A 52,342-nucleotide genomic window follows, 5' to 3' on the forward strand; every position below is an offset into this window, starting at 1 on the left:
AATAGGTTTTGATGCCATTTTTGGTGCTTTACTGTTTCTCAAATGCCTTTTTTCGCTCCTTATGTTTATTTTTATGCTCACTTTGATTTTTTCTCTCCGTAATTTCTCTCTGTGACAGCTTAGGGTGCGGAATGTGGGTTGTAACTATTCAGGTCTAGGGGTTGACAAAGAGAGAAAAATCAGCAGTGGGGATAAGAGAGACAACCGTATTCAAGGGGTGATGGACAGAGGCCAAAGCCTGACGGAAGAAAGTTAAAACCGAACGGCCTTGGGCGCGACAAGACTGAATCACGGTCAATAAACGGGCAGTATCGACAAAGCCACTGAAGGAGCGAGAACCACCAGCTATCTTGCGCTTAGTTACTCCCAAACGCAGAGAACGCTCGGCTCGGTTATGATCGGGAGAGACTTGAGGATGCTCGAGGAAATACCACCACTGATGGGACTTGTCCAGCAAGGATTTCAGCAATAAACCCGCAGCATAACCCGCCTGGGGTCGCCACACAGCTAAAGCTTACTCTAACCGCAGCGATCGCCGATCTTGTAGGGTGCGTTCCCTAATGCAAGTCCTACTGCTTCACTGATCGATTTTGGGGAACGCACCATGCCCATTGATTGAAACTGTGGGTTTAAGTGCGATGCCGCTCTTGTGGGCCCAGTTGGGGAATGTTAGCGAAGATTCCCGATGTTTAGGTTAAAATAGAGGGGCAAAAGTTGCAACAAGATCAATCCTATGACAGTTCGACAACCCCGCTATAGCAAAGAAGAATTTGCCCAGCGTGGCGATCTGATTTATCAAACTCAAATACGTCCACAAGTCGAATTGGGTAATCAGGGCAAAATTGTAGCAATTGACCTTGAAACTGGCGACTTTGAAATTGATGCGCGTGAAATATCTGCTTGCAATAGACTCGAAGCCCGTCACCCAGATGCTCAAATCTGGATTGTTCGAGTCGGTTCTCGCTATGTTCGCCGATTTGGTGGACGGACAAAGAGATTAGTATGATCGCAGGAATCGTTAACGCGGATTTTGAGGCGATTATTTCACTTTCGATATGTGACTCTGAAGGAAATATTTACGCGCAAGATGCGATCGTTGATACAGGTTTTAATGGTTGGCTTTCATTGCCACCAGACCTAATCGATCAGCTAAACCTGAAATGGAAAAGACGAGGACGTGCTATTCTTGGTGATGGTAGCGAATGCGTTTTTAATGTCTATGAAGCTCTCGTAATTTGGGATGGAGATTATCTGACTATCCCAATTGATGAAGCTGATTCCGAACCTCTAGTGGGAATGTCATTAATGGAAGGCTATCAACTCACGGTTCAAGTGTTTGAAGAAGGCAGCGTAGAAATCCGTAAAGTAAGTGCCGTCTAACACTGCGTTGGAGCCGACTACTAAAAAGCGATCTGCAAAATAGGACTTACGCACTGTACAAATTCACCATGATGTGTATAAACGAAAATCCGTCGTTTCAGACTTTTGGCGATTAACTTCTGATCGATAGCGATCGCTCAAAAGTCATCAAAAAATCACGTTAAAATGCCCGAAACCCATACCTCATATTTGGTCGATCCTGTCAATGCGTAAGTCCTAAAAAGTTAAAATTTGTCTGCGGCGGCTCAACTTTACCGCTAGACTTACTCAAAAGATTAAGAAATGCAAAACGCTTGACTAAATCTATCTGGTTGGGTAGTATATAAATGGAGCTCGGCTCAGGGGTAGTCGTATGACTGCCGCACCAAACCGCACCAAAACTGAGGTGGCGGTTTTAGTGTTTTAAAGCGAATTGTCGAAACAATAATACTTTATCCCCATTTTTTCAAGATTATCAGATGTTAAAACTGTATCAACTAACTTCTGGGACTGGATCAGCTCCTGAAATGCTCGATTTTGAGGCTGATCTTTAGATTTTGCTACAGGATACAAGCACAGGTCAGCGATTTGCAGGAGAGGGTTATGTTTAGACTTAGCCTCGATACCAGTGAGAACCCGCTGCATTTGGTTAGATGTTAGTGGTGCATATTTGGTTGATGTTTCAGCGCTGAAGGGGACTCCCGAATCTCTCAAGTCATTAAAGTAACTGGTTATGAGTTTGTCTTCGCTTCTACCGGCTTTTTCAAAGTAAACCATAACTTCTCCACCCTGAAGGACGACATACTTGCTGACACGCTCTAACAAAATTGAGAACGCACTCTTCATCATCTCCCATGTGTTGCTACCATATCGTTCAAGATACCGAGCTAGATAACCCTTTCGAGAAACAACACATCCATGAACGATAATAGGACACTGAACAATCGTAGCTGTCAAGTCCTGCAAGAACTGATTTTGCTCATCTTCCGACCTGAGTCCTAGCCAAGCAAAGTTTTTCTTTCGACTCCGAATTTCGTTGCCATGTAGAGGAACACTTTCGTCAATTCCCCAACGTTTTTTAAAGTCCGCAATTTGTAAACAAATGCTACTTTCATCATTGTGCTGAATTAATACTCCCCCAACAGCGAAGTAGCTAGCCGAGTCCTTGGGATTCGGCTTGGGACTACCACTCTCATCCATATAAAAGGCAAACGATTGACTCACGAAGATTGAACCAAGGTAAAGACACTGAACTGGAAAACCATCATACAATAATTCAATTGGTAGCTTGTTGTTTAACCAGTGCGATGCCGAAGGCACTGTGTAGCAGCACGCGATCGCTATCGCCGTAGGGTGCGTTCCCTAATGTGGCTCTTACTGCTCCACTAATAGATTTTAGGGAACGCACCATGCCCATTGATTGAAGCTGTGGGTTTAAGTGCGGTGTGGGCTAATCTGGCTAACAGGCTTTTGGGCGTGATATAAAGATAGTATGGGTGACGGTTTATCTGATGACGGAGAATGGATATGTGGAGGATGTTTTTCAGGCATTGCTTACCCCCGCTAAAGGTTAAAATGATCATGAAGAAATAGAATTACTCTAATGAAACTAGATCGTATTACGAGCAATCCAAACCGTATGAATGGGCAACCCTGCATCCGTAACCTTCGCCTTACGGTTCGTCGAGTGATTGAGCTACTGGCAACTTATCCCGATCGAGCAGAATTACATCAAGAGTTTCCGGAACTGGAGGATGAAGATATTCGACAAGCCCTAATTTTTGCCTCTTCCTACTTGGATGATCGCATCATTGAACTTCCTAATCGCTATGAAGCTGTTGCTTGATCAGGGACTACCGCTTTCTGCGGCAACTTTATTATGTGATGCTGGGATCGACACTATTCATGTTGGTGAAATAGGGATGTCTGAAGCTGAAGACTCAGACATTATCCAAAGGGCTAGAGACGAGGGACGGGTTGTTGCTACTCTCGATGCGGATTTCCATACATTGCTGGCACTTGATGTGGCGAAGACTCCTTCAGTCATTCGCATTCGGGTTGAAAGATTACGCGCCCAAGCACTTACGAATCTTTTGTTGACAGTAATCGCTGAGTGCGAGGAGGATTTGGAACAAGGATCAGCCATTACGGTTGAGCCAAGCCGTATTCGTATTCGTCGTTTACCATTAGTGTCTGATGTCTAACCGTTGCACACCGACCGTATTCAGTCTCTTTGTTGAGTCCGAGAAGTTACTAGCGGCGGGTGAACGGAAACGTTATACTGAATCGGTTTTTAATAGCATGATTAACCCCCAATCCAACTTGAAAAACCCGCTCCCTTCTTCCCACTCTTCCATACCTTTTAAACAGGATTTAGTATGACTATCTAAATTACTCGTTAAGACTATGAGCAGGGAGCAGGGAGAAAAAACCTGACTCCCGATGACTGAAAGCTGATCACTGACAAAACCTATCCCAAAACGATCAAATCGCGCAGGGATTGAATTTCCTCGGTTTGTAAACGCGCCCCAAAAGTAGAAACCACCCGGGCAGCCGCTAGAGAAGCGAGATTTCCCGCTCCTTTGTAACCCATACCGTGGGTAATACCGTAGAGAAAAGCCCCCGCGTACATATCCCCCGCACCGACGGTATCGATCGCCTGTACGGGATGGGGGTCAATTTCCAGGAGATTTTCGCCATCATAGATCAAAGAACCATTGGCACCCCGGGTGATAGCGAATCCTTTAGCAATGGTTTTAAAATAGGCGATCGCTGACTCGATTTCCTCGCTGCCAGAAATAGTCAAAGCTTCCGACTCATTAGCGAAAACGAAATCTAACCCCGTTCCGATCATTTCCAGTAATCCCTCCCGGAAGAAGATCGCCATATTGGGATCCGACAGGGATAAAGCGGTTTTGACTCCAGCAGCCTGAGCAATTTCTCGCCCTTTAATAGCGGCAGCTTTGGCAGTGGGAGAGGTGACGAGATAACCTTCGAGATAGAGATAATCGGCATTAACGATCGCTGAAGGGACTAATTCTCGTTCGGAAATTTCCCCGGTGATGCCGAGAAAAGTATTCATGGTGCGATCGGCATCGGGAGTGACGAAAACTAGACATTTTCCCGTGATTCCCACCTCTTTTTCGCCGCCGTGTTCATTGGTATGCAAACCACAGGCGCGCAGATCTTGCAGATAAAACTTACCTAATTCGTCATTGCCCACTTTACAGGAATAGAAACCTCTACCCCCCAACTGAGCGATCGCTACTAGGGTATTCGCCGCCGAGCCGCCACCGCTGCGTTTACAATCAAGAGCCAATTTTTCCATCAACTGGGTTTGACGATTTTCGTCCACCAGCGTCATCACTCCTTTATCGATGCCTAATTCTTGCAGTAATTCAGGAGAGACTTGAAATTCCATATCGACGAGCGCGTTACCGATCCCATAAACGTTGTATTGTTTGCCCATAATTTAGTCGATCGCCTAAAAATACTTTGTTATTGATAGTAGGGAAAGAAGGGGCAAAAAGCTAGGGGCTTTTTTCAGCCGGAGAATATCATAATCAAAAATAATGGGTGTGCTAGTCTCACACCCCCAGTAATTTGTGTTAAGTTTTGTTTAACTAAGCCACTTTAAGCCTCATCGTAGGCTTCTAGATCCAACAGATAAAGATAAGGTTCGGCTAATTCCTGCCTTTGAAAAGCGATCGCTCGCAACAGATGCCAATCCCGCAAAGCCTCGAAGGGGTTACTATACTCATCTTTTTCTAGTCGTTCGGCCAAAGAAGCAATATCAGCGGCGGTATACTTGGCAATATCTTGATCAGTGAAGCTTATAACTGTCATTTCTGCACCTCCCTCGACCTTTGTTCTATTTCTAGCCTAACATATATTCTGAGTTGAAAAAATGCCTTCCCCGCCAAGTTAAGAACTGTAAATGGAAGGGTAATTGTGGTACAATTCCAGCAAAAAAGCTATTTTTGATTGATCTTCTATGAAAACAGCCCTCATTACCGGTGCTTCCACCGGTATCGGCGTCGTCTTTGCCCGTCAACTTGCCCAACGGCAAATGGAGCTAATTTTAGTCGCTAGATCCAGAGATAAACTAGAACAATTAGCGGCGGAATTGGGGGAACAATACGGGGTAAAAGTGACAGTTATCGTTCAAGATCTGACCGTTGCTGGGGCGGGAAAGTTGGTATATGATACGGTGAACCAAAAAGGAATCAACGTCGATTTACTGGTAAATAATGCTGGTTTTGGTGATTATGGCGCTTTTAGCGAGCGGGATTTAGCCCGACAGTTAGAAATGATCCAGTTAAATAATCTGGTATTGGTGGAATTAAGCCACTATTTTCTCCGTCCCATGCTTGCCGGCACTGGGGGGGCAATTATCAATGTTGCTTCCATTGCCGGGTTTCAACCGCTGCCCTATCTTTCCGTCTATGCGGCGACAAAAGCCTTTGTCCTCAGCTTTAGCGAGTCTCTCTGGGCAGAAAATAAAGACAAAGGCGTTAAAATCCTCGCTCTTTGCCCCGGTCCGACGGAATCGAATTTTTTTGAGGTAGCCCGATTTCCCAGTGCCTTTATGGGCAAAAACGGCCGGTTAGATTCGGCGGAAGTGGTGGTACAAGAGGCTTTAACTGCCTTGGCAAACAAACGCCCCAACGTGGTAGCCGGTAAATTGGCTAATAAAATTATCGTCAATCTGCCCCGTTTTTTACCTAGAAGTTGGATCGTGTCTTTGATAGAAAAGCAATTCAAGCTCTAACTAGGGTCTGCTGAAAAAGTTTGTTGGTGGGGGCAGGGTGTGGGGTGTGGGGTGTGGGGTGTAGGGTTTTACCGATTTTGAGGTAGTCAGTTACCTAAAATTCAGGGAAAAAGTCCCTGAATTTTACCCCCGATCACTCTAATGGTCGGCACTTTTTGAAAGAAAAAAAGTCTAAAAGCCTTATCCAACAAGGTTTTTAGATTTATTCAGCAAACTATAACTAGAATAAAGGCTCTTCTCGACTTTGTGTGATAATTTTTGCTTATGAAATCGTGAAATGTTTACTGGGAAAGACTTTTAGGACTATTTGGTTAAATAAACTATCAGTATAGACCTCGTTTCCACACAGAAACCAGAAGAGCCGAATAAAGCGAATTAGAGCAATTGCTGATAGGATTTTAAGGGAATACCTGTACGGTTTCTCACTTCAATGGCCGAACGATAGACACCGTTTTTTTCTCTTTCGGCGACAATTTTATCAGCCACGGAAAAGTCAAGACCAAGATTGACTAATTCCGCAACGGAGTAGTAGTTTAAACAACGCCAAGAAACGTCAACTTCTTGGCGAATATCGTAGGCAAAGATAACTAAAGGTTCTAATTTTTTCAGATAATTTTCTGGTAAACCAGCTAGGAAGTGTAATTCTTCTAAATGGGTAAAAATATGTCCTTCGTTACGGACAGAAACGATATCATTGGCATAGACAATCGGCAACCCTAATTTATAAACCAGATCGTTGGTGGAACAACTGTTAATATCAATTTTTTCGAGAGGAGAGAATGACTGTCTAGAATTGGTTCTATTTGCCGAAGCTATTGGATGGGAATTAAGCTGTTGACGGATGTATAAACCCAGTCCGATTTGGGCAAACCAAATTACGATAAAAGACTCTTGTGTAAGGAAAATAAGGGAGATAATTGTCAAGGCAATGCCGACGGATAACCAACTTTGGTTATTGGTTTTTTTGCCAGCATTAGCAATGGCAAGCCCACCAAAAACTGGGACTAAGGACAGCCAGATCCACTCAGAAGATTCGGGAGGACGAGGAGAGAGATTAGACATATTTTTTCAAAGAGAATCTAAATATTTTCTGCGTTTTTCTTCGTATTCTTCAGCAGTAATAATTCCCTGATCGTAAAGCTTTTTAAGCTGGAGTAAAGTAGCGGTTTTTTGCTGGGCTGATTCTGGCAGTCCTCGCTCTCTACTGCTGGGGAGATAGTTAGGATTGTATTTAGCATCAAAAGCTTGATCGGACATGATGATTAAACCAATAAATTCAAAAAAAGCAATGATGCCGGGGATAAAAGTCCAGAAGAAAAGTAGATAAAAAATACCTGCCAAATTCTCCCCTAGATAAAACTTATGGATGCCAAGATAACCGAGAAAAAAGGCTAGTAAAGCCGCTATAGTTCTATTTCTCATAATTTTTGAGATTTCCCTAATTTAGCCAAAAGAAAGTATAAAACCACGATGCCTGTCTGTAATTCCAAGAGAGTAATATAACCCTTAACTAGATAATTTAATTCTAGGGAGGAATTAAAGGCAAAAACTAGCACACCCAAGACTAAAAAAGGCAGTAAACGCCAGCCAGACTTGGGTATTTTTATTCCCGTACTGTTAACCTGATTCATGGGCTAATTCTCTAGGTTGGTCTTTTTCGGTGATAGTCGCAAAATCGGGCTTTGTCAAGGGGTGGTTTGATTAACTTTTAGCATCTCAACGAGGATATTATGGGCATCCTTGGCTGATTCTAGGGTGCGCTCAAAAGGTATTCTAATTGTTTGACTCTCCCCTAATTTTTCTACGGCTAAATCCATGCCTTCGGGATCGATGGAGAGCATTTGAGCGGTTTCTGCATCGGTAATATTACCGTAAACTTGAGCGTAGAAAAGCACGGCCTCACCGTGATCTTTGTTCATGTGTTTACAGATGCGATCGCTAATGGCGGGAGTGATAGTTTCAGACATAATATTCCCGAAAAAAATCGATAATAAGGTGGGGACGGATAAAAGCCAGTTCAAATGGGGGGATATTAGCTAGGGTAGCGTAATTAATCGCTAATTGCCAGATAATTTGGGCGTGAGGATGGCAGGTATCAATAATAAGTTTAATATTATTTTCTTGACAAAAATCCTTAATTGTGCATTGCTCTAATTGTCCCACTTATGGTCAATCGGGGTAGAGAGTCAGATCCCGGGGCCGCCCGTGCAGTTAAATTGCCTGTTGAGATGAGACAAGAGGCAACAGTAAAGGGATGGGAGAGACTCAGCTAATCTAAGGATAGGGGGTTAAAATGCCTCTTAGCTTAAAACCCCACACTCTGTCCCCACCAACAAACTTTTTCAGTACACCCTATATATTTTATCGTTCACAACCGACAACAGAAGCGGTGTAGGTATTACCAATGTGCTGAATACCATTGACAAAAAGATTGACTAGAAAAGGTTGATCATTTGCCCGTACTGTGGCAGTAATTGTTAAGGGTTTATCGGGTTCGATTCGTACTCCATTAGTATTAAAAAATTCCTCGTTAGTTTGATCGCTATACTTGAGAAACAGCCGGATATCAAAGGAAGCAGCCTGGGGGACAGAAACCGTAACGATAAACCTCTGAAAACTTCTACCCCCCGGAACTGCCCAATCGGTATTCCAATTATTACGAGTTATCGTGACACCGAAAGGACCTGGAACAGTGGGTTGTGAGACAGTTTTCGTAACTTCACTACCTTCACCGCCTAATAGAGAAAGTGGCCGACAATTTTGCGCCGCTGCCGGTAGATGTAAGCTTAATAATACCGCCGATAGACCTAAGTAGAAAAGCACGGCATCACCGTGATCTTTGTTCCTGTGTTTACAGATGCGATCGCTAATGGCGGGAGTGATAGTTTCAGACATAAGATTCTGGAAAAAAATCGATGATAAGGTGGGGACGGATAAAAGCCAGTTCTAAATCGAGGCCAATGGGGGGGGATATTAGTTATAGTAGCCTAATTAATCGCTAATTGCCAGATAATTTGAGCTTGGGGATGGCAGACATCATTAACGAAGGCAGGGGGCGGTCGGCCGTTTTTGTAACGGGGATTTATGCCCCGCTCCCAAAACTTTTCGCCTTAAGGCGAGGTTTTAGACCCGATTTTTTCGATAACAGAGTTTACCCACAGATGGTGGAATTAAACCGATGCTCTGGGGTTGACCCTTCGGCTTCGCTCAGGGTCATTGATATTCTGGTCGGATTTCATCCCCCGCAAAGGTGAGTATCTTGTCGAAAAATCTAGCGGGGGCATTCATTCGACATTTTAGGTAAGATCCAGGGCTGCCCGCGCAGTTAAATTGCTTGTTTAGATGAAACAAGAGGCAACAGTAAAGGGATGGGGAGAGATTCAGCTAATCGGATAGGCGATTAAAATGCCTCTTAGCTTAAAACCCCACACCCGTTCGGACCTCGGCGTGAGACTTCGGTGTGAGACTTCGGCGTGAGCTTTTGTCGAACGCTCAGTAGTTGGCGTTGTCAGATCAGAATATGAAAGATGCAATGCAATCCTTGCTATCAAAGTAATTTCAGTTCCGGTGCTGATTCGGATCATCTTTCAATTTGACAACGCCTTTCCACCTCTTCGACCCCATCTTGCTCCCAAAAATGAGCGGACGATGAGTTAAGACTCTTCCTCACTCTTGATGGCAGGACAAAATGACTGCGATAATCATACCGTTACTGCGGTTTAGCACTCTGTGTAAGGTTTTTACGACCTAAGAGTAGATATACGGAAGGAACAAAATATAACGCTATTAAAGTGGCGCCACCTAACCCACCAACAATACTAATCGCAAGAGGTGGCCAAAAACCACTGGGATCAAATAATAAAGGGATAAACCCGATAATCGTGGTTAAGGTGGTTGCTACCACATGACGAGTAGCTCGCATAACCACATTTCGAGTTGCTCGACGTGAACCAAGGCTGGCTTGAGCATCATGACGCAAAGCGTCAAGAATTACGATTGAATCATTAACACAGATTCCTAACAGTCCAATGATCCCTAAAATCGCTGTAAACCCAAAAGGATAATTAAACAAGGCCAATGATCCTAAGCCTAGTCCTAAGGATAAAATCGCAACAAGAATAATAATACTTGCCATACGGAAAGAATTAAAAGTGAGGACTAAACTGGCCACCATAACGATCGCTAAAACCCCAAGAGTTGCAATCAAATTACTTAAAGCATCCTGACGTTCTCCTTGTTCTCCGCCAAAATCCCATGAATAACCATAGGGTAACTGAAAATTACTCATTTCTAATCGTTTTTCAAACTCAGAGAGTACTTGTTCCGGTAATACACCAGCCGGAATAAAACCCTGTATGGTATTCATCCTTTGGCCATTACGACGTGAAATAGCAACAATATCGGGGACAATTTCCACATTTCCCACCGCTGATAAGGGAACAATTGTCGATGAAGTTGCAGAATTTCCTGAAGATAAGAGGTTTAATGAGCTAATTTCAGCTAGATTGCTCCGTTGACTATTAGAAGTCCGAACTCTCACAGGTAGTTCTTTTGTTCCTTCTAAAATCGAGCCTCCGACTGTTCCCTCTAAACTGGTGTCTAATTGACGAGCAACGGCTCTTTTATCTAACCCTGCTAAACGTAGCTTTTCTTCATTAAGATTGACAGCTAATTTGGGCAAACTTTCGCTTAAAGTGGCGCGAGTATGGATAATATCAGGGGTTTTAGCTAATTCGGCGCGAACTTGATCGCCTAAAGCCTGTAATTGGGCTAAATCTGACCCATATAAGCGTAATTCAATCGGTGCATCAAAAGGAGGACCCTGTTCTAATTGTCGGACAATAATTTGCGCTTGGGGAAAGGCTTGATCTAATTCTTGCTGTAAGGTGCGAATTAACGCACCCGACTTGACGTTTTTCTGAAGTTGAACAATTCCTTGAGCATAATTAGGAGATTGTTCTCGATTTTGTAAGACATTGTAGTAAAAAGAGGGCGCACTTTTCCCAATAAACCATTGAACGTCTTGAATTTCAGGATGCTGTAAGATTAACTTTCGGGCTTGCATCACTTGAGACTGGGTTTCGGGTAAAGACGCACTGATGGGTAATTCAAAGGTTAAATGAAATTGTTCGCGATCGGTGGGGGGGAAAAACTGTTGTTGTAGGGTAGGAAAGCTCATAAAACCCCATAAGGGAAGAATAAGAATAAGGGCGATCGCTAATAAGGGACGTTGAAAAGTGCGATCTAAACTCCACTTATAAAGATAGGTTAAACGAGAATGGGTAAATCCGCTTTGCCACCAATATCCATTTGTGGGGGTTGGTTGCCAATGATGTAATCTTCCCGCTAAGGCAGGAATCACGGTGACAGATAGAATAAACGAGCTAATTAGGGCTAAAATTACGGTTACTCCAATCGTTCCCGTAAATTCTCCAGTTGCTCCTGAAGCGGTAGCAATGGGCAAAAAAGCGATAACACTGGTAAAGGTAGAAGCGAGTAAGGGAATAAAAATATGATGTACGGTAGTAGCAACGGCTTTGAGCGGTGATATACCTTCTTCTTCTTTTAAAGCCATTTGCACCTCATCAACCACAATAATCGCATTATCAATTAATAATCCCAAAGCGATAATTAACCCTGTCACCGAAATTTGATGTAGGGGAATGCCTAACACCTTCATACTGCCAAAAACCATCAAAACTGATAAAGGAAGGGATGTTCCCACGATTAAAGATGATTTCCAGCCCATGATCACAAAGGTGATCCCAAAAACTAAGACAGCCCCCATGATCAGGTTTGATAAAACCGAGTCCAGTTGTTGCTGCACATAACGACTTTGATTAAAGATAATGTGTAGGCCAATTCCTTGAGGAAGGTTTTTTTCAAATCTTTCTAACTTAGCCTTGGCGACTGTCATCCAAGAATCTAAGCGTCTATCAGATTCCACAAAAGCAGTAATTGCGATCGCCCGTTTTCCCTTAATCATCGCGACTTCTCTGGGGGGATCTTCAATTCCTTTACTAATATTTGCAATATCACCTAATCGCACTACTTGACTAGACGAACCTGATTTAATTGATAAACGATTTAAACGGTCTAAAGAATCTAATTCTCCTTCAATTTCCAGCAATAAGTTACTTTGTTCGCTTCGTAATTGGCCGGCAGCAACTTTGGCATCACTTTCTAAGATTTGTTGAGATAGGGACTGTATGGTTAATCCTAAATGGGTTAATTGTTGGGGAGCAACTTCAACTCGAATTTCCTCCGTAGGATTGCCAAATAATTCAACTTTTTCTGTTCCTTCAATTAACCGTAAATCATCTTCTAATTCTTGCGCCCAACGGCTCAAAATGCCATAATTCGGAGGGCTTGATAATTGCCAAGTTAAAGCAACAATTAAGGCGTTGGCTTTGGGTTTTGATTCTTCAAATTCAGGGAGAGAAGTTCCCGATGGTAATTGAGAAACAGCATCATTGACTTTATCACGAATTTGTGACCAAACGGGATCAACATCGGTAATTTGGTCATTTAATTCAATGGTAATGCTGGAGAAGCCAAGCTGAGAGGTAGAATCAATATTTTGAATTTCTTCGACTTCTAGTAAAGCTTGTTCTAATTTATCAGTAACTAGCGTTTCTACTCGTTCAGGGGTTGCGCCTGGAAATTGGGTGTTAATGACCGCAAAACGAGGGGTTAATTCGGGATCTTCCATACGAGGTAAACTGAAAAAGGAAGATAAGCCCCAAACGGCGATCGCCAAAATAGTTAAAACTAATAATCGGACGTTTTTATAAAAGATGGAAGACATAGGAGAATGATGAATTAAGAATTGAGAATTATGAAGTTCGGGGGAGAAAGTAATAAGTAATAAGTAGGGTTTGCGGCAAAAAGTTTTTCCTGGGGGCAGGGTGTGGGGTGTAGGGTGTGGGGTGTAGGGTTTTACCCATTTTCAGGTGGTCAATTACCTAATTTTCAGGGAAAAAGTCCAGGAATTTTCTCCGCGATCACTCCCAGATCTGGTACTTTTTGATTTCCCAAAAGTCTAAAAGTCTTACCCAACAAGGTTTTTAGATTTATTCAGCAAACCCTAAGTAGGGAGGCACAATTATTTGTCGGATGGGTTAGCGGTAGCGTAACATAATCGGGCGTTGGGTTTCATGCTTCAACCCAACCTACGTTCTGCTCACTGTTTACTGTTTACTGATTTTTACCTTTTGCCCCGAAATAATGCGATTTGTGCCATTAGTAATCACTTTTTCGGTTCCGTCTAATGTTCCTCGCACGAGAACTCGCTCCCCATCGGTGTATAAAACCTCCACATCCCGACGTTCTACGACAAATCCTTGGGCTGCATTCCCATCTCCTAGGACATAAATCGACCATAATCCTCGAATTCCCTTAACAAGAGCGGTACTAGGTAGCCAATAACCCGAAGTATTAATGTTTTGTTGCCATTTCCAGGTGACAATTTGTCCAGTGGTTAGCAGCGGTGAGGTAGCCTCGCCGCTACTTCCTGCTCCTTTAACTTGAAAAACCACCGTCACGGTACGACTGGCAGCATCTAGTTCAGGTAAAATTGCCTTAACGGTCGCTGAATAAGATTTTTGGTCAATTTTTAGGGTTTGTGATTGTCCGATCTTAATCTCAGAAGTCAGGGACGTAGGAACACCAATATGGGCTTTAACGCCGTCTAATTGTACCAAACGCACCACCCCTTGACCCGCTTGTACCGCCGTTCCTTGATCGAGATAACGTTTTTGAATTTTGCCCGAAAAAGGGGCTTTAAGAACGGTCTTTTCTAAATCAAGTTCAATACTAGCTAAACGACTATCTAGCTGTTTAATAGCTGCTTTTTGGGCTTCAATCACTTCCCTGCGAGTCCCTGCTAACAACTCATCCAGTTGACTTTGAGCCTGTTTAATCCTTGCTCGCTGTTGAGTTAAGATTTCAGGGCGTGTTCCTGCTAATAGCTCATCTAATTGGCTCTGGGCTTCATTAACCCTTGCCTGTTGACTATCCATATCTGTGACCACTTCGTCAAACTGTTCACGAGAAATAGCCCCTTGCGTATAAAGATTCTGTCGTCGCTCCTGTTTACTACGAGCCAAAGCTAATTGTGCTTGCAGGGTTTTCAAACGCGCTTGGGCTGCCGCAATGGTTTCAGGACGAGGTCCCACTTCCATCTCTTGTAGTTGAGCTTTTTCTTGAGCCAAATTTGCTTGGGCTGCGGCAATCGTTTCAGCACGAGAACCCGCCTCCATTTCCTTTAATTGTGCTAAAGCCTGTTGTTTTTGGGCTAATAAGTCTTGTGTTTGGGCGATTAATTGACGGTCATCTAAACGAGCAAGGGGCGTTCCTTGATTCACCCATTGTCCTTCTGTCACCAGCAGTTGAGTCATTGTTCCTCCTCGTTCAAACCCTAAATCACTGGTATTTTGAGCGACAATTTCCCCAGTGTAAGTTCGAGACTGTTGATAAGCATTGACCTGTACTAGCCGGTCAATTTCAACGGGGAGAAGATGTTCATTTTCGGCAACCGAAGGGGCGATTGGTTGAGTTGGTTGACTCATTGACCCAATCCCATAACCAACTCCTAACAATAAAAGTCCCCCAAGATACCATCGCCGAACCCCTTGGAAACGGCGTTTTGATTGTTTTTGAGGTTCAGAAGAGGTGGCAGTGATTTTTAGGGGATATTCCGACATAGGAGGTGACATAGGATGGTTATCTGGCATAAGTCTATTCATTAAAGAATTTAACGTGAAGACGGGGATGGGTCTCAGCTTATCTACAACTGCTGTCCTATTCTTTCCGAATTTTATTTTTCAAACGACACCCTACGGCAATAATGCCTAAACTCATTAAGCCAAGGGTAACAGAAGGTTCAGGAGTCGAAACAATTCTCAGTTGCAGGGGAAATTGAATAGAAACCACGGGATTTAATGGGCCAATTGAGGGATCGATAAAAACGTCATCTGGGACAACGGCGGCATCTTCACTGACTAATTGTACTTTATTAGAACCCACATCGACTAAGAAAGCATTGGCTAATCCGTCAAATTCTCCGAGCAGGCCAGCTACCTTAGAAACACTAAAGGGATCACTAATAATCGCTTCAGAGTCATCATCAGGAGCGGTGGTTGCGCCATATTCTAAGAATGAATAAATATCGCTATAACCAAAGCTAAGAATTTTAGTGTTGTCCAACAATAAAAAGCTTTCCACTTCCTTAGGATTAGCGGCATAAATGCGTTCTTCTAGAGAAGACGTAGGAGAGGAAAAATAGTTCTCTCCATTAATATCATTTCCTAAATTCCAACTCTTGGTAAAATCCCCGTTTTTAGGACCAAAACTAAACCCAATACGATCGACATTAATACTGTTATTGGTGAGGAAAGTCGCAAAGTTAGAAAATCCTGTAATATTATTTAACAATGTGGCGGCTCGGGTTGCTCCTAAAGGATTAACCAAATTTTCGGGACTAAAATCAATCCCCGCAGCATAATAGGGGGCTGGATTTCCGGGTGAATTTAAAGCGGTTTCAGTGTGACCGGCGCCATAGCCCACAAATCCTTGAGGAGTCGGGTCTGTTCGTTTTCCAAATAACCGCAAACAGTTATTAGAAGCAATAGGCCGAGTTGCAATAAATTGGATGGAACTAAAATCAAATAAATCACCTGTTTCACAACTAGCAGCACGAGTGGGAAGGGGAGCTAATAAAGTGGCTGTTCCAGCGGTAGTTAGCCCAAGCAATAAAGCAAAATGACGCATAGACATGAGTTTTTTCCTAATTCAAAATAGAGAGATTATGAAAAACCTTTTGTGGTTTTTGCTGATCAGCATACTTCTAAATTGCTGAAGATTAGAGATTTAGATAGATTAATTTTAGATTTGATGATTAAGTTTTTTTAAGTTCAATCTATCTAGACATCATCTAAGTAGGGAGGCACAATTATTTGTAGGATGGGTTAGCGGTAGCGTAACATAATCGGGCGTTGGGTTTCATGCTTCAACCCAACCTACGTTCATCTTATATTTAATTCCACCCACCCACTTATATCTAGTTTAAAATAGGAAAGTCCTCAGCAAAATGGAGAATCTTTGGCAGAAGACGACTTTGACTGCGATTAACAGCCCGAAGGTATCGACTAATGTGAATCTCTTTCTTCCTTTAATCCGTTTCCCCGCATCATAACCCACCTCTTGATTAATCATCGTGGCGGTTTTGACCGATTGGCTGTCTAAAACTCCCGCGCTCGCCGCCGTTAGATGACCTTCCATCGTCCTGACGTAATCCTGGAGACAGTCATGGATTTTCAACCATGTTCCGTCTTGAGTCCACTTTCTCAAGTAGTAGTAAGCTAAGACGCATCTTAACCGCCTATCCTTAGATTAGCTAAATCTCCCCTAATCCCTTTACTTTTGCCTCTTGCAAGAGTGCAAGAGTGCAAGAGTGCCTCATCTCAACAAGCAATTTAAATGCGCGGGCAGCTTATACTGTCCCGTCAGGCGGGTAGTCCTGGGGCAGCCACCGCCACGCGCATTACCTACAGAGGACGTAAAATAGGGCGTTGATGACACCGATGCAAAAGTTAGTTCGCGTCTAGGTTTTAAGAAATTCCGCCCAAGAAGATTCATATCTCAAATCAGCAACGCCTTGCATGACTACTTACTATAATTTGAAGTGCGGAATGTGGGTTTTAAAAATTTGCGGAAAGACGCATCTCCGCTTGTAGATCAAAGACAAGCTCAATACAGCGCTTTCCGAGACGGAACATCCCATGCAATCACCGAAAGGCTTACTGTATAAGGACTTCAACCCTAGTAGTTGTACTTGAGCGATCAGCCAAGTGCTGTAATTTCCTTATCAAGAATTAAGAAGATCAGGAAATCAGTTTTGTTTGTGATGGAGTGAAAACTATCTTTTGTGGTCAAAAAATTATCCGCCATCTATTTTGGAAATTATAGGAACAGTATCATGCTTTTAACTCCAAACTTTAACCCTCTTAACTCCCTTAACTTCTCTCATTCTACGACTAACTTTCTTAATTCCGTCCCTCAGCAAGAAATAGCTGAATCCATATCTGTTATTCAATATTTAATCAATCAAATCCCTGAATCTGTGTTGTGGATCGATTTCCAAGGACGGATTAAGCATTACAATGATGCGGCTTGTGCTTTATTGGGATATTCCAGAGAACAGTTATCTAATTTGACTATAGAAGAAGCTGCTCAAGATTTTTTAAACTCAGATTGGTCTAGATACTGGAAATTAATTCAACGTCGAGGTTTTGGACGTTTGATCACACACCATCCTTATTATGGGGATCATCAATCCCTCGATATTACGGTTAACCTTCTCAAATATGGAGATCAAGATTATATAAGCATAGTAGCTCGTTCCTTAAATTTTCTAGAATCTGAAAAAGATGGCTACGCTTGCAGAATTCATCCTTCTGTTAACTCAAAACAAGCTCCTCAATCGTTGATACAGCCTTCTTCTACCCCGCAACCGAATTTCTTTGATTCTTTGGCTTCTTTCTACCCTAATAGTTCTCAATTAAAACCCGTTTTTGAGTTTATTGAGGCAAATTATAGTCAACCGATTACCCTCAATGATGTGGCTGGAGCGGCTGGTTATTCTCCTGCTTATTTAACCAATTTAGTTAAGCGTCGCACCGACAAAACGATTATTCATTGGATTGTGGAACGAAGAATGCTAGAAGCCCGATCCTTGTTACTGAAAACCCATGAGTCAATTACCAAAATTGCCGCCACCGTTGGGTTTACTGACCCCTATTATTTTTCCCGTCGCTTTAGTCAGTTACATAAAGTATCTCCTAAACGTTGGCGAGAAAAATATCAAACTCAAGTAGCTTAAATGATGGCTGAGTTTTAGGTTTTAGGTTCTAAGTATTTAAACTTTACACCTTACATAATCATGATTGAGGTGGGCAATGCCCACCTTAGTAGTGCTTAAATTATCCCTGTTTGATGGCAGGAAGAGACGGAGATTGACGAGAGAGTGAAAGGGTAATACCTAGTTGGGATAAATCAACCGTTTTATATTTTAGGATAAACCCTAAGCCATATTTTTCTACCACAGGAAGCGGTAATTTGGCGGCATGACTATAAACCACTCTAACGGTATCTTGGCTTCCTTTATTGGGTGAGTTATTAGGTTTTTGTTCAACAAATTGACCCAAAAACTGTAGAGAACTATAGGTTTTATTTGCTTGTTGGGAAATTTGGAGAAATTCAGAAATTGCTTGCTCCAATTCCTGTGTCAAGCTATTAATATTCTCCCCAATTTTTAACAATTGATACTCCTGTTTAGATAGCAGTTTTTCTAGCTTATCTTGCAGTTCTGTTTCAAGCTGTACAACGGCTGAAGTTAATAATTCTTGGAGCATTTGCGGAGATTTATGAGCGGTTTCAATCGGTTGAGTAGTGGAATAAATCTCTGTAACAGATGGGTTAAGAACATGAGTCTCTATCATAATTTTTACCTAGTAACTAGCAACTTAACTTTGTTACCTTTTATTGTAAGAAAAAAGGAGTTGAAATTTAATGGATAATATTTTGTATTGTCTGCTAGGTTTTTCGATTATATTTATATGGTAAAAATGTACTAAACTTGACCATAAAAAATAGGAATAAAAAAAATCCAGTTTTGGCGAAAAATAAAACATGGCTGATCAATGGATAGAGGAATAAACTAGGAATATAAGTTAAGCAATCTTAGTTTGCTAAAACACTTTTTTCACGTTAAAGGAACTTAACCCATGATGACAACTGTTCAATCTCCTTCTACCGTTGAAGACATTCAAAACTGGCTCGTTGATCAGTTTGCTCAACAACTCGATGTTGACCTTGATGACATTGATATTGAAGAACCTTTTGATAATTATGAACTCGACTCACGAAAAGCGTTAGTTTTATTAGGACGCTTAGAAAAATGGCTCGGAAAGGAATTAAATCCTGTGGTCATTTTTAACTATCCCACCATTGCTGAATTAGCAACCCGACTAGGAGAATTATATCTTTAACTTTTTCTTGTATTCTTTCTTATTCACTCTCTTCCTCATCACATTTTAGGAGAATTTCACCAATGGTTGCTACTAACACTAATGAGTATGATGTTGTGATTATGGGAGCAGGTTTCGCCGGGGTCTGTCAAGCAAGACACTTACTTCTAAATGTTCCCAACATTAAAATTGCACTCATCGATCCTCGTCCAGAAGAAAGAACTAATAAAGACCTCAAAATTGGCGAATCAATGGTGGAAATTGCCACCTTATTTGTTTGCAAAGAATTGGGGTTATACGAATATATGATCGAAAATCATCCCCCTAAATATGCTCTTAATTTTCATTGGGCAAAAGATGCAGATAAAACTGACACCATTGATGATTATTATCACATTTGGGCGAATCGACAATTTCCCCTTGGCACGTTTCAAATGAATCGGGCAAAGTTTGAACGGGATTTGCTCAAAATGAATAAGAAAATGGGAGCAAGTTTCTATCAAGGGCGTGTGGTTGATGTGGACATTACTCCTACTGATGAGATGCACACCGTCAAAGTTAAAATGATTGACGTAAATTATCACGAACTGAGAGCAAAACACCTTGTTGATGCAGCAGGACGTAAGTTTATTATTGGCCATAAAACTGATAACGTTATTGTAGGTGCAGATAATTTATTTGGAGTTGATACGGGATCGGCTTGGGTACGGGTTAAAAATATAGATCGCACCATTTTTCATGATGGTTATGACCCTTATGGAGCAACTTGTAGCCATTACTATGCAACCAATCATTGGTTTGGTCATGGTCATTGGTTATGGATGATTCCCACAGAAAAAGACTCCCAAGAAATCTCTATTGGAATTGCTCAACATCGCAGTGTTATCGCCAACGACCAAATTAATACTCAAGAGAAGTTTTATGCTTTCCTAAAAGCCAATCACAATCTACTTTATCGCTTATTCACCTCTGGCGAAAATGTCGATTTTCATTATCTTCCTAGAGTTTCCCATACTAGCAAAACGATGTTTTCTCAAGATAATTGGTATGTAGTTGGAGATGCTGCTTGTATTTTTGATCCCTTTTACTCTTTGGGAACAAGTATGATCGCTTTTGCGATTGAAAGTATCACGGAAATTATTCGTTCTCAACTTGCAGGAGAAGCGGATACAGAAGAAAAACGGGCGGCTTACAATGACTTTAACCTTACCTATACTCGATTGAATAATCATCTCATTGAACACCATGATAAACAATTAGGTCATGCTAGTATCATGAGTTGGCGTATTTATGCCGAATATATGTGGTGGTTTGGGATTCAAATTCCCCTTTATGTCGGCAAATGGCATTTAGATACTGGCTTTATTTCCCGTTATGTGCCAAAAGTTCAAGCGGATATAAAAGGATATTGGCATCATCTCTATGAACAATTTAACCAATTAGTTGAGCAGAATAAAAATATTGGTTTTATGGATGCTCATCGTACTGATCAATTAATCTGGGGTTATCATACCCTCAAACACTTCGATGACTTTATCGAAAACACTAAATTTGAACCACGACGGTGCAATGTTTTCGCTGGAATTAAAGCGACCAGTTTTTATACAGCAGTTTGGTATGCAAAGTTCCTCTGGAAAGGATTTGGTTTTTCAGCTTTTCTCAATCGCAAAAATCTGTCCTATCTGTTTGGACATCTTAATGGCGCCCTTCAATCTGCCATTACGGAAATGGTTTATAAGTATTTGACTTGTAAGCTTTCTGATAATAGCCAAATTGAACAAACTCGCCAAGAATTTACCAACTATCGTTATCGTCCTCAACTGAATTCTTGGCTAAAAGAAGAAGTGAAAAGATCGCCCGAAAAAATGCCTATTGGTGTCTAAATTTGGGTCAATCACTTAGGGTAAAAGATAAAATAAAAAATCACAAGATAGCATCTTTTACCTTTAACCCTCCGCAATTGCTGTCTATTACTTACGGATCTCTCAACTATGAAACCTATTGCAATTATTGGGATTGGCTGTCGTTTTCCTCAAGCCAATAATCCTCAGGAATTCTGGCAATTATTATCAAAGGGAATTGACGGCATCACCGAAATTCCTAAGGAGCGCTGGAATATTGATGAATATTATGATGAGAATCCCGAAACACAGGGGAAAATGAATTCTCGTCATGGGGGATTTTTATCGCAAGTTGATGGGTTTGATCCTAATTTTTTCGGGATTTCTCCTAGAGAAGCCTTATTAATGGACCCTCAGCAACGCTTACTCTTAGAAGTAGCTTGGGAAACCATTGAAGATGCAGGAATAACACGGGAACAATTAGCAGGATCGAAAACAGGTGTATTTGTGGGAATTGCCACAAACGATTATAGTCGCATTCATGCAGGATATAGCCACCAACCTCAAGGCTATGATTTAACAGGAAACTGCACAAATATCGCAGCCGGTCGTCTTTCCTATCTTTTTAACTTAAAAGGTCCTAGTTTAGCGGTAGATACGGCTTGTTCTTCCTCTTTGGTCGCAGTGCATCTCGCTTGTCAAAGTTTATGGAATGATGAGTCTTCAATGGCGATCGCAGCAGGGGTTAACCTGATTTTATCCCCTATTGGTCATATTGCGTTAAGCAAATTGAAAGCCTTGTCTCCTGATGGACGTTGCAAAACCTTTGATGAAAGCGCCAATGGATATGTGCGAAGTGAGGGAGTCGGTTGTATTATTCTCAAACCGTTGGCTCAAGCGATCGCAGATAAGGATTCCATTTATGCGTTAATTAGAGGAACTGCTATTAATCATGATGGACGCAGCAAGGGGTTAACGGTTCCTTATGGACCGGCACAAGAAAGCTTGATTCGATCAGCCTTGAAAAATGCCGAAATTGAGCCAAAAGAGCTTAATTATGTGGAATTACACGGGACGGGAACATCTTTAGGCGATCCCATCGAAGCGATGGCCTTGGGAGCTGTGTTAGAAGAAGGACGAGACAAGGATAATCCTTGTTTGGTGGGATCGGTAAAAAGTAATATAGGACATCTCGAAGCAGCGGCAGGAATTGCCAGTGTGATTAAGATGGCACTTTCCCTGAAAAACAAGCAAATTCCGCCCAGTCTGCATTTTAACAAGCCGAATCCTTATATTCCCTTTGATAAGTTACCCCTTAAGCTTCAATCATCTTTAATTACCTGGCCACAACAGGAAACAACCGCCAAGGTGGGAATTAGTTCTTTTGGATTTTCGGGAACAAACGCTCATCTTATCTTGGAAGAAGCTAATTTATCTCACCAAGAACCAATTTCCTTAACTTTCCCTCATTTACTTCCTTTATCTGCCCATAGTCACGAAGCGGTTAGAGATTTAGCTCAAAATTATGAAGATTTCCTGAAAGATCAAGCTTTAACCGCTGAATTTGTCCAGAATCTTTGTTATAGTGCTAGTTTAAGACGGACTCATCATGCTCATCGTCAGGCAGTTCTGGTTCATTCTCCTGAAGAATTATTGAAGGGTTTAAAAGAGTTAGAAACGATTGATTTATCGACTCAATCTAAGCCTTCAAAACGTAAAACCAACATTGCTTTTGTCTTTTCTGGCCAAGGACCTCAATGGTGGGCAATGGGACGGGAATTATTAGCAACAGAACCGGTTTTTCGCTCTGTTATTAAACAATGTGATACTTTGATTCAAAAGTATGCTAACTGGTCATTATTAGCGGAATTTAATGCGTCTGAAGCTCAATCTCGTTTACAAGAAACAGAAGTTTCTCAACCTGCTTTATTCGCTTTACAAGTTGGATTAGCTAAATTATGGCAATCTTGGGGGATTAATCCTAAATCTGTGGTTGGTCACAGCTTGGGAGAAGTTGCAGCCGCCCATTTTGCGGGAATTCTAACTCTTGAGGAAGCCATTCATTTGATTTGTCAGCGCGGACAGTTGATGCAGCAAGCAACAGGAAATGGAAAAATGCTTGCGATTGAATTACCTGTTAATGAGGTAGAAAATTTAATGGCTGCTTGGGAAAATAAATTAGAAATTGCTGCCATTAATAGTCCTTATTCAACGGTTGTATCTGGGGAGTCTCAATCGCTCGATCAATTAATTGCTGAATTGTCCCAAAACCATCCTCATATTTTCTACAAAGAACTCCCTGTTAATTATGCTTTTCATAGTCAACAAATGACTACTTTTGCGGATAAGTTAGTGAAAAAATTAGGAGAGCTTAAGCCTCAAAAAAGCACCATACCAATTTTCTCAACCGTAACAGGTGATCAACAAGAGGGGACATTATTTAATGCCGCTTATTGGGGACAAAATATGCGTCAGACGGTACGTTTTAACCCTGCGATTGAAGCAATGATTAAATCTCGTCATACTATCTTTGTTGAAATCAGCCCCCATCCTGTTTTATTGGGATATATTAAAAGTACCTTGCGAGAACAAGATACTGAGGGATTTGTTTTACCCTCTCTAAGACGAGAACATTCTGAACGGGGAACGCTATTAAATTCTTTAGGAAAGCTCTACACTTGGGGACAGTCGATTAATTGGGAAAAATTATATCCCGAAAATTGTCAGTTTGTTAAGTTACCGCTTTATCCTTGGCAACATGAATCTTATTGGGTAAGTGATGCTAAACCTCAATTTAAGTCTGTTTCTTCTGCTTCTAGTTTACTTAATTTATTAGTTGAAGGCAAAACTGAACAACTAACAGAACAGTTAAATCAAAGTGATCAATTATCACCTGAAGTCAAGCAGTTTTTACCACAATTATTACAGTTATTTGTTGGGGAAGATGCAACAATAACAGGCAAAATGCCTATCCTACAGGATGTGAGTAAAAACTGTTATCAAGTGGAATGGCAACTCAGTCCTTTAAACTTAAAAAATAAGCCTTCTCAAGGAGAACGGTGGTTAATTTTTAATGATAATCAAGGAGTTGGTAAAGCCTTAGCAACAACGCTAAATGATGCTTATATTTTGGTGTCTTCTGGTCAAACTTATCAGAAGTTGGTGTCAGGTCATTATCAAATTAATCCTAATAATGTTAAGGATTTTCAACGGTTGTTACAAGAGCTAACTGAACCGATCACCAAAGTGGTCTATTTATGGGGGTTAGACAGCGATATTAACTCCCAACCCTCTCAAACTCGTTCTTATGCCAGTTTATTGTATCTAACACAAGCTTTAGCTGAATGTAAAACTAAAGAACCCCCTAAACTTTGGGTCATAACACAACAAGCACAACCGGTGAATGATGCTGTTAAACCGCTTAAAATAGCGCAAACGTCCTTATGGGGAATGGGTCAAGTCATTGCCCTTGAATATCCCAATTTATGGGGAGGATTGATTGATTTAGAAGAAAAACAACCATCGTCTCAAGCAATTATTGCTGAAATAACAGAAAATCTAGGAGAAGATCGCATCGCTTTTCGGGATCATCAACGATATGTTGCCCGTTTAGTACCTAATAAAGCAATAAAAAGCTCAAACATCAATTTTAAAAAGACAGAAGCCAGTTATCTCATTACTGGTGGCTTAGGCTCTTTAGGATTAAGTTTAGCAGATTGGTTAATTGAAAAAGGTGCAAATCATTTAATCTTAACCAGTCGGCGAGCCTTAGCTGACCATTCAACGGATAAACAGGTAAAAATCAAAGCTTTAGAGGATAAAGGGGCTACTATTCAAGTAATTGCCGCTGATGTCAGTGATTATCAACAAACCCGTCAACTTTTTCACCAAATTCAAGAAAATTGTCCTCCCTTACAGGGTATTATTCATGCGGCAGGGGTTTTAAGCGATCGCACCATTGACAAGATGGATTTCCATTGTTTTGAGAGCGTATTTAATCCTAAAGCAGCAGGAGCCTGGAATTTACACCAACTTTCTCAAGATTTATCCTTAGATTTCTTTGTTTGTTTCTCTTCCATATCTGCTTTAATCGGATCACGAGGTCAAATTCACTATGCCGCTGCCAACCATTTCTTAGATGGTTTAATGCACTACCGTCGAGAGTCTGGACTCACAGGGTTAAGCATTAACTGGGGACCTTGGGCTAAAGGGGGAATGGCCACGCAAGGCTATGAAGAAGGCTTAAAACGCCTGGGAATCAATCCATTACAACCTAATTTAGCCTTGGATACTTTAGATGCTCTAATCCATGGTAATGTTACTCAAACAATGGTAGCAGAGATTGATTGGTCTAAGTTTAAAACGATTGTTGCAGCAAAAGGACGGGTGGCTTTCTTAGAAGCGTTATTCAAGCAAGATCAGGATAATTTTGGGCAAACGGTCGAGAATTTCCCCCAAACCATCCAAAAAAAACCTCCTCACCGACGAGTCACCCTATTAACCACTCGTTTACAGCAAGAAGTAGCGCAAGTCTTAGGAATTCACGGAGATACTTTACCAGATACTGATAAAGGGTTCTTTGAGATGGGAATGGATTCTTTAATGTCCGTAGAACTGAAACATCGTCTAGAAGGCTTATTTTCTGTCTCTTTACCTTCCACCTTTGCTTTTGAGTATCCCACTATTGGTGATGTGGTGCAGTATTTTGTCCAAGAAGTATTTGCTTGGCAAGATAATTCAGAAAATTCTCAGATTTCTTCGGAAACCGAGTCAACGGACGTTGTAGTACTCCACCAAGCCCTTGCTGAATTGGAGTCGCTGTCAGAAGTAGAAACAGAAGCCCTAATGGAGCGAGAATTGGCGGAATTAGAAGCATTACTTTAACAGTGAACAGCTATCAGTTAAGTAGGTGGGTGGAATTAAATATAAAATGAACGTAGGTTGGGTTGAAGCATGAAACCCAACGCCCGCATGGGTTACGCTACCGCTAACCCATCCTACAAATAATTGTGCCTACCTACTTATCAGTTATCTGAATACCTAACACCTCACACCTAATATCTAAGGAGCATTTTAACATCATGGGTTCTCATCACCAGAAAACAGAATTAACGCCGTTACAAAAAGCAGTTATTGCGCTTAAAGAAGCTCGTAACAAGATTGAAGCCTTAGAACGGCAAAAAAATGAACCGATCGCTATTATTGGCATGGGGTGTCGTTTTCCGGGGGGTGCAAATAGTCCAGAGGCGTTTTGGGAGCTATTATCAAGGGGAAAAGAAGCAATTGTCCCTGTTCCTAGCCAAAGATGGGATGCTGAGGCTTATTATGACGAAAATCCCGATCTTCCTAACAAAACTTATGCTCGTTATGGTGGGTTTATTGACGCGGTAGATCAATTTGATCCGCAATTTTTCGGGATGACTCCGCGGGAGGCGATCGCACTAGACCCTCAACAACGATTATTATTAGAGGTAAGTTGGGAAGCGTTAGAAAATGCCGGAATTGCACCTCAGAAGCTGACAGGGACGCAAACAGGCGTATTTGTGGGCATTGGCTTGGATGATTACGCAAAACGGCAAATTAAGCAACAAATTCCCATTGATGCTTATACGGGATCAGGAAATGCGTTTTGTTTCGCTTCAGGTCGCTTATCCTATTTTTTAGGGCTACAAGGACCGAGTTTAGCCATTGATACCGCCTGTTCTACCTCTTTAGTCACGGTACATCTGGCTTGTCAAAGCTTACGCAATAGAGAGTCAAATTTAGCTTTAGCAGGGGGAGTTAGTTTAATGTTATCCCCGGAGGTGACGTTATATCTTTCTAAAACCCGCGCTTTGTCCCCTGATGGTCGTTGTAAAACCTTTGATAAAGATGCAAATGGCTATGTGAGAGGGGAAGGCTGTGGAATGGTGGTCTTAAAACGCTTTTCTGATGCTATAAGCGATGGAGACAACATTTTAGGCGTAATTAGAGGCTCGGCGGTCAATCAAGATGGCCCCAGTAGTGGTTTAACGGTTCCCAATGGATCAGCGCAAATGGCAGTTATTCGTCAAGCATTGGAGAATGCAAAAGTAAAACCCGAACAAATTAGCTATTTAGAAGCACACGGGACAGGAACAGCGTTAGGCGACCCTATTGAAGTACGGGGGATTAACAATGTACTATGCAAAGATCGTTCCACTGATAACCCCTTAATGGTGGGTTCAGTAAAAACGAATATCGGCCACCTAGAAATTGCAGCCGGGATGGCCAGCCTATTAAAAGTCATTTTATCCCTAAAAAATCAAGAAATTCCCCCCCATCTTCATTTTAAAGAACTTAATCCTGATTTAGCGGCTGCTGCAACCGCTCTCAAAATTCCTACCGCTTCTCTGCCTTGGCAGCGAACAGAAGAACCTAGAAGGGCCGGAATTAGTGCATTTGGATTGAGTGGCACAAATGCCCACATTATCATCGAAGAACCGCCTCAATTAAGCTTTAATCCTTCTGAAGTGGATCGTCCTGCTCATTTACTCACTCTATCAGCGAAAAGCGACGATGCTTTAGATGATTTAGCGCAAAAATGGGTCAACTATTTAGAGAAAAATCCTCAATTAAACCTAGCAGACTTAGCTTTTAGTGCCAACACGGGACGAGGACAATTTAACCATCGTCTGGCAATTTTGGCAAAATCAACCCTTGAAGCCAAGGACTCTTTAACAGCATTTACGCAAAAACAACCTTGTTTGAATGTTTTCAGCCAAGCAGTTGCAAAAAGTCGTCAAAATAAGATTGCTTTCTTGTTTACAGGACAAGGTTCTCAGTATGCAGACATGGGACGACAACTGTATGAAACTCAACCCACCTTTCGTCACGCGTTAGAGGAATGCGATCGCTTATTGCAACCTTACCTAGAAAAGTCCTTATTAGAGGTTTTATACAGTGATTCTAGCTTATTAGACCAAACTGCTTATACTCAACCCGCCCTATTCGCCATTGAATACGCATTATATAAATTATGGCAGTCTTGGGGCATTAAACCTGATGGGGTTTTAGGTCATAGTGTGGGGGAATATGTGTCCGCTTGTGTTGCAGGGGTTTATTCTCTCGAAGAGGGAATCAAGTTAATTGCCGAAAGAGGACGCTTAATGCAGTCTTTACCCCAAAAAGGCGCAATGGCGGCCATATTTGCCCCTATTGAAACAGTAAAATCTGTTATTTCTCCTTATGGGGATCAAGTTGAGATTGCCACTATCAATAGTTCGGAAAATATCGTTATTTCGGGTGACAAGGAAGCGATTAATCGGATTAAAGCGGATTTAGAATCACAAAGCATTGAAGTGCGTCTGCTTCAGGTATCTCATGCTTTTCATTCCGGGATGATGCAACCGATATTAGCAGAATTTAAAGTGATCGCTGCTAAAATTAGCTATAAAACACCCCAATTAGATTGGATTTCCACCGTCACAGGTGAAGAAATCAGCCAAGCAGTAACAGAGGACTATTGGTGTCAACAAGTGCGTCAATGCGTCCAATTTGCCCCAGCAATAGAAACCTTAGCCAGCCAAGGTTATAATCTATTTATTGAAATCGGCTCTCATCCGATTTTAACGAGATTGGGTCAAAAAACCTTAGCAAACCCTGATTATCTGTGGTTATCTTCCCTACAACGAGGACAGGATGATTGGCAAATTTTATTACAAAGTGTGGCAAAATTAGCCGTTTCTGGGGTTAATATTGATTGGAATGGCTTTGATAAAGATTATGCTCGTCTTCGTCTTCCTTTACCTACTTATGCTTTCCAAAAACAACCCTACTGGTTAACCGTAGGGGAGCCTAGTTTGCGCCCAACCCAAGAGACAGAAACCGTAGAAGAACAAGACTTACACCAAAGCCAAGAAAGAGAAACTGTAGGGGTACCAGACTTGCGCCCAACCCAAAAACAAGACGAAACCAAGGCTGAAAGCTTAGAAAGTCAATTAATTGCCTTAATAAGTAAAATTACGGGTTTAAATCCTCAGCAATTGAGTTTGAATGTTTCCTTGGAAGCAGATTTAGGGTTAGATTCTATTATGATGACCCAATTAATGAACGGGTTACTATCATTAATTCCTGAAGAACAACGTAGTCAATTTAGTGAAACCTTTTCCCTACGCCATTTAATGCAAGTCTCCAATCTTCAGGAATTATTAACCATTCTTCAATCTCATACTTCATCCCCCAAATCTCAAATCTCTAACCCCAAACCACAAACCAAAAACCTCCAACTACAATCCTCGAATCTGGTTCCTATTCTCCATAGTCAAATTCCCTTGTTAATGAGTTATTGGAGTCTCAATTCTAATAGTTTATTTACTAAGGTTAAAATTGCAGGAGAATTTGACTTAAATATTGCTCAACAAGCATGGAAACTGTTAATTAATCGACATCCCATGTTACGGGCGCAATTTCAGATTCGAGAAGATGCCACCTGCTTTGCAGACTATCAATTAGAAGTGCTAGAAAACCCCATTCCTCCTGAAATTATTGTTAAAGATTTCACCACTTTAACTCCCGATGAACAAGGGGAGAAAATTGAAGAAGAAATCTATCATTGGTTAAACTATAACTGGTCTTTAACGCAATGGCCACTGCATGGATTTTCTGTTCTTAAATTATCTGATCAAATTCATCAATTATTTTTAGGGAATGAACACTTAATTTCGGATGGTTTAAGTAACCATGTCATAATTCGGGAATTCTTGGAAATTTACCGGGCTATAGTTGCTAAAGAAACGCCAAATCTTCCCCCTACATTGACTGTAGAAGATTATCGAAAACAGGTTCAATTAATGAACGATTGGCAAGATATTGAGGAAGATCGAGCCTTAGCAGAATACAATAATGCTGTGTCTGGAATGTCCTATCGTTGGCAACCTAAACAGCAGAAAAATGCTCAAAAATCTCCTCTCTTTTACAATCAAAAGTATCTACTTTCAGCAGAAACTACCTCTCAATTAATCGACAAAACCCGTCAATGGCGAGTCCCGATGAATGCACTATTATTAGGTGCATTTCTAAAAACTATGTCACAAATAGATTCAAAAGCTGAAAATATCGGAATTTCGATTCCCACCAGTGGACGAATTTACCCCGAAGTAGATGCAACAGGTGTGGTTAGTAGTTTTGCTCAAAATCTGGCATTAAGTTTTACTAAACCTCAATCTGAGCAAGATTGGCCGACCTTTTTAAGCCAAATTCAGCAAACTGTACAACAACATATTGGCACAGGTTTAGATCGGGCGCAAACTCGTCAAATGGGAACAATTTTTCGAGACAATATTACCCTAGAAAAGGGTAAAATTCCCCCTCATAGTCTTTCTTTAATACAGGAGGCTTTAAAGTCTAATTTATACCTTCCTTATACGGGACAAACTCACCTTCAACCTCAGTATGATGCTTTATCAATTACTGACTATCAAGCAGGAGGAATGAACGCAACTGGAACAATTGATATTTTGCAAGAAATATTTAATAATCGTCTTCATTTATTTGCAAGTTACGATTACCATCACTTTGACTTATTGCTAATAGATCAATTAATGACAGCCTATGTCAGCCAAATTGAAGAACTAGCCAATTTACCCGTCCAAGATCAAGTTATTATTTCTCATTCTTCGTCTATTTCTCTTAATACAGAGATTGAAGAAATGCTACGACAAATAACTTCCAAAATTTGTCATTGGACAATTGAAGAAGAAGAAATGAGTGATGATTTGGAGGCAGATTTAGGACTAGATTCTTTAGAACGCATTCGCCTTGTTACCAAGCTAGAAGGGATTTATGGCAAACAATATCGCCAAGACCTTTTAAATTGTCGAACTTTACAAGAAATGGCTGCTATTTTAGCCCCATCTCAACCTTCAATCGTCAACAGCTATTCGTAAAATATAGCCCGACAAATTAATGTTAGGACGAAGAAAAATATGTCATTCCTGCGGTAGGTAGGAATCCACAAATATTTATGATATCCTGAACTTTTTTTGTCCGGCTATACCTCAATCAGCGAAGGTTCGTTATCAGTCCTTAATGGCTACCTTTTAAAAGACCAATGGGCGCAAGCCTTGCGCCCCTACCACCTAACATCTAATAGAGGATTATTCTTATGGCTTTTTCCCCCGAAATTCCCTACTATAAAATTATTAAACAAGCACAATTAACCCCTGATGCGATCGCTGTTTTAGATGAGACTTGTCCCCTAACTTATCAACAATTAGACCATCTTTCTAATCAAGTTGCTGCTTATTTACAGACTCAAGGTGTTAACCCCAATACCAGAGTAGGAATTATGACGGAACGAAATCCAGGCATGATTATTGGTATTTTGGGAATTCTTAAAGCCGGTGGCTGTTATGTACCCTTAGATCCCGATTATCCCGTCGCAAGATTGCGTTATATTCTTCATCATGCCACTATCGAGATTTTACTTACCGAACATCAGGTAAGTGAACAGTTAATTTCTTGTGTGACAGAACCTTTACCCTTGCAAACCATCCTCTTTTTAGATGAAGGAGAAAGATTAAACAAAATTAATGATTTAACTCAGATTACCACTTCTATCTGGCAAAAACACAGTAAAGAATCCATAAATCTTTGTAATCGTCCTGAGGATTTAATGGTAATTCTTTATACGTCTGGATCAACAGGACGGCCAAAAGGGGTAATGTTAAACCATCGCGGTTATATGAATCGTCTAGAATGGATGCAAAAAACATTTTCCCTGAAAACAGGCGATCGCATCGCACAACGCACCTCTTTTTGCTTCGATATTTCCGTATGGGAAATTTTCTGGACGTTAATGGAAGGTGCAACAATATGTCCCGTCAAACGCGAAGTAGTCTTAAATCCTTGGGAATTTGCTGCATGGATTAAAAAGACTAAAATTAATGTAATGCACTTTGTTCCCTCCCTTTTTGGGGAATTTATCAGTGCGATTGAAAACGAATCTTGGACATTTCCTGATCTACGCTGGTTAATCTTTAGTGGGGAAGCTTTACCCATGTCTTTTATCCAAAAATGGCTTGATTGTTATGGATTAAAGACAGGTTTAGCCAATCTTTATGGACCGACAGAAGCCTCAATTGATGTGACTTACCATATTATTACAGAACGTCCTGACGAACGCACCAGCAGCCAAATTCCCATCGGAAAAGCGATCGATAATGTCTATCTCAAAGTGTTGGATGATCAGATGCAACCGGTTAAACAAGGGGAAATGGGAGAACTTTGGCTTGGTGGCGTACAATTAGCGTTAGGATACCTCAAAGATCCTGAAAAAACCGCTAAAGCGTTCTGTTCTAATCCTTTTTCTGATGTCTCTGGTGACTATATTTATCGGACAGGTGATCTAGTCAAGGAATTACCCGATGGTACGCTGGAATATCATGGACGTATCGATAATATGGTCAAAATTCGGGGTTTTCGCATTGAATTAGGGGAAATTGAGAGCATCTTAACCACTCATCCCAATGTCCGCGAGGCCGCCGTTTTAGCTATTGATTACGGCGAAGGACAAAAACGATTAATTGCTTGTTTATCGGGGGATAAAATCAAAAACCGAGTTCTCAAAGCACATTTAGAGCAGAAACTCCCCCATTATATGATTCCTCAACGATTCGCTTGGTTTCCACAACTTGCTAAGAATCATAACGGAAAGTTAGACCGTAAAGCATTAGCCGCCGAATTACTTCCTGCTCCCGCTGCTCCCTCGGCTCCCCCTACTCCTTCTCTTATCCCCCTTGGACCGGCACAAAGTTGGTTAGTCAACTATTTTGAACCTCCCTATCAATGGTTGGGTTATACTCGTTTTCTCTATCATCAGTCTTTGAATCTTGATATTTTCAATCAAGCTGCTAATCTTTTGGTGCAACGTCATGAAGCTTTTCGGACGGTTTGCCTACAAAATCAAGGTAAATGGCAGCAATACTTGATCAATGATCCTCAACCTATCCTGGCAGAGTATTGGGATGGAAGCCACTTAACAGAAGCAGAACGTAATGCTAAAATTCAAGCTCAAATGTCAGATTTAGCTAAAAAAATCCAGATTGACCGTTGGCCACTCACTGCCACTCTTGTCGTTAAAGTTAGTCCCTATTGCTACGATATTACGATGGTCGCTCACCACATCATTGCCGATATGTTAAGTGCAACCATCTTGTTTAAGGAACTTTGGAGTGCCTATCATCAATTATTGGTAGGAAGTGATCCGACTTTTCCTAACCCTAATCCTCAGTCTTACTTAGATTTTGTGCAAGTCTTGAGGGATGAGGAGAAAAAAGGAACAATGAACGAACACTTGAATTATTGGAAGGAACAATTTCCCGATGCAGAGAGTCGCTTTGAAGTCCCCGTCGATCATGTCAAAGGCCCAAATATTGAAGCTTCTGCCGAAAGTGCGCGATTTGTCCTAAGTAAAGCGCAAACTAAACAGTTATTAAGCCAAGGCAAGGTTTATTATCAGTCTAACTTTTATCCTATTCTCCTTGCTCCTTTATACCGTTTATTAGGTGATTGGAGTCAACGCAAACAGGTGGTTATCAGTCATCGTAGTCATGGGCGAGATTTAGGCGAAGGTCAGTCTTTTATGGAAAGTATGGGCAATTATGCTGTAAATTTTCCCATAGGCATTAATTTATCCACTTCTACGACTTGGCAAAAAACTATCAGTACCATCAATGAGCAGTTTGAAAGCTTACCAATGAATGGCGTAACTTATGATTGGATAGGTGAGTCTTTACCTGAATATCTCTATCCTGATAGTAATTTAACCCCAGTAAGGGCTAATTATCTGGGAAATCGTTCGGTTCCTCTCTCTGACTTGTTTGAGTTTGTTTATGGCGAGCGCGATTGTCGTTTATCGCCACTGGATCAAAAACGTACCACATTGATTGAATTCTTTTTCCTAATCATAGATGGTCAGTTAGAGATAAGAATTGAATATTCTCGTAATTTCCATCTTCCTACGACCATTGAAAAAATCGGACAAGATTACCTCATTCTTCTTGAGGAATTAGTGCCTATTGGTGTTGCTGATTCCTAACCTTTCAGGGGGGAGTGTCAAGCAGTCCGTGGCATTGACTCATATTAAATCCGTTTGATTAAGTCAGGAGAATACTTTGGCAAAAGTGCTACCTCGAAAATGTCTTGACTATCGTACCCCGAATGAGGTATTCCCCAAAGGTAGATCAGATAGTGATGCAATTCAGACTTGAATTGGCGTCACCAAGAGCGTGATGGACTGCTCTAGTTACCAGATTTTTCCCCCCCCGAACGCTTACTAAAAATCATCCATTTGTGAGAGTAGATCATCCATTGTATAAACTTGGAACTCTGCCTAAACTGAAGCTAAAGGGAATCAAACAATTCTTTGTTCATTCTTTAAGAACTATTCGTTGTCTCTACAGACTGCTATATTATTGATTGGAGAACACACCTACAATGTCTGCTCAATCCTCAACCTCTAGCCTAACTGCTTTACAAAAAACACCGATCGCTATTATTGGAATGTCGGCCTTATTTGCTAAAGCCAAGAATTTACAGGAATATTGGCAAAATATTCTCGGTAAAGTGAATGGAATCACTGAAGTGCCAGAAAGTGCCTGGAATTTAGAAGATTACTATGATCCAGACCCGAAAGCACCAGATAAGACCTATGGTAAATGGGGGGGCTTTTTGCCTAAAATTGATTTTGACCCCTTAGAATTTGGTCTGCCACCTGATACGTTAGAAGCTTTAGATTCGGCTCATTTACTTGGTTTAGTGATGGCTAAACAAGCTTTAGAAGATGCGGGTTATAACCAAGGAAAAGAGTTTAATCGAGAAACAACAGGGGTTATTTTAGGAGGAAGCGGACTCTGGAAAAGCATTACTCCCTTAACCAGTCGTCTGCAATATCCTCTCTGGAAGAAAATTTGCCAAAAAAGTGGTTTATCTCAAGAACAAACCGACAAAATTATCGAAAATATGAAGGCTGCCTATGTGCCTTGGCAAGAAAATTCTTTCCCCGGTATGTTACCAAACGTCGTAGCAGGTCGTATTACTAATCGCTTTGATTTAGGAGGAACTAATTGTGTGGTGGATGCAGCCTGTGCGAGTTCCTTAAGTGCTTTAAAAATGGCGATCAGTGAATTAATTGAAGGCCGTTGTGACATGATGCTTACAGGGGGCTTTGACACGGATAATTCCATCCTTAACTATATGTGTTTTAGCAAAACTCCAGCTTTTTCTAAGAAAGATTGTCTCAATCCCTTTGATGCTACCTCCGATGGCATGATGGTAGGGGAAGGATTGGGAATGCTGGTGATTAAACGGCTTGAGGATGCAGAACGAGACGGAGATCGCATCTATGCAGTAATTAAAGGCATCGGGACTGCTAGTGATGGTCGTTTTAAAAGTATCTATGCACCGCGTCCTGAAGGTCAAATTAGAGCCTTACGGCGTGCCTATCAAGAGGCGGGATTTTCTCCCGCTACCTTGGGGTTAGTTGAGGCCCATGGTACTGGAACACCAGCAGGAGATTTTTGTGAATTTACAGCCCTGAATGAGGTTTTTAGCGAAAATAACGCAGAAAAGCAAACGATTGCTCTGGGTAGTGTCAAATCTCAAATTGGTCATACCAAGGCGGCGGCGGGTGCTGCAAGTTTAATTAAAACGACTTTGGCCTTACATCATAAAATTCTTCCTGCTACCATTAACATTACCGAACCCAACCCTAAATTTAAGATTGAAGACTCGCCTTTTTATCTCAACACCGAAACCCGTCCTTGGTTGTCCAAAGGAGAGACACCGAGACGAGCCGGGGTTAGTTCCTTTGGTTTTGGGGGAACTGATTATCATGTGGTGTTAGAAGAATATACGCCCAAATTACCCCAAGGAGAAAATCGAATTCATCACCGTCCCCAATCAATTTTACTCTGGGGTCAAAATCCTGAAGAATTAAGACAAACTTGTCAAAAAGCTCTAGAACAGTTGCAATCTCCCCAAGGGTCACAAGTTTATATTGAACTACAAAATCAAAGCAAATCGGCTCAACTTCCCTTAAAGGTTGCTAGAGTGGGCTTTGTTGCGACTTCCTTGGCGGAAGCTATTAAATTACTACAAGCAGCCGTTAAACAGTTGCAAAAACAGCCTCAAGCAGAGGCATGGGAACATCCCCAAGGTATTTATTACCGTAAGACGGGGTTATTACTGGAGGGAAAAGTCGTAGCATTGTTCCCCGGCCAAGGTTCTCAATACCTGAATATGGGTCGAGAAATTGCCCTAAATTTGCCAGAAATCCAAACCGCTTATCAAAAATTGGACATATTGAGAGCTAAAGCGGGTTTAACGCCCCTTTCAGCAGGATTATTTCCGATTCCTACCTTTAACGAGGTGGACGAAAAACGGCAAACCTCTTTACTGCAACGGACGGAAAATGCTCAACCTGCGATCGGGGCTTTCAGTGTAGGACTGTATAAAACGTTGCAAAAGACGGGATTTAAGCCAAATTTTGTGGCCGGTCACAGTTTTGGGGAATTAACCGCACTCTGGGCCGCAGGCGTTTTCACCGACGACGATTATTATTACTTGATCCAAGCTAGAGGCCAGGCTATGGCCGCACCGAAAGGAGCCACCCCTCAAGGGGCGATGTTAGCGGTGACGGGGAAAGTATCTCAGATAGCGCAATGGGTTGAAGGAATGGCCAATGTGCAGATTGCTAACTATAATGCACCTGAACAGGTGGTATTATCGGGATTAGCCTCAGAAATTGCCACTATTGAGAAGATTTTAAGCTCTCAAGGCTATCAGGTTACGCCTTTACCCGTGTCTGCTGCTTTTCATACTTCTCTAGTACGTCATGCTAGTCAACCCTTTGGGAAAGCGTTGGATCAAGTGACGTTTCATGCGCCCCAACTTCCGGTTTATGCTAATGTGACCGCGGCCCCTTATCCCAAAGATTTATCAGGGATGCGTCAGCTTTTAGAAGCTCAGTTGTTGAATTCGGTTCAGTTTGTCCAACAAATTGAAAATATTTATGCTCAAGGCGGATATTGCTTTGTGGAAATTGGACCGCGCCAAATTCTCACTAACTTAGTTAAACAGATCTTAGGCGATCGCCCTCATCTGGCCATTGCACTCAACCCCAGTCGGCAAAAGGACAGTGATGTTCAACTCTCACAAGGAGTAATGCAGCTTCGAGTTTTAGGTTTACCGTTAAACGATCCGGAAAATGCAGCTTTGACGGTGAAGACTCCTTCAAGCAAACGCAAAGGTATGATCCTGAAGCTGAATGCAACCAACTACATCAGCGATAAAACCAAAGCTTTGATCGGAGCTGCATTACAACCTGATTCACCTGCGGAAATAGAACCGTCAGTTGATTCCCAAACGGTTGAATCTAAGTGTGAGGAAGTGAAAGGGTCGGAAAACGAGGAAATTTTAGCCTCTATTCCTTCCGTCAACCCTTATCCTTCTGATTCTCAGCCTCTTTCAGAGGAAATTCCAACACTCAATTTATCTATCGTTTCTCGAGATCAAACTGTAACCATGACTATGAACAACGCTATTTCTAACAACATCAACCCTCTTTTACAGGCATTCTACCAATATCAACAGAGTCTTGCCAAGGTTCACGAAGAGTACATTAAACATCAATCCCAGAGTTTTCAATCAGTGTTGCAGTTATTCAAACAAAAAGAGATGACAGCAGTTGCTCAAATTGACGAACTCTCTACTCCTGCTGCTGCTTCGGAGAATTCAAAATTTGATCGGCAAAATTCAGAGGTTTCCTCTGTTAGCTTTCCTGATCCTACCCCTTTTAAGTCTGAACCTCAGCCCTTACGGACTCCAGAACCTCAACCTTTAAACACTGCACCTCAACCCTTACCGACTCCCGAACCTGAACCTGTTCACATTTCCCCCATTGTCAACTACTTAGAACCTCGTCAACCCATTGCAGCCATCTCTACACCTGAACCTGTGTCAGAAGTGAGCGAACCTTCTTTAGACTCCATTCAAGATGATGCACTAAGTCAAGCCTTATTAGAGGTTGTCAGTGAAAAAACAGGCTATCCTACGGAAATGTTGGAATTAGAAATGGATTTAGAGGCAGATTTAGGCATTGACTCGATCAAACGGGTAGAAATCATGGGAAGTCTGCAAGAAGCTTTCTCTGGGTTGCCCAAACTTAGCCCTGAAGCATTAGCAGAAAAACGTACCCTAGCCCACATTGTTCAGTATTTGAGGGAGAAAATGATGGTGACAGAAAAAAAAATAGCTTAGTTGTTACCTCTACCCAGTCTAACCATCGAAAACACGGTGATATTGGACGTTATCAAATGAAACTGAAGCCCCTTGCTGCACCTGATTATTGGGATTTTCCCTCAACCCCTGATCAAACCTGTTTGGTGACCGATGATGGTTCATCTACTACTGCCCAAGTTGCTCAAAGTTTGCTAAACCAAGGCTGGCAAGTTGTGGTTCTCAGTTTCCCTCAATTCCTTATTCCTGTGCGTTCTTCTCTTCCTGCGGGGGTTCGACATTTTGTTCTCAATCATTTAAGTGAAGAACATTTACAAGCACAATTGGGAGATATATTTAAAACTTGTGGACTGATCGGCACATTTATTCATTTACATCCTCTCTCTCAGGGGTTTAATCAAGATCAAGAGACTTCAATTAATTCTGATCAAGCGATTGTTAAACAAGTGTTTTTACTAGCCAAACATCTTAAATCTTCTCTGACGCAAGCGGCCAGTCAAGGACGCAGTTGTTTTCTCAGCTTAACCCGTTTAGATGGAGAATTTGGTCTCAGTGGAAAACGAGAATTTAGCCCTATTAGTGGCGGTTTATTTGGCTTAACGAAAACCTTAAATCTAGAGTGGGAATCGGTCTTCTGTCGCGCTCTAGATATTAGTCCCGACTTAGATGAAATGACAACGGCTCAAATTGTTTTAGCTGAATTGCATGATCCTAATAGCTTAATTCAAGAGGTGGGTTATACCCCAAAAGGTCGAATGACTTTGACTTGTGAATTAGCTTCTTTGAGCAGTAATTAGGGAAAAGTTAATAGTTAGAATAAAATTAGCTGGGCGCGAGCATTGCGCCCCTACAGAATTATATTTATTCAAATAAATTACGGTATAAATTCTGATTTTTAGCTAATATATACTAACTATTAAATATCAACTATCAACTATCAATTATCAACTAACACGGTATGTTCCCCATGATTAATGATACTCAACTTAATTCATCTTCGGTGGTTATTGTCAGTGGTGGTGGCCGAGGAATTACGGCTCAATGCGTTATCTATTTGGCGCAACAATATCATTGTAAATTTATTTTATTAGGTCGTTCGCAAATTTTAGATCCTGAACCTGAATGGAGTCTTTCTTGTCAAGATGAATCTGAGTTAAAGAGGCAAATTATGCAACATTTAGCAACTCAAAATGAAAAACCAACTCCGAAAAAAGTTCAAGCACTGTATCAACAACTCTGTCAAAGTCGGGAAATTAAGCAAACCTTATCAGAGATTGAAAAAGTAGGAGGAAAAGCCGAGTATTGCAGTGTTAATGTTACCGATTCACAGCAAGTAAAAGCAACTTTAAGACCGATTATTCAACGTTGGGGAGAGATTACGGGCATTATTCATGGTGCGGGAACGTTAGCAGATAAATTAATTGAAAACAAAACTGAACAGGATTTCGATAAGGTTTATAGTGTCAAAATTGATGGGTTAAATAGTTTATTAGGTTCCCTAGAAGTTAACCGATTAAAATTTATTGCCTTATTTTCTTCTTTTGTTTCATTTTATGGCAATATCGGTCAATCTGACTATTCTTTAGCTAACGAAATTTTGAACAAGTATGCTTATTTACTTCAACAAAAATATCCTAAATGTCATGTGGTTTCTATTGGGTGGGGTCCTTGGGATGGGGGAATGGTGACACCACAGCTTAAACAGTTGTTTGAGCAGCAAAATATTAAGGTTATTCCTCAACAAACAGGGGCGCAAATGTTAGCAGAAGAATTAACCCAAACTCAAGCTAAAACCCCTCAAATTATTGTGATGAGTAACCCTATTTCTCCTTCTCCTAAACTGGTTACACCGCAAAAGCATAGTTACCGTTTATATCGTCGGTTGACGTTACGAGGAAACCCTTTCGTTTATGATCATGTCATCGGGGGAAATGCAGTTTTACCCGCGATGTGTGCCTTAGCATGGATCACTAATAGTTGCGAACAACTTTATCAAGGATATCGTTTTTTAAGTTGTCATAACTATCAGGTGCTTAAAGGAGTTGTCTTTGATAAAAGTTTAGCTAATTTGTATTGTTTGGATCTGACTGAAGTTGATAAAACAGAAGATGAAATTAAATTTGAAGCCTTAATTTGGAGTGAAACCGCTAAAGGAATTCCCCTTTATCATTATCGGGGGATTATTAATATTACTAAACAAGTAATAGCTGAGAGAAAACTTGAGGAAAGTATTCAGACTGTTACGGAATCTTTCCTTAATTTACAACCCTATCAAGCAGGAGTTCTTTTTCATCAGCCCAGATTTCAAGGAATTAAGAAAATCTTAGAAATTAATAAAAACGAACTTGTTTTTAACTGTTACTTACCTCGAATTTCTGCACAAGATCAAGGACAGTTTAGTGTTCAATCCTTTAATTCTTATACGGCTGATCTCTTGTTTCAATGTCTTTTAGTTTGGGTCAGAAAACACTACAATTCTGGTAGTTTACCCCTAAAACTAAATGAGCTTGAGCAGTTTAGTTCCCTCCCTTTTAATCAAGAATTTTGGATCAAATTATCCATTAATGAACATAGTGATACTAAGGTAATTGCTAATGCACTTGCTTATAATTCTCAAGGGAAAATTTATTTAGAAGCAAATAATATGGAGGTTACTTTGAGTTCTTGTCTTAATGTTTTGTTTCTTAACAATACGGTGAATTCATCGAATACTGTTTGCTTGTAATTTTTTCTCAATTGATACCCTATTTACATTTTCACAGGAGATATTATGAAACCTTCCAAATTAGCGATCGCTGGACTAAGTGGCTTCTTTAATCAACTGTTAACCAGTCAACAACTATCAGCTTTAATTTATCAAGGAAACTCCCTTGATTATTCTAACAAACCGATTAGTGATCATTCTTGGTCTATCTTATCAAAGATGTCTGATCAAGGGTTAAAAGATTGTACTTGTAAGATAGGAAAAAAAGTCGCTTTAATTACTGCTAATAATATTAGCAACAATCAAGAAACTGAGCTTAAAAATATTAGTTATCAATTGGAAAGATTATGGAATTGTTCCATTGTTCCCTTTCAATTAACCCAAGGATCTGATTCTTTATTAAAGTCTCTCGAATTAGCCCAAATTCTCTTAACCGCCAAAGAAGTTGATACAGTTATTATTAGTGCGCTTAATAGGAATTGTGAGTCTATTATTGGCGGAGCTTTAATCCTCAAAGATTATGAAACAATCCCCAACAATAATAATACGCTTTTTTACGGGATTATTGATAGCTTTAGTAAAATAGTTAACCCCTTATCTTCTCCATCAGTTGCGATTAAACAAAGTTGTCAGCAAGCATTTAAAAATGCTAAGATTCACCCCTCAAATATTGGTTATTTAGCTGTTTCCTCAAGAGAGATAGATCAAGGGTTATTAGAAGCTTATTATGCTAATCATAATAACCTAACTTGTGCAGTTGGAACAGTCCAAGAGAATAATAATAACTTAGGGATAACTGAAGATTTAATTAGCTTAATTAAAACAGCACTTTGCTTAAAAAATCGTTATCTTCCTGCTTCCGCTCAACTGTTAACTTCTAATCTTACTCAAGAATGGCAAAATAGTTCTTTTTATCTACCTGATGTATCACTTCCTTGGTTTCTTGAAAAAGGACAAGAAAAACGCTATGCTGCGCTTAATTTAGTCAATCAAAATAATACTTATAGTCATTTAATTTTATCGGAAGCAACTCCTCAAAGTACACCCAATAATGGCTATTTACCCTATGCACCATTTTATCTATTTCCCCTCGCTGGAAATGATAGTTCATCTTTACAAAGTCAGCTTGATAACTTAACCCATAGTATTGAAAACAGTTTCTCCTTACCCCATCTTGCCAAAGAGAATTTTATTCAGTTTCAACAGAATTCTCAGTCTCCTTATGTTGTAGCAATTGTTGGGAATAACAAAGAAGCTTTGCAAAAGGAAATTAAACAGGCTAAAAAAGGAATTGATAAAGCCTTTCATACAGGAAAGCCGTGGAAAAGTCCCCAAGGAAGTTATTTTACCCCTAAACGGTTAGGAAAAGTGGGTAAAGTCGCTTTTGTTTATCCTGGTGCGTTTAACTCCTATTTAGGAATGGGAAGAAATCTTTTTCAATTATTCCCTAAATTATGGGAGAGAGCAGAGAGTTTAATTAGTGATCCTGCTACCTTTTTTCAAGCAAACTCTCTTTATCCTCGCCGTCAATCTCCCCTTTCTAAACAAGACTTAGAAACCCTAGAAACTCAATTCATTGCTAACCCTTTATCTCTCTTAGAAACGGGAACGGGTTTTGCGGTTTTATTCACCGAAATTATGCAGAAATATTTCAAGATTAAACCTGATGCTGCCTTCGGTTATAGCATGGGAGAAAGTACCATGATGTATTCATTAGGAGTGTGGCCAAATGCGGATCAAGGAAGTCAATTTGTTCATTCTTCTCCCCTATTTAAAACCCGTTTAATGGGAGCTAAACAAGCCGTTGCAGAATCTTGGGGTCAACCGATAGATGAAAATTCATGGAGTAGTTATGTTTTAATGGCTACAGCTGAAGCAGTTCAGGAATGTCTAAAAACAGAAAGTAAGGTTTATTTAACCCATATTAATACCCCTCAAGAAGTTGCGATCGCAGGAGATTCTCAAGGTTGTTTACGGGTGATTGAAAAATTACAATGTGATCGGTTTCGTTCGCCTTCTGATATGGTTTTACATTGTGAAGTTATGCAATCAGAATACAATGAGTTTCTTAAGCTAAATACGGTGACAATAGGAACACCACCTGATACTATTTTTTATTCCTCTTCTCATTATGATTCTCTGGCCTTAGAACAAGAGAAAATTGGTGAGCATTTAAGTCAAGGAATGTGTCAAATGTTAGATTTTCCTCGCTTAATTGAACGCACTTATCAAGACGGGGTAAAAATTTTTCTAGAATTAGGATCAGGAGGAAGTTGTTCTCGTTGGATATCGGAAACTCTTGGTCAAAAAGAGCATCTTGCATTGTGTATTAATCGTCGAGGTGCTGATGATTTAGCGACCATTATTAAGATGTTAGCACAATTAGTCAGTCATGGGGTAGAACTAGACTTATCCCCTCTTTATTTAACAGATGAAGCAGAAACCTTAGAGGCGATTTTTAAGACAGTGTTAACCACAGCACCCAAAGCTAATATTGAACCCCAAACTGAGCAACAAAATTCAATTATTCGAGAAAATACTGCTTCTCAAAAAGTCGCTGCTTTAGTCGCTTCTTCTACTCAACTTCTTTCCCAAGTTCCAACCATTTCTACAGTTGATCATTTAAGAACAAGCGTTATTTCTTCTCATCCTAAAACCGTTAGACCTTGTTTATTTGATCAACCTGAGATTCTCGAATTTATTGAAGGTAAAGTCTCTAAGGTTTTTGGTCAAGAATATGAACCCATTGATCATTATACCCAACGAGTCAGAATGCCGTCTCCTCCCTTTTTGTTCGTCAGTCGGGTGACTCAATTAGAAGGAAAATTAGGTGATTATAAATCAGGTTTCATCGAAACAGAATATGATGTACCAGAAGATGCTTGGTATGCAGTAGATGGTCAATTAACGGTAGGAATTTGTAAAGAAGCCGGCCACGGACTCCTGATGCTATTAAGTTATATCGGGACAGATTTTGAAAATCAAGGAAAACGCTCTTTCCGTTTATTAGATTTATCTGCAACCTTCTTATTTGAACAACCTGAAAATGTTAAGTTGTTACGGTGTCGAGTTAAGATCACCTCTTCGGTTAAAACTGATGATAGCTTATTAATTTTCTTCCAAGGAGAGGTGTTAATTGGGGATCAAGTTTGGATGAAACTTCATGACGGTTGTGCTGGACTCTTTTCTGATGAAGAATTAGAAAAAGGACAGGGAATTGTGCTAAAAGAGGCTGAAGAAAAAGAAAGAAACTTGATTAAAAGACAACAGTTTACTCCTCTTTTAACTTGTTCTAAGTCATTCTTTAAAAAAGAAGAACTTCTTAATCTAAGTCAAGGCAATATTGAGGCTTGTTTAGGGAAAAACTATCAACAAAATGGCTTAAATTCTTCCCTCAGATTACCCCCAGAAAAACTCTTAATGTTAGAGAAAGTGATGATGGTAAATCCTCAAGGAGGAATAGCTGGACTAGGGTTAGCAGTGGGAGCAAAACAGATCACTCCTGAGGACTGGTATTATTCTTGTCATTTTAAAAATGACCCCACTTTACCGGGGAATTTAATGATTGAAGGAAGTATCCAACTGGTGCAATTTTATTGTTTATGGTTAGGGTTACAAACTCACAGGAAAGATGCTCGTTTTCAGGTGATTCCTAATCAAACCCAAGCAGCCCGTTTTCGGGGACAAGTGACTCCCCAACATGGAACTTTAATGTATCAAATGGAGGTGTTAGAAATTGGACTTTCTCCTCAACCTTATCTTCTGGCTAATGTGGATGTTATTTTTGGCGGAAAAACCATTGCTACTATTAAAAATATTGGTGTTCAACTGGTAGAAAAAACAGACACCATTCCCAGTATTTTCCCACCCATTGAGTCAGGAACATTCCCCCATATTTCCCAATTATCAAAACAGTCATCGGTTTTATTTAATGAAAACCAATTAAAAACCTTTGCTAAAGGATCAGTGGCTGCCTGTTTGGGATCAGAATTTGACATTTATGAAAATCGTCAATCGGTTCGTTTACCTAACGGGGAGTTTCAGTTAGTCAGTCGGGTATTAGACATCGAAGGTAAACGTCATGAATTGCAAAAACCATCGGAAATTATTACCGAATTTGATGTCAAAGAAAATGCTTGGTTTTATAACCATAATGCCTATCCCACTTTGCCCTACTGTACTTATATTGAAATTGCCGGTCAACCTTGTATTTTCTTAGGGGTTTATATGGGAGCAACTTTATTATTCCCAGAAGATGATCTTCATTTTCGTAATTTGGATGGACAGGGAACAATTCTCAAAGAAATTGACCTCCGTAATAAAACCATTACGGATAAAGTTCGTCTCCTTTCTACCACCGCTATTCAAGGGGCAATTATTCAAAAGTTTGAGTTTGAGTTATCTTGTGAAGGTGAGCCTTTTTATCGGGGAAATATGGTCTTTGGAGACTTTAGCACAGCCTTGTTAGCGAATCAAGTGGGACTTGATGGTGGAAAACGTCTTAAACCTTGGTATCAACTGAATAATTTATCCGATTTAACCGTACAGGAAATTAATTTACAAGATTCCTTAACTCACCAAAACTTCTATTCAGTAAATCCTGAAAAACCCCACTATCGTCTTTCTCAAAATTATCTTGATTTTATCGAAAAAGTTTTCCTAATTGAAGATGGGGGTAAGTATCAAAAAGGATATATTTATGCCAGTCAATCAATTACTCCCGAAGATTGGTATTTTCCCTTCCATTTCTATCAAGATCCCGTCATGCCTGGTGCCTTAGGCATTGAGTCTATTCTTCAAGCTATGCAAACTTATGCGCTGCAATTAGACTTAGGCAAATCTTTCAAAAATCCTCGCTTTGGTCAAGCCATTAATCATCAAATCACCTGGAAATATCGAGGACAAATTACACCCGAAAATCGTTTAATGTCTTTAGAAGTGCATATTTCCGATATTCGAGTCGAAGATGATGTAATCACAATTATCGGAGATGCCAGTCTTTGGAAAGAAGACTTAAGAATTTACGAAATTAAAGACATCGCCCTGTGTCTATTAGACAGTGAAGAGTGAACAGTTAACAGAGACCAGTGTATCTCGACTACTCGGTTAGTGCATTAACCATCGAATTGGGATAACCCCAGTTACCAGTGAATAGTAAACACCCATCTTTCTTTTCCGTCAGTTTAAAGTCAACAACAATGGAGAAATAAACCCCATGTTAACTAGCCATAACCCTCTTACTAGCTCCCCTAAACCATCTATCTCCTTTGATAGTGAAGGAATTCGAGAAAAATTAGCCAATTTAGAGCAGCCTTGTTATGTATATGTCAAAAATAACCAGATAGGACTTTCTCACGAACCTAATGCTGATATACTGCCCCGTAGCATGATTAATGCCCTATCACCCCAACAATTAGGCGATCGCGCTTTTTGTGACTTTCATGGTTTAGACTATGCTTATGGGGCGGGTGCAATGGCCGGGGGTATCGCTTCCGAAGATTTGGTGATTTCTCTGGGAAAAGCGGGATTTTTAGCCAGTTTTGGGGCAGCCGGGTTAGTTCCCCAACGGGTTGAAAAAGCCATTCACACCATTCAAGAAGCTTTACCCAATGGACGATATGCCTTCAATTTAATCCATAGCCCCTCAGAGGAAGCCCTAGAACGGGGTTCAGTGGAACTTTACCTCAAATATGGGGTAAGAACTGTTGAAGCCTCTGCTTACCTGGATTTAACCCCCCATATTGTCCGTTACCGAGCATCAGGATTACATCTAAATTCTCAAGGCGATATTGAAACCCAAAATAAGATCATTGCCAAAATTTCTCGGACCGAAGTTGCTCAGAAATTCTTAAAACCTGCTCCCCCTAAACTGCTGAAAGCTTTAGTTGAACAGGGACAAATTACAGCCTTACAAGCAACTTTAGCTGAAAAAGTTCCTTTAGCCGATGATATAACCGTTGAAGCTGACTCTGGTGGTCACACAGATAATCGTTCTTTGGTTTGCCTTCTCCCTTCTATTATTGCCTTACGCAATGAGATTCAACAGCAATATCAGTATGAGCGTTCTATTAGAGTGGGGGCTGCTGGTGGGATTAGTACTCCAGAATCAGCCTTAGCGGCCTTTATGATGGGAGCGAGTTACATTATCACAGGTTCGGTGAATCATGCTTGTATTGAAGCGGGAACATCTGAACATACCAAACAATTACTTGCCCAAGCAGCAATGGCCGATGTGGTAATGGCCCCTTGTGCTGATATGTTTGAAATGGGGGTGAAAGTTCAACTCTTAAAACGGGGAAGTTTATTCCCCATGCGCGCGCAAAAATTATATGATTTGTATCAAACTTATGAGGGAATTGATGCCATTCCGACCGAGGTTCGTCAAACCATAGAAAAGCAAATTTTCCAAAAACCATTAGAGGCCGTTTGGCAAGAAACCCTTGCTTATTTTCAAGAGCGAGATCCCGAACAAATTGAACGAGCAAATAATAATCCTAAACGGAAAATGGCTTTAATTTTTCGCTGGTATTTAGGGCTTTCTTCTCGTTGGGCAACCAGTGGACAGCCACAACGAACAATGGATTATCAAATTTGGTGTGGTCCGGCGATGGGTTCATTTAACGATTGGGTTCGAGGAACTTATTTAGAATTTTCCGAAAATCGTCAAGTGGTGGATGTAGCAACTCATATCATGCGCGGTGCAGCTTATCTCTATCGTCTGCAAAGTCTGAAGTTACAGGGGGTTAATCTTCCGTCTCCCTATCATTTTTATCGACCCACGCCTCTTTAAAAACCCCCTTATGAACCTTGTGCTGGAATTTTCCCATGATGACTAAAAATGCCAATTCTCCCTTTTCTGTTGGACTTCCCGCCCTTTATTTAGTGGCCTTTTTATCGGGAATTTCCCTAGGGTTATTTAACCCCTTTGTTTCTACCCTTATGAAAGAAAAGGGTTACGACAATATTGTTATTGGGGCAAATTCTACTCTTTACTTTTTTGTCATTGCCGCAGGAACACCAATTGTGGCTAGTATTCTTCGCCAAATTGGATTAAGAAAAACCATGATGTTAGGATTCCTTTTAATGGGAATAACTGCACCTCTATTTGCCTTTACTACTCAATTATCTCTTTGGTTTATCATTCGTGGCGTTATGGGTTTGGCCTGTTGTTTATATCTGATTTCTGGACAAACCGCTATTAACTATTTTTGTAATGATCAAAATCGAGCCATGGTTAATGGTTTAGATGCTTTAGCTTTTAGCTTAGGTTTTGGTATCGGTCCGATTATGGGAGCAGTCGCCTATAATCTTTCTCCTAAGATCACTTTTTTATTAGGAAGTGGCTTGATTTTAAGTGGAATTGTTGTTGTCTTTTTTGGATTACCAGAGAAAACGGTTAAGTTTCAAAAGCCCAATTTTAGCATTATTCAAAAGCTCAAACTTCCCCTACAAGGAGCTTTTGCTTATGGCTTCAGTGTTGCCACCTTAGTTTCTCTTTATCCACTTTTTTTACTCGAACAAAACTATGGTATTGAGCGCATGGGTTTAATCTTTGGCTTGTTTATTTTAGGCGGATTAATTTCAACCGTTCCTATTACTCATTTAGCCGATAAGATGGGTAAAGTTAAGGTTTTAGTCGGTAGTGTAATTATTGTAATTGTTTCAGTTTTTGGCTTATCTTTAATCGAAAATCCCATGATTACCCCCTTTTTAGCTTTTGTCTCTGGGGTAGGAATGAGTCCCATTTTTCCCTTATCATTAGCCCTGATTGGTTCTACCGTTACCCTTAATGAATTATCCTCCGGGAGTGCTGTCTTTACCTCAATTTATAGTGCAGGTTGTACCGCCGGTCCCATTCTATCAGCTATTGTCATGACCATGATGGGAACTCGGTATATCTTCTCATTAATGTTAGTCATTTTTGTCTTATTTTTGCTGAGTTTAAGTCAGTCCCAAAAGTCCCATTCTGACTATCAACATTCTTCGGAGAATAGTTAGGAAAGTTTCTTGAATTTTAACTACACTAATTAACCCCATTCACAATTTATTCAAGGACAAAATCATGGAAAAATTAGCAATCATTGGTTCGGGTATTTCTGGCTCTCCCATCGCCTATTATCTTCAAGATCAATATGAGGTTGATGTCTATGAAAAAAGTAGTCGTGTCGGCGGTCATGCTCACACCTTAGATTTGGATGAGGATGGTCAACGGATTTCTTTTGATACGGCTTTTGTGGTTTGTAATAAACCTAATTATCCCAACTTGATGAAATTTTTTGCTGATTTAGGAGCAGAGACTCAAGATCATTTAGGCGGATTTAATTTTTATAATTTGGATACTGGAATGCAGTTTAATTCCCTAGATCTAGAACTGCCGATGGAAGAATTCGCTCGTCAGCAACCTTCAGAATTAGTCGCTTGTTATCAAGAAGCTAAACGTTTTTTTTCAGAAGCACGGGCTGATTTTTGGGAAGGAAAAACGAGAATTTCTATGCAAGAATATCTAGATAAAAATAACTATAGCCAAGCCTTTCGAGATAACTTTGTCATGCTAATGGGGTCAGCCGTTTGGTCAATTCCTACTGATTTATTAATGGAGTTTCCCGCTTCAACTTTTATCAGCTTTTTTATGACTCATGACCAAGGCGGTTTAGGGGGAAAAACGGTCGAATGGCAAACCGTTAAAGGGGGAAGCAGTCGTTATGTTGAAAGGGTCAAAGATGCTTTAAAGAAACCCATTCGCACTGAACAAGAAGTGATTTCCGTTAAAAAAAGAGAAGACGGAAAAGTCACGATAAAAACGACCACAGATGAAGAAGTTTATGATAAGGTGGTTATGGCTACTCACGCTGATCAAGCATTAGGAATACTTGCTGAACCAACTGAATTAGAACAAAACATCTTAGGCTGTTTTAAGTATAATGAAACCGCCGTAACTGTTCACACTGATCCAGTTATTATGAACCCCGATCGCAGTAAATGGCAATCCTGGAATTATGGGCAAGTAACTAAAGAAGGAAAGCTTTATACTTATGTCACTTATTATGCCAATAAAGTACATAATTTTACCGCCAAGAAAGATTATTTTGTTTCCTTAGATACCCCCCCCATCGCCATTGATGAAGATAAAATTATCCGCATTCTTAAGTATCGACATCCAGCTTATGACATGAATACTCTAGAGGCGCAAAAACAAATTTATCAACTCAATGAAACTGGCCCTATTTACTTCTCAGGGACATATTTCCACATCAAAAAACGAGGCATTGATTCCTATGGCTTTCATGAAAGTGGCATCGGTTGTGCGGTTGAATTAGTTGAACATTTGAAAAAAGGATAATGTTTGGCAAAATACAGAATCAATAATCAGCAACTATACTCAAGTATTTTTCTTGACTCTTTTGAGTAAATTTAACTACAGCTAACTGTTAGTTTCTTAAAAGAAGTTGAAAAATTCTGCTCTTTGCTGAAACCTCCTTTAGGATAGAGAAAACATTCTTGACTACAAACTCTAAAAAATTGACACAGGAGATTTAACAATGAACTCAAAACATCTAGCAACTCTATTAGGATTAACCTCTGTAATCGCTCTTAATCCTGTTCTTCCCGTTAAAGCTGAACCCGTTATTTATATTGAAACAGGGGGGAAAGACAGTCTTCACTTTGATCCTAATGTACTAGCCGTGTTGGAAAGTATTGGTTTATCTTTGGCATCGGTTGAGAATACTGATACTCCCGCACAGGGATATGATTATGCTTTTGATATTCTTCCTCCAAGTTATGACCCTAATATAAGAGGAACGGATTGGGTATTTAGTTACGATGGAGAAACAGATAATTATGAGGCGATTAGTGGAACAACTGAATTGACTGGAAGTGTCTTTTTCAACGTTGATCAAACTAAACTTAATCTTCCTCCTGTGTTCGAGATCGGGGATTTTTCTGCCTTCTTTGAAGTTAATACCGATCCCAATATTCCTGAGCCTTACTTTGTTTTTGTGAGAGATACAGCCAACACAGGTCTTCCAGTTTTTAGCACCGTAGCACCCGGCTTACCTAATGTTGATTTGGTCAATAATACTTGGATTCTAGAACCTTTAGGAATTCTTTTAACGAAAGAGTTTAGTGATTATTTAATAGCAGCAGGAGCAACACAATCGGTTGAAGGATTACAAGTTGCTGTAGCCAGAGGAGATCGTACTTTTATTCCTTTTGCTACTTCTGTTCCCGAACCTACGAATCTTGTAGGAATTTTTTCGATTGCTGGCTTAGGGTTAATTATGAAGCTCAAAAAGTCGGTTTAGTTAACCTCTGCATAACTAGAGGGCTCTCTTGGGTTTGGTGGGTAAAATGTGTTCTAAGATACAGTCCTGCTGGCGAGCGAGTGGAAGGAACCACAGAGACACAAAGGACACAGAGATCGATCACTCCTATATAAGTTAAACTTATCACACAAAGAATAAGAGAGCCACTAGAGTTGTTGTGTAATAATTAGAAAAGCTTGAATCTCTGCCACAATCGAGTGTTTAGTAATTTTAAACTATAATTTCTGTCACTCCACTCAATTAAAGTAAGAGATTCAGCCGTTTTGATTGTTACTTTGCAACAACTCTAATGATTACTTGTCATTTTGCTATATAGGGAAATTGTTCATGAATTCTTTGTTTTCATCTATTGGATTAGCATTAATTGCAACCACTTCTGCAATGTTCGTTCCTGTAACTACTATAGCAGCGACGTTTGACTATAGCCCATCTTCCGCACTTCTTAACATTCAATTGATAATTTTTACTAATACATTGCTTACAACCCATTGCCAGTAAGGATTATAGCTACAATGATGGATTTTTATCAAGGTGAAGAATTGTAATTGGTTTTCTCAGAAAAAATCAATTATTGAAAATAGTTCTTAATAGTATTCTCTACAATGACAGTTTTTCGTAAAAACATCTTGGGGAATGTAAAAACATATAAAAATATATGAAGATGTGCGGAATGTCGGCTATAGTAAACTACAGTTAATTTCAACACGACCTATTGAATCTAATCATGTTCTCAGCTTTTTTGGTGATCAAGCACAAAATGAGGGGTTTTTAGCTTTTGCGAATGCAGATTATTCTGCACCAGATGCTGGTCATACAGGAGGACGAGAATTAAATGCAGGAACAACCTCTTATTATACGGCTGGTCGAGAAACTAATTTAATTGCTAGTGGAGCAACTCGTTCAGCAAGCTTGAATGGAATATAGCAATTCTTGGAGCTATGAGGTACAATGGAAAGCAAATAGACAAATAATAGAACTTACCAGCTTCCTATGAGACCCTATTCCGTAGATTTTCGCCAAAAAATTATCGATGTCTGGAAGAAAGAAAAAATTTCCAT

The 52,342-nt window shown here is 40.4% G+C and carries 35 protein-coding genes and 1 pseudogene; 20 read left to right on the forward strand and 16 right to left on the reverse strand.

Annotated elements, in window-relative coordinates:
- Positions 1–154: 154 nt before the first annotated feature.
- Positions 155–502 (reverse strand): annotated as a pseudogene (locus tag O9290_RS00870) (IS66 family transposase); the annotation flags it as partial.
- A 231-nt stretch (positions 503–733) separates the two neighbouring features.
- Between O9290_RS00870 and O9290_RS00875 the strand changes: the two are divergent.
- The gene (locus O9290_RS00875) at positions 734–1,006 is read left to right on the forward strand and encodes a hypothetical protein (RefSeq protein WP_002757090.1); all 273 of its coding nucleotides are present in this window, start codon (positions 734–736) and stop codon (positions 1,004–1,006) included.
- Entirely contained in the window at positions 1,003–1,380 is a 378-nt protein-coding gene (locus O9290_RS00880) for a clan AA aspartic protease (RefSeq protein WP_072927885.1), read from the forward strand. Before O9290_RS00875 ends, O9290_RS00880 begins: the two co-directional genes overlap by 4 nt.
- A 402-nt stretch (positions 1,381–1,782) precedes the next feature.
- Here O9290_RS00880 and O9290_RS00885 read toward each other — a convergent pair whose 3' ends face one another.
- Positions 1,783–2,583 (reverse strand): DUF3800 domain-containing protein, encoded by an 801-nt coding sequence (locus O9290_RS00885; protein WP_261779426.1) that lies wholly within the window; start codon positions 2,581–2,583, stop codon positions 1,783–1,785.
- A gap of 52 nt (positions 2,584–2,635) precedes the next feature.
- Positions 2,636–2,770, reverse strand: a complete 135-nt coding sequence (locus O9290_RS00890) for a hypothetical protein (RefSeq protein WP_261779425.1) — start codon at positions 2,768–2,770, stop codon at positions 2,636–2,638.
- A 192-nt stretch (positions 2,771–2,962) separates the two neighbouring features.
- On the opposite strand from O9290_RS00890, the gene O9290_RS00895 reads away from it, so the two are divergent.
- Together O9290_RS00895 and O9290_RS00900 are read left to right on the forward strand one after the other, a co-directional pair.
- Complete coding sequence (locus O9290_RS00895; protein WP_002761871.1) at positions 2,963–3,205, forward strand: DUF433 domain-containing protein; 243 nt, start codon at positions 2,963–2,965, stop codon at positions 3,203–3,205.
- Positions 3,189–3,563 (forward strand): DUF5615 family PIN-like protein, encoded by a 375-nt coding sequence (locus O9290_RS00900; RefSeq protein WP_147069385.1) that lies wholly within the window; start codon positions 3,189–3,191, stop codon positions 3,561–3,563. The genes O9290_RS00895 and O9290_RS00900 overlap by 17 nt, the downstream gene beginning before the upstream one ends.
- 266 nt (positions 3,564–3,829) lie before the next feature.
- Here the strand turns inward: O9290_RS00900 and O9290_RS00905 are convergent, their stop codons facing one another.
- The gene (locus tag O9290_RS00905) at positions 3,830–4,828 is read right to left on the reverse strand and encodes an adenosine kinase (RefSeq protein WP_002761882.1); all 999 of its coding nucleotides are present in this window, start codon (positions 4,826–4,828) and stop codon (positions 3,830–3,832) included.
- Positions 4,829–4,992: 164 nt separating this feature from the next.
- Complete coding sequence (gene isiD / locus O9290_RS00910; RefSeq protein WP_002732311.1) at positions 4,993–5,205, reverse strand: protein IsiD; 213 nt, start codon at positions 5,203–5,205, stop codon at positions 4,993–4,995.
- A gap of 148 nt (positions 5,206–5,353) precedes the next feature.
- Between isiD and O9290_RS00915 the strand changes: the two genes are divergently transcribed.
- Positions 5,354–6,130 (forward strand): SDR family NAD(P)-dependent oxidoreductase, encoded by a 777-nt coding sequence (locus tag O9290_RS00915; protein ID WP_272104770.1) that lies wholly within the window; start codon positions 5,354–5,356, stop codon positions 6,128–6,130.
- A gap of 375 nt (positions 6,131–6,505) precedes the next feature.
- Here the strand turns inward: O9290_RS00915 and O9290_RS00920 are convergent, their stop codons facing one another.
- The 10 genes from O9290_RS00920 to O9290_RS28390 all read right to left on the reverse strand — a co-directional run bounded on the left by O9290_RS00920 (position 6,506) and on the right by O9290_RS28390 (position 16,480).
- On the reverse strand, positions 6,506–7,192 hold the full coding sequence (locus O9290_RS00920) for a helix-hairpin-helix domain-containing protein (RefSeq protein ID WP_288056340.1): 687 nt from the start codon (positions 7,190–7,192) through the stop codon (positions 6,506–6,508).
- 6 nt (positions 7,193–7,198) lie between these two features.
- The gene (locus tag O9290_RS00925; protein ID WP_045357333.1) at positions 7,199–7,552 is read right to left on the reverse strand and encodes an NINE protein; all 354 of its coding nucleotides are present in this window, start codon (positions 7,550–7,552) and stop codon (positions 7,199–7,201) included.
- On the reverse strand, positions 7,549–7,761 hold the full coding sequence (locus tag O9290_RS00930; protein WP_002761887.1) for a hypothetical protein: 213 nt from the start codon (positions 7,759–7,761) through the stop codon (positions 7,549–7,551). The genes O9290_RS00925 and O9290_RS00930 overlap by 4 nt, the downstream gene beginning before the upstream one ends.
- Before the next feature lie 54 nt (positions 7,762–7,815).
- Positions 7,816–8,097, reverse strand: a complete 282-nt coding sequence (locus O9290_RS00935; protein WP_002761888.1) for a DUF2470 domain-containing protein — start codon at positions 8,095–8,097, stop codon at positions 7,816–7,818.
- Positions 8,090–8,293 carry a precorrin-6A/cobalt-precorrin-6A reductase gene (locus tag O9290_RS00940; protein WP_288056338.1) on the reverse strand — a complete coding sequence of 68 codons (204 nt, stop codon included), beginning with the start codon at positions 8,291–8,293 and terminating at the stop codon, positions 8,090–8,092. Before O9290_RS00940 ends, O9290_RS00935 begins: the two co-directional genes overlap by 8 nt.
- Positions 8,294–8,491: 198 nt before the next feature.
- On the reverse strand, positions 8,492–9,025 hold the full coding sequence (locus tag O9290_RS00945; RefSeq protein WP_002761892.1) for a hypothetical protein: 534 nt from the start codon (positions 9,023–9,025) through the stop codon (positions 8,492–8,494).
- Positions 9,026–9,839: 814 nt separating this feature from the next.
- Positions 9,840–12,938, reverse strand: coding sequence for an efflux RND transporter permease subunit (locus tag O9290_RS00950; RefSeq protein ID WP_002761896.1), 3,099 nt, complete (start codon positions 12,936–12,938; stop codon positions 9,840–9,842).
- A gap of 382 nt (positions 12,939–13,320) precedes the next feature.
- Positions 13,321–14,877 carry an efflux RND transporter periplasmic adaptor subunit gene (locus O9290_RS00955; RefSeq protein ID WP_288056336.1) on the reverse strand — a complete coding sequence of 519 codons (1,557 nt, stop codon included), beginning with the start codon at positions 14,875–14,877 and terminating at the stop codon, positions 13,321–13,323.
- 55 nt (positions 14,878–14,932) lie between these two features.
- Complete coding sequence (locus O9290_RS00960) at positions 14,933–15,907, reverse strand: hypothetical protein (protein WP_052277686.1); 975 nt, start codon at positions 15,905–15,907, stop codon at positions 14,933–14,935.
- Between the two features lie 288 nt (positions 15,908–16,195).
- Entirely contained in the window at positions 16,196–16,480 is a 285-nt protein-coding gene (locus tag O9290_RS28390; RefSeq protein ID WP_190357383.1) for a transposase, read from the reverse strand.
- 628 nt (positions 16,481–17,108) lie between these two features.
- On the opposite strand from O9290_RS28390, the gene O9290_RS00970 reads away from it, so the two are divergent.
- Positions 17,109–18,011 (forward strand): helix-turn-helix domain-containing protein, encoded by a 903-nt coding sequence (locus tag O9290_RS00970; protein WP_002761903.1) that lies wholly within the window; start codon positions 17,109–17,111, stop codon positions 18,009–18,011.
- Positions 18,012–18,111: 100 nt separating this feature from the next.
- Here O9290_RS00970 and O9290_RS00975 read toward each other — a convergent pair whose 3' ends face one another.
- On the reverse strand, positions 18,112–18,630 hold the full coding sequence (locus tag O9290_RS00975; protein WP_045359185.1) for a hypothetical protein: 519 nt from the start codon (positions 18,628–18,630) through the stop codon (positions 18,112–18,114).
- Between the two features lie 285 nt (positions 18,631–18,915).
- Between O9290_RS00975 and O9290_RS00980 the strand changes: the two genes are divergently transcribed.
- From O9290_RS00980 to O9290_RS01045, 14 genes are all read left to right on the forward strand, one after another.
- Positions 18,916–19,179: an acyl carrier protein gene (locus tag O9290_RS00980; protein ID WP_002761907.1), complete on the forward strand. Its 264-nt coding sequence runs from the start codon at positions 18,916–18,918 to the stop codon at positions 19,177–19,179.
- 62 nt (positions 19,180–19,241) lie between these two features.
- Positions 19,242–21,041, forward strand: coding sequence for an NAD(P)/FAD-dependent oxidoreductase (locus O9290_RS00985; protein ID WP_288056333.1), 1,800 nt, complete (start codon positions 19,242–19,244; stop codon positions 21,039–21,041).
- Between the two features lie 108 nt (positions 21,042–21,149).
- A complete protein-coding gene (locus O9290_RS00990; protein ID WP_288056331.1) occupies positions 21,150–25,883 on the forward strand; it encodes a type I polyketide synthase in 4,734 nt (1,577 codons plus the stop codon).
- A gap of 197 nt (positions 25,884–26,080) precedes the next feature.
- The gene (locus O9290_RS00995) at positions 26,081–30,904 is read left to right on the forward strand and encodes a type I polyketide synthase (RefSeq protein ID WP_288056328.1); all 4,824 of its coding nucleotides are present in this window, start codon (positions 26,081–26,083) and stop codon (positions 30,902–30,904) included.
- A gap of 218 nt (positions 30,905–31,122) precedes the next feature.
- Positions 31,123–34,056, forward strand: coding sequence for an amino acid adenylation domain-containing protein (locus O9290_RS01000; RefSeq protein WP_288056325.1), 2,934 nt, complete (start codon positions 31,123–31,125; stop codon positions 34,054–34,056).
- 398 nt (positions 34,057–34,454) lie between these two features.
- Positions 34,455–38,276 carry a beta-ketoacyl synthase N-terminal-like domain-containing protein gene (locus tag O9290_RS01005; RefSeq protein ID WP_288056322.1) on the forward strand — a complete coding sequence of 1,274 codons (3,822 nt, stop codon included), beginning with the start codon at positions 34,455–34,457 and terminating at the stop codon, positions 38,274–38,276.
- 56 nt (positions 38,277–38,332) lie between these two features.
- Positions 38,333–39,052 (forward strand): Rossmann-fold NAD(P)-binding domain-containing protein, encoded by a 720-nt coding sequence (locus O9290_RS01010; RefSeq protein ID WP_287109102.1) that lies wholly within the window; start codon positions 38,333–38,335, stop codon positions 39,050–39,052.
- Between the two features lie 170 nt (positions 39,053–39,222).
- On the forward strand, positions 39,223–40,980 hold the full coding sequence (locus O9290_RS01015; RefSeq protein WP_288086608.1) for an SDR family NAD(P)-dependent oxidoreductase: 1,758 nt from the start codon (positions 39,223–39,225) through the stop codon (positions 40,978–40,980).
- 45 nt (positions 40,981–41,025) lie between these two features.
- The gene (locus O9290_RS01020; protein ID WP_288086609.1) at positions 41,026–46,029 is read left to right on the forward strand and encodes a short-chain dehydrogenase; all 5,004 of its coding nucleotides are present in this window, start codon (positions 41,026–41,028) and stop codon (positions 46,027–46,029) included.
- Positions 46,030–46,174: 145 nt separating this feature from the next.
- Complete coding sequence (locus tag O9290_RS01025) at positions 46,175–47,749, forward strand: PfaD family polyunsaturated fatty acid/polyketide biosynthesis protein (protein ID WP_052277695.1); 1,575 nt, start codon at positions 46,175–46,177, stop codon at positions 47,747–47,749.
- 35 nt (positions 47,750–47,784) lie between these two features.
- Complete coding sequence (locus O9290_RS01030; protein WP_002761930.1) at positions 47,785–48,957, forward strand: MFS transporter; 1,173 nt, start codon at positions 47,785–47,787, stop codon at positions 48,955–48,957.
- A gap of 64 nt (positions 48,958–49,021) precedes the next feature.
- Positions 49,022–50,299: an NAD(P)/FAD-dependent oxidoreductase gene (locus O9290_RS01035; RefSeq protein ID WP_002789965.1), complete on the forward strand. Its 1,278-nt coding sequence runs from the start codon at positions 49,022–49,024 to the stop codon at positions 50,297–50,299.
- 199 nt (positions 50,300–50,498) lie between these two features.
- The gene (locus O9290_RS01040) at positions 50,499–51,263 is read left to right on the forward strand and encodes a hypothetical protein (RefSeq protein WP_052277696.1); all 765 of its coding nucleotides are present in this window, start codon (positions 50,499–50,501) and stop codon (positions 51,261–51,263) included.
- A 684-nt stretch (positions 51,264–51,947) separates the two neighbouring features.
- A complete protein-coding gene (locus O9290_RS01045; RefSeq protein WP_288059741.1) occupies positions 51,948–52,208 on the forward strand; it encodes a hypothetical protein in 261 nt (86 codons plus the stop codon).
- Positions 52,209–52,342: the final 134 nt, after the last annotated feature.

This window comes from Microcystis sp. LE19-41.2A, from assembly GCF_027530405.1.
GTDB lineage: Bacteria > Cyanobacteriota > Cyanobacteriia > Cyanobacteriales > Microcystaceae > Microcystis > Microcystis aeruginosa.

Bases quoted from the DNA above. Each gene is read 5' to 3' on its own strand.
- O9290_RS00875 (WP_002757090.1), top strand. From the start codon at position 734: ATGACAGTTCGACAACCCCGCTATAGCAAAGAAGAATTTGCCCAGCGT.
- O9290_RS00880 (WP_072927885.1), top strand. From the start codon at position 1,003: ATGATCGCAGGAATCGTTAACGCGGATTTTGAGGCGATTATTTCACTT.
- O9290_RS00890 (WP_261779425.1), bottom strand. From the start codon at position 2,770: ATGGTGCGTTCCCTAAAATCTATTAGTGGAGCAGTAAGAGCCACATTA.
- O9290_RS00895 (WP_002761871.1), top strand. From the start codon at position 2,963: ATGAAACTAGATCGTATTACGAGCAATCCAAACCGTATGAATGGGCAA.
- O9290_RS00900 (WP_147069385.1), top strand. From the start codon at position 3,189: ATGAAGCTGTTGCTTGATCAGGGACTACCGCTTTCTGCGGCAACTTTA.
- O9290_RS00905 (WP_002761882.1), bottom strand. From the start codon at position 4,828: ATGGGCAAACAATACAACGTTTATGGGATCGGTAACGCGCTCGTCGAT.
- isiD (WP_002732311.1), bottom strand. From the start codon at position 5,205: ATGACAGTTATAAGCTTCACTGATCAAGATATTGCCAAGTATACCGCC.
- O9290_RS00915 (WP_272104770.1), top strand. From the start codon at position 5,354: ATGAAAACAGCCCTCATTACCGGTGCTTCCACCGGTATCGGCGTCGTC.
- O9290_RS00920 (WP_288056340.1), bottom strand. From the start codon at position 7,192: ATGTCTAATCTCTCTCCTCGTCCTCCCGAATCTTCTGAGTGGATCTGG.
- O9290_RS00925 (WP_045357333.1), bottom strand. From the start codon at position 7,552: ATGAGAAATAGAACTATAGCGGCTTTACTAGCCTTTTTTCTCGGTTAT.
- O9290_RS00930 (WP_002761887.1), bottom strand. From the start codon at position 7,761: ATGAATCAGGTTAACAGTACGGGAATAAAAATACCCAAGTCTGGCTGG.
- O9290_RS00935 (WP_002761888.1), bottom strand. From the start codon at position 8,097: ATGTCTGAAACTATCACTCCCGCCATTAGCGATCGCATCTGTAAACAC.
- O9290_RS00945 (WP_002761892.1), bottom strand. From the start codon at position 9,025: ATGTCTGAAACTATCACTCCCGCCATTAGCGATCGCATCTGTAAACAC.
- O9290_RS00950 (WP_002761896.1), bottom strand. From the start codon at position 12,938: ATGTCTTCCATCTTTTATAAAAACGTCCGATTATTAGTTTTAACTATT.
- O9290_RS00955 (WP_288056336.1), bottom strand. From the start codon at position 14,877: ATGAATAGACTTATGCCAGATAACCATCCTATGTCACCTCCTATGTCG.
- O9290_RS00960 (WP_052277686.1), bottom strand. From the start codon at position 15,907: ATGTCTATGCGTCATTTTGCTTTATTGCTTGGGCTAACTACCGCTGGA.
- O9290_RS00970 (WP_002761903.1), top strand. From the start codon at position 17,109: ATGCTTTTAACTCCAAACTTTAACCCTCTTAACTCCCTTAACTTCTCT.
- O9290_RS00975 (WP_045359185.1), bottom strand. From the start codon at position 18,630: ATGATAGAGACTCATGTTCTTAACCCATCTGTTACAGAGATTTATTCC.
- O9290_RS00980 (WP_002761907.1), top strand. From the start codon at position 18,916: ATGATGACAACTGTTCAATCTCCTTCTACCGTTGAAGACATTCAAAAC.
- O9290_RS00985 (WP_288056333.1), top strand. From the start codon at position 19,242: ATGGTTGCTACTAACACTAATGAGTATGATGTTGTGATTATGGGAGCA.
- O9290_RS00990 (WP_288056331.1), top strand. From the start codon at position 21,150: ATGAAACCTATTGCAATTATTGGGATTGGCTGTCGTTTTCCTCAAGCC.
- O9290_RS00995 (WP_288056328.1), top strand. From the start codon at position 26,081: ATGGGTTCTCATCACCAGAAAACAGAATTAACGCCGTTACAAAAAGCA.
- O9290_RS01000 (WP_288056325.1), top strand. From the start codon at position 31,123: ATGGCTTTTTCCCCCGAAATTCCCTACTATAAAATTATTAAACAAGCA.
- O9290_RS01005 (WP_288056322.1), top strand. From the start codon at position 34,455: ATGTCTGCTCAATCCTCAACCTCTAGCCTAACTGCTTTACAAAAAACA.
- O9290_RS01010 (WP_287109102.1), top strand. From the start codon at position 38,333: ATGAAACTGAAGCCCCTTGCTGCACCTGATTATTGGGATTTTCCCTCA.
- O9290_RS01015 (WP_288086608.1), top strand. From the start codon at position 39,223: ATGATTAATGATACTCAACTTAATTCATCTTCGGTGGTTATTGTCAGT.
- O9290_RS01020 (WP_288086609.1), top strand. From the start codon at position 41,026: ATGAAACCTTCCAAATTAGCGATCGCTGGACTAAGTGGCTTCTTTAAT.
- O9290_RS01025 (WP_052277695.1), top strand. From the start codon at position 46,175: ATGTTAACTAGCCATAACCCTCTTACTAGCTCCCCTAAACCATCTATC.
- O9290_RS01030 (WP_002761930.1), top strand. From the start codon at position 47,785: ATGATGACTAAAAATGCCAATTCTCCCTTTTCTGTTGGACTTCCCGCC.
- O9290_RS01035 (WP_002789965.1), top strand. From the start codon at position 49,022: ATGGAAAAATTAGCAATCATTGGTTCGGGTATTTCTGGCTCTCCCATC.
- O9290_RS01040 (WP_052277696.1), top strand. From the start codon at position 50,499: ATGAACTCAAAACATCTAGCAACTCTATTAGGATTAACCTCTGTAATC.